At 38.5% G+C, this 57,671-nt stretch carries 48 protein-coding genes and 1 pseudogene (1 of these 49 running past the window's edge); 39 read left to right on the top strand and 10 right to left on the bottom strand.

The window, feature by feature from the left end; all coding sequences use genetic code 11:
- Window positions 1-1,304: pseudogene (fabD, locus tag SCALIN_RS23805) on the top strand (ACP S-malonyltransferase); it begins 1,035 nt to the left of the window's first position.
- 114 nt (window positions 1,305-1,418) lie between these two features.
- Window positions 1,419-1,550, top strand: coding sequence for a hypothetical protein (locus SCALIN_RS23340; protein WP_261340998.1), 132 nt, complete (start codon window positions 1,419-1,421; stop codon window positions 1,548-1,550).
- A 47-nt stretch (window positions 1,551-1,597) separates the two neighbouring features.
- Here the strand turns inward: SCALIN_RS23340 and SCALIN_RS06100 are convergent, their stop codons facing one another.
- From SCALIN_RS06100 to SCALIN_RS06090, 3 genes are all read right to left on the bottom strand, one after another.
- A complete protein-coding gene (locus SCALIN_RS06100) occupies window positions 1,598-2,539 on the bottom strand; it encodes a LuxR C-terminal-related transcriptional regulator (RefSeq protein WP_096893521.1) in 942 nt (313 codons plus the stop codon).
- Window positions 2,540-2,756: 217 nt separating this feature from the next.
- Window positions 2,757-3,158: a bacteriohemerythrin gene (locus SCALIN_RS06095; protein ID WP_162532176.1), complete on the bottom strand. Its 402-nt coding sequence runs from the start codon at window positions 3,156-3,158 to the stop codon at window positions 2,757-2,759.
- A gap of 51 nt (window positions 3,159-3,209) precedes the next feature.
- The gene (locus SCALIN_RS06090; RefSeq protein WP_096893519.1) at window positions 3,210-5,978 is read right to left on the bottom strand and encodes a sensor histidine kinase; all 2,769 of its coding nucleotides are present in this window, start codon (window positions 5,976-5,978) and stop codon (window positions 3,210-3,212) included.
- A gap of 576 nt (window positions 5,979-6,554) precedes the next feature.
- Between SCALIN_RS06090 and SCALIN_RS06085 the strand changes: the two genes are divergently transcribed.
- From SCALIN_RS06085 to SCALIN_RS06075, 3 genes are all read left to right on the top strand, one after another.
- Window positions 6,555-6,881, top strand: coding sequence for an NAD(P)/FAD-dependent oxidoreductase (locus tag SCALIN_RS06085; protein ID WP_096893518.1), 327 nt, complete (start codon window positions 6,555-6,557; stop codon window positions 6,879-6,881).
- A 690-nt stretch (window positions 6,882-7,571) separates the two neighbouring features.
- Window positions 7,572-9,122 carry an IS1634 family transposase gene (locus SCALIN_RS06080; RefSeq protein ID WP_096893517.1) on the top strand — a complete coding sequence of 517 codons (1,551 nt, stop codon included), beginning with the start codon at window positions 7,572-7,574 and terminating at the stop codon, window positions 9,120-9,122.
- A 746-nt stretch (window positions 9,123-9,868) separates the two neighbouring features.
- Window positions 9,869-10,462, top strand: a complete 594-nt coding sequence (locus tag SCALIN_RS06075) for a hypothetical protein (protein WP_096893516.1) — start codon at window positions 9,869-9,871, stop codon at window positions 10,460-10,462.
- A gap of 8 nt (window positions 10,463-10,470) precedes the next feature.
- Here SCALIN_RS06075 and SCALIN_RS06070 read toward each other — a convergent pair whose 3' ends face one another.
- Window positions 10,471-10,740: a hypothetical protein gene (locus SCALIN_RS06070; RefSeq protein ID WP_096893515.1), complete on the bottom strand. Its 270-nt coding sequence runs from the start codon at window positions 10,738-10,740 to the stop codon at window positions 10,471-10,473.
- A gap of 1,083 nt (window positions 10,741-11,823) precedes the next feature.
- Here SCALIN_RS06070 and SCALIN_RS06065 point away from each other — a divergent pair.
- The 4 genes from SCALIN_RS06065 to nadA all read left to right on the top strand — a co-directional run bounded on the left by SCALIN_RS06065 (window position 11,824) and on the right by nadA (window position 16,175).
- Entirely contained in the window at window positions 11,824-12,468 is a 645-nt protein-coding gene (locus SCALIN_RS06065; RefSeq protein WP_096893514.1) for an MlaC/ttg2D family ABC transporter substrate-binding protein, read from the top strand.
- Between the two features lie 353 nt (window positions 12,469-12,821).
- The gene (locus tag SCALIN_RS06060) at window positions 12,822-14,141 is read left to right on the top strand and encodes a response regulator (RefSeq protein ID WP_096893513.1); all 1,320 of its coding nucleotides are present in this window, start codon (window positions 12,822-12,824) and stop codon (window positions 14,139-14,141) included.
- Between the two features lie 222 nt (window positions 14,142-14,363).
- Window positions 14,364-14,903 carry an LON peptidase substrate-binding domain-containing protein gene (locus SCALIN_RS06055; protein WP_096893512.1) on the top strand — a complete coding sequence of 180 codons (540 nt, stop codon included), beginning with the start codon at window positions 14,364-14,366 and terminating at the stop codon, window positions 14,901-14,903.
- Between the two features lie 363 nt (window positions 14,904-15,266).
- The gene (gene nadA / locus SCALIN_RS06050) at window positions 15,267-16,175 is read left to right on the top strand and encodes a quinolinate synthase NadA (protein ID WP_230406566.1); all 909 of its coding nucleotides are present in this window, start codon (window positions 15,267-15,269) and stop codon (window positions 16,173-16,175) included.
- Between the two features lie 434 nt (window positions 16,176-16,609).
- Here nadA and uvrA read toward each other — a convergent pair whose 3' ends face one another.
- Window positions 16,610-19,522: an excinuclease ABC subunit UvrA gene (gene uvrA / locus SCALIN_RS06045; protein WP_096893510.1), complete on the bottom strand. Its 2,913-nt coding sequence runs from the start codon at window positions 19,520-19,522 to the stop codon at window positions 16,610-16,612.
- Window positions 19,523-19,813: 291 nt separating this feature from the next.
- On the opposite strand from uvrA, the gene SCALIN_RS21985 reads away from it, so the two are divergent.
- From SCALIN_RS21985 to SCALIN_RS06025, 5 genes are read left to right on the top strand one after another with little or no spacing between them, the layout of a single operon-like run.
- Window positions 19,814-19,969, top strand: coding sequence for a hypothetical protein (locus SCALIN_RS21985; RefSeq protein ID WP_162532175.1), 156 nt, complete (start codon window positions 19,814-19,816; stop codon window positions 19,967-19,969).
- Window positions 19,962-20,228 (top strand): HP0495 family protein, encoded by a 267-nt coding sequence (locus tag SCALIN_RS06040; protein WP_096893509.1) that lies wholly within the window; start codon window positions 19,962-19,964, stop codon window positions 20,226-20,228. Before SCALIN_RS21985 ends, SCALIN_RS06040 begins: the two co-directional genes overlap by 8 nt.
- Before the next feature lie 45 nt (window positions 20,229-20,273).
- Entirely contained in the window at window positions 20,274-21,692 is a 1,419-nt protein-coding gene (locus SCALIN_RS06035; protein ID WP_203415373.1) for a RecQ family ATP-dependent DNA helicase, read from the top strand.
- A 21-nt stretch (window positions 21,693-21,713) separates the two neighbouring features.
- Window positions 21,714-22,181: a YehS family protein gene (locus tag SCALIN_RS06030; RefSeq protein ID WP_096893507.1), complete on the top strand. Its 468-nt coding sequence runs from the start codon at window positions 21,714-21,716 to the stop codon at window positions 22,179-22,181.
- Between the two features lie 7 nt (window positions 22,182-22,188).
- Window positions 22,189-22,827, top strand: coding sequence for a transaldolase family protein (locus tag SCALIN_RS06025; RefSeq protein WP_096893506.1), 639 nt, complete (start codon window positions 22,189-22,191; stop codon window positions 22,825-22,827).
- A gap of 2 nt (window positions 22,828-22,829) precedes the next feature.
- Here the strand turns inward: SCALIN_RS06025 and rfbD are convergent, their stop codons facing one another.
- Window positions 22,830-23,687 carry a dTDP-4-dehydrorhamnose reductase gene (rfbD, locus tag SCALIN_RS06020; RefSeq protein WP_096893505.1) on the bottom strand — a complete coding sequence of 286 codons (858 nt, stop codon included), beginning with the start codon at window positions 23,685-23,687 and terminating at the stop codon, window positions 22,830-22,832.
- Window positions 23,688-23,689: 2 nt separating this feature from the next.
- Window positions 23,690-25,573: an ABC transporter ATP-binding protein gene (locus SCALIN_RS06015; protein WP_096893504.1), complete on the bottom strand. Its 1,884-nt coding sequence runs from the start codon at window positions 25,571-25,573 to the stop codon at window positions 23,690-23,692.
- 220 nt (window positions 25,574-25,793) lie between these two features.
- Here SCALIN_RS06015 and SCALIN_RS06010 point away from each other — a divergent pair, with 220 nt between their 5' ends.
- The 14 genes from SCALIN_RS06010 (at window position 25,794) to SCALIN_RS05950 (ending at window position 44,954) form a co-directional block, all read left to right on the top strand.
- Window positions 25,794-27,404: an LptF/LptG family permease gene (locus SCALIN_RS06010; RefSeq protein ID WP_096893503.1), complete on the top strand. Its 1,611-nt coding sequence runs from the start codon at window positions 25,794-25,796 to the stop codon at window positions 27,402-27,404.
- A 148-nt stretch (window positions 27,405-27,552) separates the two neighbouring features.
- A complete protein-coding gene (locus tag SCALIN_RS06005) occupies window positions 27,553-28,437 on the top strand; it encodes a rhomboid family protein (protein ID WP_096893502.1) in 885 nt (294 codons plus the stop codon).
- Between the two features lie 23 nt (window positions 28,438-28,460).
- Window positions 28,461-29,252 carry a 4-hydroxy-tetrahydrodipicolinate reductase gene (gene dapB / locus SCALIN_RS06000; RefSeq protein WP_096893501.1) on the top strand — a complete coding sequence of 264 codons (792 nt, stop codon included), beginning with the start codon at window positions 28,461-28,463 and terminating at the stop codon, window positions 29,250-29,252.
- Window positions 29,253-29,671: 419 nt separating this feature from the next.
- Entirely contained in the window at window positions 29,672-31,612 is a 1,941-nt protein-coding gene (gene dnaK, locus SCALIN_RS05995; protein ID WP_096893500.1) for a molecular chaperone DnaK, read from the top strand.
- A 108-nt stretch (window positions 31,613-31,720) separates the two neighbouring features.
- Window positions 31,721-34,306, top strand: coding sequence for an ATP-dependent chaperone ClpB (clpB, locus tag SCALIN_RS05990; protein ID WP_096893499.1), 2,586 nt, complete (start codon window positions 31,721-31,723; stop codon window positions 34,304-34,306).
- 88 nt (window positions 34,307-34,394) lie between these two features.
- Window positions 34,395-35,417, top strand: a complete 1,023-nt coding sequence (locus tag SCALIN_RS05985) for a lysylphosphatidylglycerol synthase transmembrane domain-containing protein (RefSeq protein WP_162532174.1) — start codon at window positions 34,395-34,397, stop codon at window positions 35,415-35,417.
- A gap of 279 nt (window positions 35,418-35,696) precedes the next feature.
- Window positions 35,697-37,655: a lipopolysaccharide kinase InaA family protein gene (locus SCALIN_RS05980; RefSeq protein ID WP_096893497.1), complete on the top strand. Its 1,959-nt coding sequence runs from the start codon at window positions 35,697-35,699 to the stop codon at window positions 37,653-37,655.
- Window positions 37,649-38,596 (top strand): glycosyltransferase family 2 protein, encoded by a 948-nt coding sequence (locus SCALIN_RS05975; protein ID WP_096893496.1) that lies wholly within the window; start codon window positions 37,649-37,651, stop codon window positions 38,594-38,596. Before SCALIN_RS05980 ends, SCALIN_RS05975 begins: the two co-directional genes overlap by 7 nt.
- Window positions 38,597-38,814: 218 nt before the next feature.
- Complete coding sequence (locus tag SCALIN_RS05970) at window positions 38,815-40,329, top strand: bifunctional metallophosphatase/5'-nucleotidase (RefSeq protein WP_203415372.1); 1,515 nt, start codon at window positions 38,815-38,817, stop codon at window positions 40,327-40,329.
- A gap of 231 nt (window positions 40,330-40,560) precedes the next feature.
- Window positions 40,561-42,678 carry a phospho-sugar mutase gene (locus SCALIN_RS05965; RefSeq protein WP_096893495.1) on the top strand — a complete coding sequence of 706 codons (2,118 nt, stop codon included), beginning with the start codon at window positions 40,561-40,563 and terminating at the stop codon, window positions 42,676-42,678.
- Between the two features lie 158 nt (window positions 42,679-42,836).
- A complete protein-coding gene (locus tag SCALIN_RS05960; protein ID WP_096893494.1) occupies window positions 42,837-43,457 on the top strand; it encodes a class I SAM-dependent methyltransferase in 621 nt (206 codons plus the stop codon).
- Between the two features lie 77 nt (window positions 43,458-43,534).
- Window positions 43,535-44,155, top strand: a complete 621-nt coding sequence (locus SCALIN_RS05955) for a bile acid:sodium symporter family protein (protein WP_230406565.1) — start codon at window positions 43,535-43,537, stop codon at window positions 44,153-44,155.
- 13 nt (window positions 44,156-44,168) lie between these two features.
- Complete coding sequence (locus SCALIN_RS23030; protein WP_230406564.1) at window positions 44,169-44,462, top strand: bile acid:sodium symporter family protein; 294 nt, start codon at window positions 44,169-44,171, stop codon at window positions 44,460-44,462.
- Between the two features lie 123 nt (window positions 44,463-44,585).
- Window positions 44,586-44,954 (top strand): VOC family protein, encoded by a 369-nt coding sequence (locus tag SCALIN_RS05950; RefSeq protein ID WP_096893493.1) that lies wholly within the window; start codon window positions 44,586-44,588, stop codon window positions 44,952-44,954.
- Window positions 44,955-44,987: 33 nt separating this feature from the next.
- On the opposite strand, the gene SCALIN_RS05945 is transcribed toward SCALIN_RS05950, so the two are convergent.
- The 3 genes from SCALIN_RS05945 to cysQ are packed head-to-tail and all read right to left on the bottom strand — an operon-like array spanning window position 44,988 to window position 47,894.
- Window positions 44,988-46,007 (bottom strand): potassium channel family protein, encoded by a 1,020-nt coding sequence (locus SCALIN_RS05945; RefSeq protein WP_096893492.1) that lies wholly within the window; start codon window positions 46,005-46,007, stop codon window positions 44,988-44,990.
- Between the two features lie 16 nt (window positions 46,008-46,023).
- Window positions 46,024-47,043 (bottom strand): M48 family metallopeptidase, encoded by a 1,020-nt coding sequence (locus SCALIN_RS05940; protein ID WP_096893491.1) that lies wholly within the window; start codon window positions 47,041-47,043, stop codon window positions 46,024-46,026.
- Window positions 47,040-47,894: a 3'(2'),5'-bisphosphate nucleotidase CysQ gene (gene cysQ, locus SCALIN_RS05935; protein WP_096893490.1), complete on the bottom strand. Its 855-nt coding sequence runs from the start codon at window positions 47,892-47,894 to the stop codon at window positions 47,040-47,042. The genes SCALIN_RS05940 and cysQ overlap by 4 nt, the downstream gene beginning before the upstream one ends.
- 167 nt (window positions 47,895-48,061) lie before the next feature.
- On the opposite strand from cysQ, the gene SCALIN_RS05930 reads away from it, so the two are divergent.
- From SCALIN_RS05930 to SCALIN_RS05880, 11 genes are all read left to right on the top strand, one after another.
- Window positions 48,062-50,854, top strand: a complete 2,793-nt coding sequence (locus tag SCALIN_RS05930; RefSeq protein WP_096893489.1) for a molybdopterin-containing oxidoreductase family protein — start codon at window positions 48,062-48,064, stop codon at window positions 50,852-50,854.
- Between the two features lie 45 nt (window positions 50,855-50,899).
- The gene (locus SCALIN_RS05925) at window positions 50,900-51,484 is read left to right on the top strand and encodes a pseudouridine synthase (RefSeq protein ID WP_203415371.1); all 585 of its coding nucleotides are present in this window, start codon (window positions 50,900-50,902) and stop codon (window positions 51,482-51,484) included.
- Between the two features lie 223 nt (window positions 51,485-51,707).
- On the top strand, window positions 51,708-52,463 hold the full coding sequence (locus SCALIN_RS05920; protein ID WP_096893487.1) for an SDR family oxidoreductase: 756 nt from the start codon (window positions 51,708-51,710) through the stop codon (window positions 52,461-52,463).
- Window positions 52,456-52,842, top strand: a complete 387-nt coding sequence (gene folB / locus SCALIN_RS05915; protein ID WP_096893486.1) for a dihydroneopterin aldolase — start codon at window positions 52,456-52,458, stop codon at window positions 52,840-52,842. Before SCALIN_RS05920 ends, folB begins: the two co-directional genes overlap by 8 nt.
- Entirely contained in the window at window positions 52,832-53,359 is a 528-nt protein-coding gene (gene folK, locus SCALIN_RS05910; protein ID WP_096893485.1) for a 2-amino-4-hydroxy-6-hydroxymethyldihydropteridine diphosphokinase, read from the top strand. The genes folB and folK overlap by 11 nt, the downstream gene beginning before the upstream one ends.
- Entirely contained in the window at window positions 53,356-53,823 is a 468-nt protein-coding gene (locus SCALIN_RS05905; protein ID WP_096893484.1) for a hypothetical protein, read from the top strand. The genes folK and SCALIN_RS05905 overlap by 4 nt, the downstream gene beginning before the upstream one ends.
- 90 nt (window positions 53,824-53,913) lie before the next feature.
- Window positions 53,914-54,108 carry a type II toxin-antitoxin system VapB family antitoxin gene (locus SCALIN_RS05900; protein WP_203415370.1) on the top strand — a complete coding sequence of 65 codons (195 nt, stop codon included), beginning with the start codon at window positions 53,914-53,916 and terminating at the stop codon, window positions 54,106-54,108.
- Window positions 54,108-54,491, top strand: coding sequence for a PIN domain-containing protein (locus SCALIN_RS05895; RefSeq protein WP_096893482.1), 384 nt, complete (start codon window positions 54,108-54,110; stop codon window positions 54,489-54,491). Before SCALIN_RS05900 ends, SCALIN_RS05895 begins: the two co-directional genes overlap by 1 nt.
- 175 nt (window positions 54,492-54,666) lie before the next feature.
- A complete protein-coding gene (locus SCALIN_RS23800) occupies window positions 54,667-54,846 on the top strand; it encodes an ATP citrate lyase citrate-binding domain-containing protein (RefSeq protein WP_203415369.1) in 180 nt (59 codons plus the stop codon).
- 40 nt (window positions 54,847-54,886) lie between these two features.
- Window positions 54,887-55,159 carry a citrate/2-methylcitrate synthase gene (locus tag SCALIN_RS05885; RefSeq protein ID WP_133111705.1) on the top strand — a complete coding sequence of 91 codons (273 nt, stop codon included), beginning with the start codon at window positions 54,887-54,889 and terminating at the stop codon, window positions 55,157-55,159.
- Window positions 55,160-55,326: 167 nt separating this feature from the next.
- Window positions 55,327-57,561, top strand: coding sequence for an NADP-dependent isocitrate dehydrogenase (locus SCALIN_RS05880; RefSeq protein ID WP_096893525.1), 2,235 nt, complete (start codon window positions 55,327-55,329; stop codon window positions 57,559-57,561).
- Window positions 57,562-57,671 lie beyond the last annotated feature (110 nt).

The following is a 57,671-nucleotide window of genomic DNA, read 5'->3' as shown; positions in this document are numbered from 1 at the left end:
CCGCAAAAGCTGGGATCCTGGGATTTTACGGCACCGGGGGATGCCAGTTAGACCAGATACAAACTGCTATCTTGGCGATAAAAGAAAACCTGCCGAATGGTGAACCTTTTGGCATGAACCTTTTATGTAATCTTGTAAGCCCCAGGCTTGAGGAGCAGACGGTTGATCTCTATCTTAAGCATGGCATTACTATAATTGAGGCGGCCGCTTACCTTCAAGTTACCGAACATCTTGTCTACTATCGTGTAAAAGGTACCAGACAAAATGAAGATGGGAGCATAACAGTACCTAATAAAATAATTGCCAAGCTGTCACGTCCGGAAGTTGCCGTACAGTTCTTAAGTCCTCCACCTGAAAAATTAGTAAAAATACTTGTACAATCCGGTAAGATAACCAAACAAGAAGCTGAATTATCTGCTAAAATCCCCATGGCCTCTGATATTACCGCAGAAGCCAATTCCGGCGGGCATACTGATAATGGTGTTGCTTATGCATTGATCCCTGCTATTATGACGATGAGAGATGGAGCGATGGAACAGCACGGATATCCCGAAGAAATACGTGTTGGGGCTGCTGGTGGGCTGGGAACACCACATGCAATTCTTGCTGCTTTTATGATGGGGGTTGATTATGTGGTTACCGGTTCTATAAACCAATGCACTGTTGAGGCAGGAATCAGCGATCAGGTGAAAGACTTGCTGGCTGATATGAATATTCAGGATACTGAATTTGCACCGGCTGGAGATATGTTTGAGTTAGGGGCAAAGGTGCAGGTACTGAAAAAAGGGGTATTTTTCCCCGCCAGGGCAAATAAATTATTTCAGTTGTATAAGTTTTGTAACAGCGTAGATGAGATAGACGCAAAAACAAAGAAACAGATTGAAAACAACTACTTCAAGAGAAGTTTCGATCAGGTATATGAAGAAACAAAAGAATATTTTAGTAAAATAGCGCCTTTAGAAATTGAAAAAGCAGAAAAAAACCCTAAACATAAAATGGCTTTAATCTTCCGTTGGTATTTCTATCATACAACTAAACTTGCTTTTGAAGGAGATCCTGAGAATAGAGTTGATTATCAAGTACATTGTAGCCCCGCATTAGGGTCATTTAATCAATGGGTAAAAGGGAGTAAATTAGAGAAATGGAGAAACAGGCATGTAGATGAAATAGCTGAAATCATAATGTATAGTGCCGCTTACCTCTTAAATGTCAAGTTTTTACTATTACAGAAGGTAAAGATTCCTAAAGAGTTACTTCGTCCAGTTATAAGCAGAGATGGGTCAAAGATTGTTGAAAATAATTAATGGATCAGGGTCAGTCATTGCAAATAAGCATTGGCAGTGTTTCTTGATATTGCTATATTTTTATTTATGCCAGGGAAGCCACGAATTGAATATGACGGATCAGTATATCATGTAATGTGTCGAGAAAAAAACAGGCGGGAGGAAATTTACCGTGATTTAAGGGAGTTTGATGCGGACCTGGATAAAGTGAGTCATGAGATTATGGATTTACCTAAAAGATGCATTCATAAAGACGGTTTTATGTAGGATGGGCAAAGCGAAGCGTGCCCATCTTTAGACTGTTGCCTGTTACGTTATAGCGTTTTCAGAAAAGACGAGAGGTTAACATTTTTACCAACAATACCTAATTTATTTCTAATATTGGCGCGATGCCTTTCTGCAGTTCCATAGGTTATATTTAAAAGGCCTGCAATTTCTTTGCTTGTAAGACCATTTCTTATCATATCGCAAATCTCTATTTCTCTAGACGTTAATTTTGATTCTATTTCAGTTAGTTTTATTCCAAAAGAAGAGGTTAACTCCCGTATGTTTTTTTGTAATAAATCAATATACTTGCTTAATTCTCCTTTTAGTTTAAGTTTTTGAATTATTGGTAATAGTAGATTTTCTGCATTGACTATTATATTGTCTTCCATCTGTTTCTTTTCAATCTCAATTTGTCCAAGAACTTCTCTCATGGCATTATTCTTTAGTTCTAAATCCTTTTTCTGTTCCTCCAGCGTCTTCTCCGCTTTTTTATACTTTGTTATGTCACGAACGTATTCAACAAGGCCGGTAATATTATTCTTGTCATCTTTTAAAGGAAAAGTATGCCTCTCAAGAAAATTAATTCCCTCTTTTGGTCCTGTATACGTTATCAATTCATACTCATATGTGTCATTGTTAAATGTTCTAATAACAGGGCAGTCTAAGCAAGGCTCGGATTTCCCGTAAAATACATTGTGACATTTTTGTTTGACGAGTGGCAAACTGTGAGAATACCATTTTTCCATTGTCCTGTTTGCTTTTATAATATTATATTCTAAGTCTATAATACATATACCATCTTGTATTCCGTTAAAAACCGCTCCCAAAGTCTTCTTGCTTATAAGTAGCTCTTGTTCCAAAAGTTTACGTTTGTCAAGTTCTTTTTGTAGTATTCTGTTTACGTTTAACAGATTGTCTGAACTCCTTAGCACACGTTGTTCCAGATATTTGTTAGTTGCCTTAATACTGTCGTCTGATTGATTTTGCATGTTGATCTCTCAAATGATGCCCGGCATCACACTCCTGCCATTAATCACAAAAACATTAACTCTGGTTTCGAAAGGAAAGTTGTTTCATCGTTTTTAGTTTATTTCAAACCGGATTAATGCGACTCGTCATTATTAATCCAATTTACTTTTTTCATAATTTTTTACAATTAAAATTCCAGATTATTGTTACGTTGTTATACAAAATACCTGTATTGATTTACTTAATACCGTTTTCCTTAAAACATCTTATGTATTTCTTGTCAGTTACTTGAATGTGTTTAACTAACCATTGCTTTAAATATTCAAGGATTTCATTGATAATTTCAGAATCACCGCCAACTACCCTGTTTTTATAATCTAAACTATTGTTGGTAAAATCGATGTGCTCATTTCTATGAGTCTTATACCCGGTAAAATTAAACTCTTTCATATAACGTTCTTCAAGTTCAAAATGTTCAAGAGCATATTCAGTCATTTCATCTAATATTTCCAATACATCTTTTGTCGTCCTACCGTGTTTTTTCGCTATAATCGCCTTATTGATAATCTCAAAAAGTTTTTTGTGCTGTTCATCGATTAGAGATATGTTCACACTATATTTGTCATTCCATTCAATCATATGGTTATCCATTAAAAATATAAGTGGCCTTCCATGCATTATTCTTTAATATTACAGAGGCAGGGTAAACGAGAATGTACTTCCCTTTCCCGGTTTACTTTCTACCCATATCCTGCCACCATGATGCTTTACAATTTCTTTACAGATTGGTAACCCAAGACCTGTTCCTTTCTGCTTTCCTTTAATAGCTGTGCCAGATTGTTTGAATTTATCAAATATCTTCTCATGGTCACCTTCAGGTATACCCTTACCTGTATCTATTACACTTACGGTTATTTCGTTATTTAGCTTCCTTGCCTTGCATGTAATGGACCCATTCTCTGTGAACTTAATTGCATTTGAAATCAGATTAAGAACAACCTGTTCCAGTCTGTTCTTGTCAACCACAACTTCAGGCAATTCGTCCTCGATATCAATTATTAACTCACAACTGTTTTCTTCAAAATAACTATGAGTGAGAGTTTTTGCTCGTTGCATAAGCTCAGTCACTGAAACGTGTGCCATTTTCCACTCCATTTCTCCGCTTTCTATTTTTTCTATATCAAGAAGATCGTTTATAAGATCTGTCAACCTTTTACCCTCTAATATTATGGTGTCAAGGCCTCTTTTCACTTTTCTTATTGACTGTATAACCTTGTTGTCCTCAGTTTTAACATTTGGGAAAACTGTATCTCGAAGTCTATTGTTTATAATCGCTGCATAGCCTAAAACCGCAGCAAGGGGTGTTCTTAATTCGTGTGATGCTACGGATAAAAATTCTGTCTTCCGTTGATCTTTTTCTTGAAGTTTCTTATTTGCTTCTCTTAACTCAATAGTTCTCACATCTACTTTTTCTTCCAGTAAAAGGCTGTACTCCTTTAATTTTTTTGCCTGTGCTATCAATTCATTTTTTATGTTCATTTCAAAGGTTCTATCCCTGATTATTCCCGTAAAAGAATATTGTTTGTTTTCAAGTTTCTGAGTAGACAAAGATAATTCTATCGGGATTTCCTTTCCCTCTTTTGTCTTTCCAAAAGCCTCAAATGGCTTGTTAATGAATTTGAATTGGCCAGTGTGCAGAAAACGTTTTATTCCATTCTCATGTCTTTTTCTATATCTTTCTGGAATAATGGTTGTTATCGGTTGACCTATTATCTCACTCCTTGAATATCCGAAAATCTTTTCTGCGGAGCGATTCCAGACTCTAACTATTCCTTCTTCGGAAATAGAGACAATGGCATCCTGGGCAGTCTCTATCATGTTTTCTGAAAATTCTTTTGCTCTTTTTAACTCTAGATCAATTTTTTTCTTTTCTGTTATATTTTTCTGTTGTCTAATGGCACCTTGAAATAAACCTTCCTCATCAAGAAGAGGGTATATCAGCAGGAGGTGAATTCCTCCAGTAATGGGATCATCAAATTCTTCATATACAGGTTTTAAATTCCTCATGCATTTTGTAATTGAACAATGATGTAATGCTTTGTCTGTGCAACGAAATATCTCAGAGCATTTTTTGTCATATAGATGTTTTTCATCTATGTTAAACTCTTCGTAAAATGCTTTATTTGCCCTGACAATTTTAGAATTCTTGTCATGGATTGTAATAATATCAGGAATTGCATCAAAGGTTATTGTCCATTCTTCACTACTCCTTTTTAACTTAAATAAAGGCATATCGTCATTCTTAATGGAACGGATGTTATAAGAACTTGCTTTCAAGTGTTTATTCAACTCTGAATTAATCAGCGTTCCCAGTTTCTTAATATTATCCATACTTTTATAGTCCATTATCGGACCCGCTAAATCATCTCTTGCAATTCTCCTGGTTACTTCTGTCGCTTTCGCTAAAGAGGCAGTAACTCCTTTAGAACTAAAGACGGCAACCAGTACAATAGCTATAATGCCGGTAGCTCCAATAATGATTGCAACGTTTCTTAAATATGAAGTCGGAGCAAAGGCTTCAGAGACACTTTTGCTTGCCACTAAAACCCAATCCATCTCTTCAAAGTATTTATAGACCCCGAGCACTGGTATATTTCTGTAGTCAGAGTATATACCGGTCATAACCATTCTATTATTGAGTGCCTCGCTAACACCTTCCGTATTAACAACCTGTTTATACATGGCATCTTTTATGAATCTTGATCCAGTAATCATTACTTTATCTTTATTTACTATATACATCTCTCCACTTTCACCTAATCCATCCAGTCGTTTGTTCTCTACAGACCCTTCTTTTTTCCTTAAACTGATAGCGCTATCGAGACACTGGCCGTTATATCTATTAACAATTATGCCAATTGGTTCCTCTCCTCCATTTCTTAAAATGATCCTGGCTACATCAAAGAACGCATTGTGTACGTCTTCTGAAGAGCAACGTATATCAGTTATGTTAGATCCGCTTCTGATTGTCTCTGAAAAATATGTTTCATTAGAGACATTACTACCTAATATGCTGGAATCTGTTGAACTGATCACCATACCGTCAAGGTCAATGATAAATATGTCGAGAATATCAGGGTCAAGGGGTTTCTTGCTTGTAACAAGATGATTATTTAAGGAATTGGTATAATATTCTATCTTGTTATCATTATTTCGGGCAATTTCTTCTGTAAAGTTTCTTATCAGTCCATCAGAACTAAAGGCAAACGTAAAGACTTGTTTTCCTGACAAAAAAATCTTTACATTATTGTACAGATCTTCGGCGGTTATCTCTAATTGATAATAGGTATTTTTTCTTACCACTTTATAGGAATAAATATAACAAAATACTATCAAAACAATTATGGTTAAAATAGAAGGAAATAAAAATCTGGATAATATTTTGTTTTTTATGTTCATTATTGTGACTCGCAGATATCCATAATGTGTAGAAAAGAATAATTACGAAACTATTGCTTTCTATCCTGTCTTTGCTGTAATTTTCTTTAGTAATTTTTCTTTTGTAACGAACTTATCAAGAAATGTAAGGTTTGATCCATCATCTACTATCATTATGGTATTAGCCATTTTTTTCATCTGAGAGTGTGTTACCTTTAGTTTGAATTAAAAGATATTAACATTAAAAATTTTTACACTTAGTAAGATAATTAATTTTGTTTGAAGATTTAGTTGACCATTAATACACAGTGTCACTGCATAAAAATTACGATTTTTGTTAAATGAAGTTTCTGGAAGGTAAAAGGGAGAAATTAAAGTAAGGTAATTGTTGCTTCTCATTACAATACTCCATGGAATTAAACTTTGAATATTATATCTCATTGCAGAAAAATAAATGTTTAAAAATACCTAATTTAAACAAAATTGTTTTATAGTCAACATGACTTTATCATACACTTACCATGTATTAAATGTACATGGTAAGTGTATGTGTCTAGGAAACAGGCGGGAGGAGATTAAATGTTATACACATAATCTATGATTAAAAAGTTTATAAAGAATAAATATGTTAATGATCACTATCGAGTTGGCATCATTAGTGGAGGGTATGGTGGGTTGACAGCAGCCTTAAACTTGAATGCATCAAGGTTTTGCGTTACCTTATTTGACCAGAAGAAAAAATTTAACTGGTTGCCAGATATTCATGAATTAGTTTCAGGTATGAAGCGGGAATGTGATCTGCAGTTCTCTCTGGAAGGACGGTTGCTCCAATTGGGGCATACTTTCTGCAACAAATCGGTTACGTCTATAGACCCCGATTGTAAGCAATTAGTTACAGAGCAGGCAAAAAATCTATCAGTTTGATTTTCTCATAGTATCGGTAGGCGGTGTAAAAAATACTTTTGGAGTGAAGGATGCTATCCTTATTATTCAGAAAAACTCATTAGTTTCTTAGGGTCTTCTGGAGTAGCTATCCGTTTTATGTAAAAACAACTAAAAGACCAGCATGAAAGTAACCTGGGCTAACAAGAAGATCATTGGAGCCATTGCCCAGGAAAGCTCCTGGGACTATGGCACCTGCATGGTATATTCGAAGCAAAACAAGGGTGAGTAATGGCTTGCTATCAGAACACATATTCTATAGATGCGGACTTTGAGGATCTGGTACGTACAGAGCTCTACATCTTCGAGTTGATGGGTAACGGATCAAACTCCCGTCTTCGATTCAGAGTGCGGCGCTCCGAATCCTCGATGTGTCAACGGCAGGACAAATTCTCGTTGATGGAGAGCGAAACGTTCCAGAATCCGCATACCTCGGTCTGATGGTTCTCAAATTCGTCTGGTAATGAGGTAAATAGTGTTGTCCCTCGCAAATATTCATTTCATAATATCTAATTTTAATAATAATTTGTCAGAAGAGGATCGTTTTGATTATGTTTTCTTGGACTTTAGCCTGAATTGGAGAAATAGTTAATAACCATGAATTAATATTTGCATTAATACTGTATATACCGTACTATACGGCTATTTACTAGTTATTAAATAGTTAATACTATGGCTTATACTGTAGAGCAGAAAATAAAAGGTAGGATATACCTCTACAAGGTAGAAAGTTACTGGGATAAAGCAAAAAAGCAATCACGTCAACGAAGAACCTATATCGGTCCAAAACGGAACGTAAATAAGGATAAAACCAAGCAAATCCGTTCCAGTTTGGTCTCAAAAGGACAAGGCAACGTCTTTTTGCTAAGATTTTTATCAGACAAGCTTGGATTGACGGAGATTTTAAAATCTCTCTTTCCTGATAACTATCAAGAGATATTAGCATTAGCATTTTATGAAATTATAGAAGCCTCGGCCTTGTACCTGTTTCCTTATTGGCTTGATGAGCATAATTTGCCGAGAGTTAAAAAGATGTATTCTCCTGACATATCAAAACTGTGTGATATTTTGGGAAGATCGCAATCACAAAGGGTAGAGTTTGTTCAAAAATGGATAGAACATTTAAAGCCAATCAGCGGGATATTTTACGATATAACTTCTATTTCCAGCTACTCTACAAACGTTGATTTTATAGAATGGGGTTACAATCGTGATAAAGAGAATCTACCTCAATTAAATATGGGAGTAACATTTTGCCACAATCACTCTTTACCCATTTATTACAATTTATACCCTGGAAGTATTGTAGATGTTACTACCTTAAAGAACTGCGTTGAGTATTTGAAAGTATTCAAGCTAAAAGACATTTTGTTTGTGCTGGATAGAGGTTTCTTTAGTAAAGCAAATGTATTGGAAATGAATAACAGCAAAAGCAAAGTGTCCTTTGTTCAGCCACTGCCTTTTAGCTTAAAAAAAGTAAAGACTTTAATAAAAAAAAATAAACGATTATTGTCAGATCTTTCCAGTGCCTTTAAATTCAATGAAGAGATACTGCATTACCAGCAAAGACCTTTTGAATTTGATGGAAACGAATTTGACGCACATATTTTTTTCAATGAAAAATCTGAAGTAGAACAAAAACATAATTTTTTCTCAGTATTATTCGAATACGAGGAGAAGTTTAAGGATAAAAGTTTTAAAGTGCTTAAGGAATACCTGAAATATAGAAAGTTAAATATTCCAGAAAAATACAGAGATTATTTTAAATGGAATAAAACGACATTGCGGATAGAAAAAAATGCAAAAAAGATAAAATCGTTTATTTATAAAATGGGAAGCTTTGTGTTAATAACAAACAAACAACAAATGGACAAAGCGGAAGTATTAAATCTTTATCGCCAAAAAGATCAGGTTGAAAAAATGTTTGATATATACAAAAATGAAATGAATGGAGATAGGTTGCGAGCACATAGTCAATATAATGTCGATGGCCGTTTATTTATAAAATTTGTTGCGTTGATTATCTATGCAGAAGCATCAAGAGTTATGAAGGAAAAGAAGTTATTTAACAAATACACAGTAAAAGAATTATTTGCTGAACTCAAAAAATTAAAAATCACTCACATAGAGAAAAACGATCCGATTCTCAGCGAATTATCCAAAAGACAAAAAATTATTTTTGATGCTTTCGGCATCCAGGAAGACACATTGCATAGTTATTAACTTTTTTCTCCCATTTAGGCTTTAGGAGATGAAGTTTATTTGTATATAACAAGAGATAGGGAGGATGAATGGGATAAGACTTGCTGTCAAGTAATTGTCAAGTAGGAAAAACAGAGAGTAAATTTGCCTCCCCATTCTGGCCTTAAACCTAAACAAACCAAACCAGTTACAACTAAACAAATTACAACTAAACAAAAAAACTCTAACTCTTATTTCGCTTGTTCGACAAGCAAGGGGTCACTGGTTCGAGTTCAGTATCGCCCATATTGATATATAAGGGCTTAGGACAAGCGGTAGGTGGTAAAATCCTGCATGGTGTGATCTATAATAGATTCAAGTAATACCAAAAAACAAAAAAAAGATTTTGCTTACGCAAATACTTAACCGGATGACTCTGAATATGACCGATGTTCTTTGAGTATTTTATATTGTTTGCTTCCACCTTGTAATCAATTATTGAAAATATTTTTTGTTAAACTACTAATTCTTCCGTAATTGTTAATCACAAATTGTGTAATTTCGATATTAATCTGGATTTTCTCAAACCACACTAACCTTAACTAAACTGTCCATTACAATCAACAACATCTTTATGCAATCCAGAGAGGTTTGGTGAAGATAAGGTTTGTTTTCCGGTTGCTACAAGCCGGGTTATTTATAAATATGCTTTGTCCTTGATTTTCTCACTGACAGATATATTATTAAATAAGTATATACTTTTTAAAACAGATTAGTTAGGAGAAGAAGTGAATAAATTAAAAGTACTATTCCTGGCCTTGATATTATCTACTTGTTTTACTATTTCCGGATTTGCAGATGAAGTAACAAGTTTAATCAAGGAAGCATTAAAGCAATATAAAAATGGTGATTATGTTGAGTCTACAAATAATCTTGAATATGCTTCTCAGCTGATACGTCAGAAAAAGCAAGATAAGTTACTGTTCTCCCTGCCACAACCTCTCGATGGTTGGAGGTCGGAAGATGAAGCCAATCAGGCAGATGGGACTGCAATGTTGATTGGCGGCACTACGGTACAACGGAGTTATTACAAAGGTTCAAGTGTAATTACTATTGGGATTATCGCAGATTCTCCTTTTTTACAAAGTATAATGTCGTTGTTTAATATACCTCTTATTGCAACAGCAAGCGGAGGAAAACTGGAAATAATAAAAGGACAAAAAGCTATTGTTACTTATAAACCAAAAGACAAACAGGGAGAAATAAAAATAATAGTGGCTGGGAGAATACTAATTACATTAAATGGAACAAATGTTTCCAAAGGAGATATAATAGCATACGCTAATACTGTAGATTATAAGAAAATTGCAACTTATTACTAACCCTTCTTTTAAGAGATCTCCTCTAATATTTCTTCGTCACCATCAATGGAATATTTCGAATCGGTCACATATTCGAAGTCAGTGTTAGCGCCGGTCCAGGGACCGTATGCTGTTTCTTGTGATTCTATCTTATGCATTTGCGTTCTCTTGTATTTTAACCTTGCCATCCTTAGAGCGTTGTCCGACTCTTTTGCCCGAACGATTAATGAACCCTTGAAATTGCTTCCGTCCCAAACATCAGAACCCGGATTTCTTGGTTTCAGCTTATATATATTCATTTATTTTGCCTTCCCTTCCTGTGTATTGTGTATATTGATTTAGCTTAGATCCCTTTACGCCTGCAATTCTGCTGTAACTAAAATTCGGCAGCTCCATTCTGATTCAACATGATAGTGACAGTACAGGCACAAATCTAACCTTTAAGAATCTATACATATATAAGTATATCCAGCGTTTGATGGCATAAAGGTGTTTTATGTAAACGCATAGGAAATTTAATGTTATAACACTTCGGCTTTGCTCAGCGCGACGGCATCCTGAGTTGGATTGTACTGAGAGTCGAAGGATAACCTTTCGCTGCGAAGCGACTTAAATTGTATTTTATTTAAAGTTTTTATAAAATCCGCTTTGCAGTAAGTATAGATTATATATTATTGTTGCTGGCAGGCAAGAGTTTTATTGAGGTAGCTTGCGTTAGAGCAGGAGATATCCGCTTTTAACCTGAATACTGTAAAAGAGCTGATAAGACACAAAGTACAATGAGGGACGATCTCACCATTTTGTTTATACTTTACTTTACTTTGTTTAATAATTCATATATGCTGATTTCAGCCATAATATTGGACAATTTGTCTCAAATTGTCCAATATATCTACATTGTTGTCTAGTCTTTTGGCAAATATGGTCTATGTAGTAAAAGTGAGTGGTTTGTAATTAAAAATACTTTTAAATGATTGAAGCAATAGGTTGTTTAAGAAGTAGACAAGATAGATGACTTAATGTCTTTTTTGTATACAATATATGATATATTTAAAAATGTAAATATATCATATATTGGAATGTTAACGGCTCCTTAATTGGTATTAAATTCTTTTTAATAGATTTTACTAAGGTACAATTAATACATATTAAATTTAAAGCAAAATTTATTATTTTAATACGAGATATGGCATATTGCGTGCTATCTTTATACCACCCACTACCCACTGATTATCTTACTAAAAGTTATGTCGTTGCCGCCCCTTGTGGGTCTAAGTTGCTAAAGGCGCGATGAAGAAGACATATATCCATAATGACTCATGAAGGGCAAAATTAATATTAATAGTGGTATGCCTTTATAATTTATTTGGGGGGCAAAGCATATGAAATATAGAAAAATTATGTTTGTCGTATTAATTAGTACTTTAGCAATTACGGTTAAACAATCTTTTCTGTGGTCGGGAGAGCCGAGTGTACTTGTCGAAGAGGTTGTACTTAATGAATCTTCCTTTGATGAAATAGAAGATATTCGTGAACGAAAAATAAAACAGTGGGAGTTGATTTCACCTTCTCTCAATTTTGAAGTTATATCTGAAAGAGTTATGGGTGAGTACTGGGCGGAGTGCCTCCATGATGAAAAACGTGAATTTGTGGAGTTGTTTACTGATCATCTTAAACACGCTTATGTTAATAAGGTGAACCCTCTCCTTGGTAAGAAAATTATTTCGCTCAAAGAAAAACAGATCAATAATTTTGCTAAAGTGCAAACCATTCTTCTGGTACAGTCTGGTAAAGAGATTTCAACGGATTTTTATTTACTCCGCAAAAATGGAGAATGGAAAATCTGTGATATGGTTGTAGAAGGCGTAAGCATGGTCAATAATTACCGTAGTCAGATTATTAATACCATGGTCAACGCTTCATATGATGAATTGCTGCGCAAGATAAAGAACAAGCAAGATCGGAAATTCTATTCTAATGAACGCGGCCTCCTTGTCTCTGAACAGTCAACTGAGTATGTTGAATAGGTTTCTCAAGATAAGTGTCGGGCAAGACGATATGTGATTGTGATTATAATTTCTATAAAAAAAGGGCATTAGCAGTTAAACTGCTATGCCCTTTTTTTATAGATTTTGCGGTTACCGCTTTTGTCATACTCGAATTTTTCACCGTTTTCACGAGGACAAGCTTATCAGGTATCCGGATGGCACATTCAATCTGGATTCCCGCACAAAGCATCCGGGAATAATAGTTTTGGAACATAAATGTGTATTAAGCAAAAACCTGACCGTACGCTACAGATATTTTGTAAAGTTAAATGAGATTATGACGATAATAGAATAATAGAATTTATATAATCTTCAAAAGAAAGAGTGTGTTCATGATCAGAAGGATTCTGTTTGTAGACAATAATTCGAATACATCCCGTGAATTTAAGGAAACACTTAGTTCAGTCTGTCGAGAGTGGATGGTGGAGAGTGTTGTGAATGGAAATGCAGCGATGAACATCATGTCTGATACACAATTTGATGCTGTCATCTCAGACATACTGATACCAGGAATGGATGGTGTAAAATTGCTTGATTTTGTTAATGATCGTTATCCTGATACTGTGCGGATAATACATTCAACGTTTACCGAGCCGGAGATAGTTTTAAAGTCAAAAAATACAGTACACCAGTTTTTGATGAAACCTTGTAGTGTGGAGACGATGAAGAATACTATAGAACGCACATGCATACTTCGGGATTTACTGGGAAATGAAATTTTAAAAAAGACAATTGCAAGGATCCGGACTTTGCCCAGTCTTCCTGTTTTATATAATTTGATCGTTGAAGAAATGCACGCTCCGGAACCATCGCTTAAGAAGGTTGGTGACTTAATTTCACAGGATATTTCTATGTCAGCAAAAATCTTACAGCTTGTCAATTCCGCACTTTTTGGTCTTCCACAGAAAATTACCAGTCCACAACAAGCAGTGGTGTATGTGGGGATAGAGACTTTGAAATCACTTGTACTCTCTTTTCATGTTTTTTCTTCTTTAGAAGACGATGCGGACTCGTGTGGTTTCTCTCTGTTGAAAATGTGGAAGCATAGCTTGAAGACCAGCAGGCTTGCTAAGGATATTGCGCGTGCTGAAAAATCCGATAGAAAAGCAGCAGAAGAAGCTATGATAGCCGGAATGTTACATGACATAGGGAAGCTGGTATTACTGAAACTGCCCGTGAGATACAATGAGGTAATGAGTCTTGTTGAGACGACTGGTTGCAGTCATTCAGAGGCGGAGTACACGGTAATGAAAACCTCTCATGCAGAATTAGGAGCTTATCTGCTGGGGCTTTGGGGGCTTTCCGGTAGTATTGTTGAAACGGTTACATTCCACCATAATCCATCAAAGTTAATAAATAATATGTTTGAAACACAAAAAGATGTCTCTAAGGAGGAATCCTCTGAAACAAAAACTGAAGATATTAATTCAAACTCAGGATCAATAGAACAATATACATCCGGGTTCGCGACATTAACCGCAGTGCATGTGGCAAATGCTTTGGCAATGCAGGAGAATTGCACTTCTGAAACAACTTCCTTCCCTGAAATAGATATGCCATATTTAAAAAAACTCGGGTTGGCAGAAAAGTTACCGGAATGGGTAGGACTTTATAAAAAGACAATGCAGCTATCCGAGGCGAAATTCGGTTAATACATTATTCCGGATCATAACTGTTTATCCTCATTTCTATAATAGTACTTTATGTATATCTTTCTCAGAATGGCAACTTTTAGCTGAGCGCTTATCTCTCCATATTGTTCAACAATAACATAATTCCAGTGTATTAATTCATATTTCCGAAGTATAATACAGCATTAAAAGTAATATCTGATTATGTGTCGCCATAAGTTGATTATAATTGTAAACTGAATAATGCTATTAGATATATTTCCACTCAATACTGTCGTTTTTCCACATCAGAGATTGTCACTACGAATATTTGAACCAAGATATATCAATTTGATAGAAATGTGCCATCGGGATGAGCGACCATTTGGTATCTGTCTGATTAAAGAGGGTAAAGATGTCGGAGCACCTGCGATACCTTTTATCATTGGGACCTCTGTGGTAATTAGAGAATTTACCGAGGTAGCTGAAAATTTATTCTACATAGTAGTACAGGGAGAAAGAAGGTTCAGAATAGATTATATAGTGCATGAGCAACCCCATATAGTAGCAGAAATAGAGTGGTTGGATGGTGTAGTTCCTGGTTTTCCCGGTGATTACACCAGATTACGTAACATAATAACTGATGTTGTTAAAGATAGATGTGAAATTCCGGAAGATAACAACGAATTATTAGGGTTATTGTGCGAAATGATAGCAGTACATTCTGCTGAAAACCAAAAAATATTAGAATTGTCCAATGAGAAAATTGTACCCGCCTTAATAACGCTTTTGGAGTCTATTTAACCATTGTTTTGCCCGCTTACTCTGTAGTCTGATATTTGCTTTATTCACAACAACCCCCGCTCATACCATTTCCTGTTGTTCGATTATTACCTACCGGTGATATATCGGACACGGTTTTCCGGATGAATTCATGATGGATGATGTTCTCTGTTAAGATGTAGTACTCTCACCTAAGAATAAAAAGTTGTTGTAAAATAATTTTTTAAATGATAATATGGTTTAAATTTTTATTTTTAGATACCTGCCTTCCGTAAATAAAGGGTGATAGTCGCATGGTAAGGTAATGGTTTTTTGTTGTTTAATATTTTTCACTTATTATTTGACATATTTTCATGGATACCCATGAGATTGGAGTATAAGGCAGTGTCTGATCTGATTATTGAAAAGATTTCTGAGCTGAAGAAAAAAAATAATGCAGTTATTCTGGCGCACAATTACCAACGTGGCGAAATTCAGGATGTTGCAGATTTTGTAGGTGATTCCCTGGGTTTGTCTCAGCAGGCAGCCAAGACTGATGCGGACTTGATCGTATTCTGTGGCGTGCATTTTATGGCAGAGACTGCAGCCTTATTATCTCCGGATAAGACCGTTATCATGCCGGATGAACATGCAGGATGTCCAATGGCGTCAATGATCACAGCCAGGGAATTAAAAGAGAAGAAGAAACTCTACCCCAATGCGAAAGTGGTGTGTTACGTGAATACAACGGCGGCGGTTAAAGCGGAAAGCGATATATGTTGTACATCGTCAAATGCAGTGAAGATCGTCTCGTCTTTACCTGAAGATGCGGAGATAATCTTTGTTCCTGATAAGAGTCTCGGTGCGTATGTATCATCGTGCCTGGGCAGGGAGATGATCTATTGGGAGGGTTATTGTCCCACTCACCACAGGATTCTTGCGGAGCAGATAGTAAAAATGAAGTCTGATCATCCTGAGGCTGAGGTTGTTGTTCATCCTGAGTGTACTCCCGATGTGATTGCACTTGCAGATCATGTCGCAAGTACAACAGGTATCCTGAATTATGTGCAGAGCAGTAATTCCAGGGAGTTTGTCATAGGGACTGAAATAGGGATCCTGCACAGGATGAAGAAAGAAAATCCTGATAAAACATTTATGCCTGTGACGCCTTTATCGGATTGTCCAAATATGAAATTAAATACATTGGAAAAACTGTTGTGGTCCCTGGAAGATTTTCAGTTTGTGGTAACCGTACCGGAAGATATAGCGGTTGAGGCAAGAAAAGCCATTCAGAGAATGCTGGATCTGTCATAGTATTGTATGGCTATCGCCAGTGTGAAATATAAATTGTGACTTAAACTCCATGCGTAAATCTCAAGTTCGAAGAGTACCTGCAAACTTTTCCCGCTTTTGAAATCGTTGTTGTCAAAACAATAGTTAAGTGCATTGTGTATACACATAAAGGAGGTGCAAAATGGGTACAGATATAGTAATTGATGATTCGCTGATGAATACTGCCGTAAGAATGTGTGGGGGGGGGTAAAGACCAGCAAGGCTACTATAGAAAAAGGATTAAAGCTTTTTATTCAAATTAATTGGCAACACTAAAAAAACTTAAAGGCAAAGTTCATTGGGATGGTAATCCTGGCTATATGAGAAAAGATTGAGATGATAGTAATTGATACTTCAGGTTGGATTGAATTATATTTGTAATGGGTATATCAAAGATAGAAGCAGGATACTGGTCTTCATATATACTCTTTCAGAAATTTTCCGGTATATGAGCTTTTTAATTTAACAATTTTTTCCGGTGTTCCATATCCTAACACATATCCTCCTCCTTTTCCGCCTTCCGGCCCAAGGTCGATGATATGGTCAGCACATTTTAGAATTTCAAGGTTATGCTCTATGACAATCACGGAATGTCCGTTATTGATCAGCTTCTGGAAACAGTCAAGTAGTTTTCTAATATCATCAAAATGCAGGCCCGTTGTAGGTTCGTCAAAGATGAAGAGTATTTTTTCATGTTTTCCTTTTGCCATATAAGTTGCCAGTTTCAATCGTTGGGCTTCTCCACCAGATAGTGTGGTTGCAGGTTGCCCCAATCTCAGGTATCCCAGGCCTGTGTCTTCCAGGTACTTTAATCCCTTTTTGATATGTGAGGTCGCTTTGGTTAAACTGCTGTTCATTTCCGGTGATAGTCTATACTTACTATGGTTAGAAAAGAATGTCATTGCCTCGCTGACCGTCATTTCCAGGACTTCATGTATATTTTTATTCCTGTAACAGACTTCCAGAACATCCTTTCTGAAACGCTTACCATGGCACTGATCACAGGTTACATAGACATCAGCAAGAAACTGCATATCTACCTTTATGTAACCACAGCCTTCACAATAATCACATCTACCTCCTTTGACATTAAAAGAGAAAGATCCTTGAGTATAGCCATGCAGCCTCGCTTCCCTGGTTGAAGCAAATATCTTCCTGATATAATCGAATACTTTTACATAAGTAAGCGGATTTGATCTGGGAGTCCTCCCGATTGGTGATTGATCTACCATGATTACCTCATCTATGTACCCGTTGATATTTAAATCCTTATGACTGCCTATATGGCCGGGATAAATCCCCATTCTTCTTTTCAGAGCTCCGTATAGTGTGTCCTGTATCAGAGTGCTTTTGCCGGAGCCCGATACACCGGTTACACAGGTAAATACATTGAGAGGAAAACGTACATCAATCTTTTTCAAGTTGTTTTCAGCTGCACCTATTATTTCAATATAATTTTGAGTGGTCTTTCTCCTTGCCGAAGGTAGTTCTATCTGTTTTTTGCCCTTCAGGTACTGTCCGGTTAACGAACCGTTTCCGGAGGCTATTTTTTTAACATCTCCGGCATAAACCACGTTGCCGCCATTTTCACCGGCCCCTGGACCGATGTCTATAAGATAATCCGCAGACTTAATCATATCTTTGTCATGTTCAACTACTACTACAGTGTTTCCTATATCCCTCAATCGTACGAGTATGTCTATCAGACGTTTGGTGTCCCTTGGGTGGAGGCCAATACTTGGTTCATCCAGAATATATAATGTGTTAACAAGAGATGAACCGAGTGAAGTGGTCAGGTTGACTCTCTGTGCCTCGCCACCTGACAGGGTTCTTGTCATCCTGTCCAGTGTCAAATATTCCAATCCGACTTTGACCATGTACCCCAGTCTTTTCTTTATCTCCAGCAACAAAAGCCTGCCGACCTCTTCTTCGTATTTTGAGAGTTTTATTTTCTCGAATAAACTGTATGCTTCATCAATAGACATACTGCACACGTCTATTATATTATGTTGGTTGATTTTAACATTATGTGCTGAGGGGTTCAGTCTGGTGCCATTACAATCAGAACATATGGAATAGCAGCGATATTTACTAAGTAACACCCTGACGTGCATTTTATATTTCTTTTCCTCCAGCAGGTTAAAAAATTCGCTGATACCACAGAAATCTTCTGCCCCTTTATTGATTAATTTTATCTGGTTCTTTGTTAATTTATTGAAAGGTGTATCAAGTGGAATATTATGAGCCGGCGCCGCTTGCTGCAACTCTACAAGTAAATCTCTATATGCCGGTGAATTCCAGACACCTATCGCACCTTCATTTAGTGTTTTTGTTTTGTCCGGTACTACGAGATCCATATCTATTTCTATGGTGTGGCCGAACCCCTGACATTTCGTGCATGCACCCAGGGGGTTATTAAATGAGAACATATGGTGAGTTGGGGTCATGTATTCAATAGTACAACTGTTACAACGGAAGTGACTGCTGAATGACATCTCAATCCATTCTGAATTATTTATTGATATAGTTTTAAGTTTCTTGTTTGTAATAGTCTTTTTAGAGGACTTTCTTTTTTTACCGGCCTCTATTCTGCTTTCCTCAGGATTGCTGCCTGAATAGAGAATACCTATATATCCTGATCCCAATCTAAACGCAGTTTCCAGGCTATCTGTCAGGCGGTCCTTTATCATTTTTCCCACAACTAATCTATCTACTATTCCTGCGACAGATTTATGTTGACGTATATCAAAGTCATCAGATATCGAAGAGATATCAATAATAGTACTATCTGCAAGGATTCTGATTATGCCCCTTTCCCTTAACGCTGAAACCTGCATTTCACTTGATATTTTTTTGCTGATTCTAAGAGGAAACGTGACCAGAAATTTAGTTTTTTCCGGAAGCGATAGTACACACTCTGTGATATGGAATATTGTATCGTTTTGGACGATCTCTCCGCATTTTGTACAGTATGTCTTGCCGATGCGCGCGAAAAGAAGTCTCAGATAATCATTTATTTCCGTTGCAGTCCCGACAGTAGATCTGCGGTTTTTTACCGGATTCTTCTGCTCAATTGCAATTGCGGGAGGTATGCCTTCTATATGGTCCAGGTCAGGCTTGTCTACTCTCTCAAGGAACTGACGGGCATATGCAGAGAAAGACTCAACATATCTCCTTTGTCCCTCGGCGTACAAGGTATCAAATGCCAGGCTCGATTTACCTGATCCGCTGACACCGGTTATTACTGCCAGTTTGCGTAAAGGTATTTCGATATCAATATTCTTAAGGTTGTGTACCCTGATGCCGCGGGCAATAATGGATTTTTTCAATATGTTATTCAGACGGAATGACTAAATAAAAATTTAAATAATCTGCTTTGCAACTATAACACTCTAACAGAATTTACCATTGTCTTACAATTACTATTTTTGTATATTGCTGGTATGCGCATTTAAGACACGAATTTACACAAATTAACTTTGCTATAAAGAAAGATGTTTTAATGCTTGTCTTCACAAAAATGGGTTTTGTGAAGGCAGGGAACAGATCGAACAAATTTATAGTAAACAATCCTGTTTCAGATACACACTGTCTACTGCTCATAAAATAAAAAGAAAACCATGAAGTTTAATGAAGATACAAGGGTAAAAATCCCCTCGATATTGCACCTGACTCGCCTGGGTTATCAATATCTCTCATTACAAGATGCTGTCTGGGATGAATCCTTCAATATTTTTACTGATATACTCAAAGATAAAAGGACGTTAGATGATTGAGAAAAGAGACAATGAAGAAACAGGTGTTGATTATCCCTGTGAATGGGTTTACAAGGTTATTGGTCACGATAAGAAGTCGGTTCATAATGCAGTTGCAGGCATAATACAAGATAGCGACTACGATATCAAAGATTCCAATACCAGTAAAACGGGGAAATATGTAAGCTTTAACATAACTGTTTTAGTAGGTGACGAAACATATCGTAATAAAATCTATCTTGCGTTCAAGGAGCATAGTGACATAAAGTTTGTTTTTTAATAGAATAGACATGTTGAATATTAATTTGATAATGGAGAAATTATTTTGCTTTTAGCTGAACAGGATCCTGTAAAAGTATTAGAAGATTATTTTGGTTATTCATCGTTTCTGTGGAAACAGGAAGAGATTATCATGCATGTGTTAGCTGGTAAACACGCTCTGGTAGTAGCGCCTACCGGTATTGGCAAATCTCTGTGCTATCAAATACCTGCTCTTATGAATGAGGGCCTCACCGTAGTAATCTCTCCTCTTATCGCGCTGATGAAGGACCAGGTAGATGCATTGAAGAGGCGGGGTATTGACGCGGCATACATCAACTCATCATTGGGACGGGAGAAGAGGGAAGCAAGATACGCGGCGCTTAAGAACGGTAACTACCGGATTATTTACGTTACTCCCGAGCGTTTTCGTAAACCTGATTTTATTGAGGCTCTTTCCGGGAACTCTATTGACCTCCTTGCAGTTGACGAGGCGCACTGCATAAGTGAATGGGGGCATGATTTCCGTCCGGACTATACCAGGATTCAGGAGTTCCGCGAGGTATTAGGTAATCCTGTTACAATCGCACTGACTGCCACAGCCACACCAGATGTACAAAAAGATATTATCAAAACTCTCTGCCTGGATACTGGAGAGGTTAAGATGTTTCATGGCGGAATAGATCGTCCTAATTTACATTTAGAGGTTGAAAAGGTATTCAGTAGTGACGAAAAGCTGGAACATATTATTTCTATTACGAATAAATATGATGGTAATGGTATCGTCTATTTTACCCTTATCAAACAACTTGATAATTTCAGTGACCTGTTAAACAAAGAAGGGATTGCACATCTCTGCTACCATGGCAGTCTTGAGCGAGTGCAGCGCTCTAAAGTGCAGGAGCAGTTTATGAGAGGGAAGGATACGCTGGTTTTGGCAACAAACGCGTTTGGAATGGGCATTGACAAAGAAGATATTCGCTTTGTTGTTCATGCGGATATACCTGGCTCTATTGAATCATATTACCAGGAAATCGGCCGTGCCGGCCGCGACGGCAGGGACTCTTTATGTACTCTGCTATACGACGAACACGATTTGTTAACCCATATGAATTTTATCAGGTGGAACAATCCTGCTGCCGAATATTATCAGAGGGTATATCACATTCTGGAAGAGAATATGGAAAAAGTATCGGCATTTGGTCTGGACTGGCTTAAGGAAAATATTCATTACAGAAGCGGACATGATTTCAGACTGGAAACAGCCCTGAATATGTTTGACCGATATGGAGTAATCGAACTAAACGTTGAGCCGTTAAAGATTGAAATTCTTTCTGGCATTCATCCTCAATTAATTGATCAGAATTATCTGGACACTAAACTCAAGCGGGACCAGCAAAAACTTTACACGCTAGTACAATATACAAAGTATGAAGGTGATCGAAAGGCGTTCATCCATGAGTATTTTGGATTGCCGTACGGGTAATTTAGACCTTAGGGGTTAATAATGACTAATAATGATATTTTAAGACGTTTACGATACGCTCTGGACATTAAAGATTCGAAAATGATAGAGATTTTTAAACTATCTGAATATGAAATTGCCAGACCTGATTTAATCAATCTACTCAAGAAGGAAGAGGAAGAGGGGTATGTAGAGTGTGGTGATAATATTCTTGAATGTTTTCTGGATGGTTTAATTATTCATAAAAGAGGCAAGAGAGAGAATATGCCGGGGAATGTGACAACACCGGACCTGCCTTTGACAAATAATAGCATATTGAAAAAACTGAGAATTGCGCTGAAGTTCAGAGAGGATGAGATGCTCAGCACGTTAAAACTGGCGGGAATGGTCCTTTCAAAATCGGAGTTATCAGCGCTGTTTAGAAAAGAGGGACAGAGGCACTATAAGGAGTGTGGTGACCAGATACTCAGAAATTTTTTAAAAGGATTAACTACACGTTTAAAAGATTGAAAAAACTATGTCAATATTCTTAGATACTGCAGATGTTGAACAGGCAAAAGAGGCAAAAGGATCAGGCTGGGTCCAGGGAATTACCACTAACCCAATCCTTTTGGCAAACTCAAATCCTTCTGTTGCTGATACACTGCGGCTGCTTACAGAAATAAATATGGGTTTGTTATTTTACCAGCTCATAGCAACGAGCAAAGAAGAGATGCTGGAAGAAGCACAGTTTGCAAAGGAGATTGCAGGAGAGCAGCTTGTACTTAAGATTCCCCCTACAAAATTGGGATTTCAAATAATACGGTATCTTCCTCAGGAGATTCCATGTTGCATTACCGCTGTTTACAGCGTTGCGCAGGCTCTGGTTGCAAGAGAGTCAGGTGTTCGGTATATAGCTGTTTATGTCAGCAGGGTAACAAAATTGTCAGGTGACGGACTATCACTCATTACAGAAATCAGCAGTGTACTCCAGGGAAGCCGGACCCAGCTACTTGCTGCAAGTCTCAAGTCTCCGGTGGAGGCAAGTTCGGCTATTCTTTCAGGCGCTGATCATATAACCCTGCCTTTTGATGTCTTAAGTGGGTTAACATATCACGAACATTCCGAAGATGCTGTTAAGGACTTTAACGCAAATGGATCAGGCCTTCAGATGTAAGATTATTGTTTCTTCAGATACGACTCCACCGCTTCCTGCCAGTGCCTCATTTTCATACCGGTAATTGTAGTGAACTTTTGACAGTTCAAGGTTGAGTTCAGGGGGACACTTGCGAGACGTTTATATTCAGAGGATTTTATAGGTTTGATTTGAATTTTGCAGCCCATTACTTTAAAGATATACTCTGCCCATTCATATCGTGAGCAGCTTCCGTAGTTAGAGACATTTATAATACCTTCACATTTATGATTTATTAATGTCAAAAGTGCTTTTGCCAGGTCAGGAGTAAACGTCGGGGAACCGATTTCATCAGTAACAATGGACAGCTCTTTATACTTCGATGACAATTCTAACATTGTTGCAGCAAAGTTGATCCCTTTATGTCCGAACAACCAGGATGTCCTTACTATAAGATACGAATTGCAGTGGCTCTGTATATTTTTTTCACCTTCAAGTTTTGTTCTGCCATATTCTGACAACGGATTGGTCTGGTCTTCTTCGGTATATGGTCTGTCACCATTTCCGTCAAATACAAAATCAGTGCTGATGTGAATGAGCCTGGCGCCGCACTCTTTTGCAGCGGCCACGATATATTTTGGCCCCACGGCATTAACATTGAATGCTGTTCCTCTTTCTGTTTCGCATTTATCAACATTTGTAAAGGCCGCGCAATTTACAATGATATCCGGCTTCTGTGTAGATATAAAGCCTGATACTTTATCTTCAAGTGTGATGTCGAGCACTTCATACGGGGCTTCTATCACTTGCGGATTGGGATCAAGCGAAGCCTTTCTGTTCTTAAACAGGTCGACAAGGTCTGTTCCAAGCATCCCGTTTGAACCGGTAATTAATATTTTCATTATTATGTATCAAACTGTATCCTATATTGTTTTTTATACTCACTCTCTATCTCTATGAGTTCGCCATGTGTGCCTGTCTCAACGATACAACCTTTTTTCAAGACTACAATTCGGTCAGCGTGACGTATAGTGGAGAGACGATGTGCGATAACGAAAGTTGTTTTGTCCTTCATTAAATTGTCCAATGCTCCCTGTACAAGCTTTTCAGATTCAGAATCCAGGGAAGATGTTGCTTCATCTAAAATTAAAATAGGCGCATTTTTCAGTATTGCCCTGGCGATGGTCACCCTCTGCTTTTGTCCACCTGAGAGCTTTACTCCTTGCTCTCCTACTATAGTATCATAACCCTTTGGGAGATTAATGATAAAATCATGTATATTAGCCGCTTGAGCCGCATTCTCTATTTCCTCTGTACTTGCGCTTCTTCTCCCGCACAGAATATTGTCTTTAAAACTTCTGTTAAACAGAAATGTCTGCTGGCAGACAATTGCGATTTGATCAAGAAGTGAGTCGCGTTTTATCAGGCGAATATCTATTCCATCAATCTTGATACTTCCCTTTGTTGGATCGTAAAAACGCGGAACCAGATCGAGTAACGTAGATTTGCCGGCACCGCTTTCTCCCACAATAGCAATAATCTGTCCTTTTTGTACTGTTAAGTTGATGTCCTTGAGGACTGGAATGGTCTCGTATGCAAAGTTTACATTATTAAATACTATTTCATTCTCAATTTTTTTCAGTTCTATCGCATCAGGGCTATCTATGATTGTAGGATGTTGGTCTATTAACTCGAAGACACGACTTGCACCTGCTAAGGATTCCTGCAGTTTTCCATAGCTTTTAGCCAGTCTTTTTATTGATGTGAGTATCAAAAACGCCGTTACGGTGACAAAACCTCCAAGTGAACCCGGAGAGATGGTCTTGGATGAGATAACATAACCTCCAATGATGATTATAGCGGCTAATCCCATAGAATAGATAAACTCCGTAGTGCTTGAATTCAATGCCTTTGCTTTAACTGTCTGCATCACTCTTTTAAAGAGTCTTGAATTTATTGCTTTAAACTCTACGATCTCTTCATCTTCCATCTTGAAGGCTTTCACCGTCCTTATTCCCGAAAACATTTCTCTCATTGCATCCGTAAGTTCTCCCAAATGCATAAGGCTTCGCCTTCCATACTTTTTTATTTTACGCCCAAATACAATCACCGGTATAATAACAACGGGAAATAATACAAATGTAAACATTGAAAGTTTCCAACTGAAATAGAATGCCAGTCCTAATCCGCATATAAGGCGCATAGGTTGAAGGAGAATACTATCAAACAGGATCGAAAGACCAAATTGTGTAGCATTAATGTCATTCGTGAGTCTGGAGATCAGTTCTCCGCTTTTTCTATTATCGAAATAACTCAGAGGTTGTGGCAGGATATGTTCGCATAGGTGATTACGTATATCCATGAGTACGCTCCACATAACATGGTTTTTCAGGTATGTTTGAAGATAATTAAAGGCAAAAATGAATGGGGCCAGAATTGCCACAAGAATTCCTATAAAAGTAAAAGAATGAGTATATTTCTTAAACAATTTATCAAATTTTGATACAAAGGCTGTTCCTGTTACTCTGGAGGTAGCTTTTCGTTTTAAGCTGCTAAATGTATCTACAGAATTATTTTCCTTATGAACACTGTGTGTCACAGACGAAGTTTTTGCCGTTTCTCCTCTTATCAATCGATCTATTACGGGCTTAATTAATGCTAACTGAGCGCCAATGAACAGTGTGAAAAGTGCCATACAGAGCAGGGTGAGAAAAAACATCTTCCAATGTGGTTTAGCGTATGAAAACAGCCTGGCACATTCTGTTATCATATTGTTATTTTTTGACATATGTCGATATTTTTTAACAGGTTTTATTGTTAAATTGCTTGATAATTTGCAAAATGATGGTATCACACATAAGGCTTTTGTCAATGAAAAGATTGTATTTTGAACAGTACATTCACTGTCAAATATTTGTTATTGACCAATTCAAAGCAGGATAGATATAATCAACCTTAAGATCTTGAAATCCGAGATCTTACACAAAAAGAATTAATTCGCGAATTTGATGAATATACAGATATTACATAAATATTTAGTAAAAGAGTTGTTCAGGACATTCTTGCCATCGCTTCTATGTTTTGAATTTGTGTTATTACTGGGTTTTTCCATACAATTGCTTCATAAAGGGCTTGATGTTCCAAGTCTTTTTTCGGTTTTGCCATATATGGCTATATACACCATGCCACATGCATTACCGTCTTCGTTACTAACGGCGACTGTTATGTCTTATGGAAGACTTAGTGCTGACAATGAAATAACGGCAACTAAAGCCGCAGGGATACACCTTTACCACTTAGTTGTACCAATAGTTATTGTTGGTATCTTTTTTAGTGTATTGACCTTGTATCTTAATGCCGAAGTTTTGCCAAAATCTTATTTTAAGGTGAGACAACTTCAAGAGAAGGCCGTTAAACGAGTTCTTGCAACACACTTTATTACGGCTAAAAAGAAGATTGATTTTCATCCTTACCAGATTTTTATTGGTAGCGTGGAAAGTAACAACTTCAAAGACATTGCCGTTTTTGAATACGCTGACGACTATATAGTCAACATACTATTAGCAGAGGAGGGTGAAATAGAGATAGACGAAGACGGTACTCAGGTATTCTTAACGTTAAGGCGAGGTGAATTTCTTAAGCCGGACATTGATTATAGTGTTGATTCTCCCACAATGGGGAGTTTCGAGGAAGCGGTATTTGCAATCCCATTAAGGCAAAAAGTACGTCATTCAGCCCTTAAATATACTACTCTGACACGTCTTATTGAACAAAGAGGAGAAATTAATAATGAGTTAAGCAGTTTAGACAAGCCATTTAAAAATTCTGAAAAAACTATTAAGCGTGCAACAAGAGGGATTTCATCGATTAACGAGAAAAAGAGTGAAGTCAGCATGAAACTGCAGAGAGCGGAAAAGAAGAGAAAAGATTCAGCCGCAAATATTTCCAGGCAGGAGGGTGCAATAAAACGTGCCAGATTTAATCTTAATATCTATGAAAATTACATTAATGTGGCTAAAGGAAATATTAGAAAGCTGGCTATAGAAAAGGACAATGAAGAAGATACGGATAACCTGGAACATAAAGGTGATAGGGATGAGGAGTATGCTAAAAATATTGCCTTAATAAATAAAATAATAAAGAAGGAAAAGCGGAGGATTAAAACAACAAAGCGAAAGATATTAATATCTCAAAGATTAATAGAGGAAGAGAACAAAAAAGTTGAGGAAGTCACACTGGAAATTCAGGAACTTAACCGCAGTGAAGAAGAACTTGAGAAAGAGCGCCTGATACTTGTTGGGCAAATTTCAATGGCAGAAAAGCAGAATATGAGAAGGGAATTAACAGTAAACATACACAAGAGATTGTCGCCTTCGCTTGCAAGCCTTTCGTTTATTTTAATAGGGATTCCACTAGGTATAATGACAAGGAGCAGTAATATACTTGTCAGTCTGGGTATAAGTTTTATTTTAATACTTTTTATTTACTATCCATTGGTTGCAACGGGGTTAGTTGTAGCAGAGAGCATGAACTTTCCGATTATTCCTTCAGTCTGGGGGGCAAATATTGTTAATCTTATTCTCAGTGTGTTCTTGTTTAAAAAAATAATGGCACAGTAATCATTTTTTATAATTTTCAGTTCGTAAAACAGTTATAACAATCTTGACATTTCCATTGAATTAGTTATATTGAACAGTTAACGTAGTCTGCGGTTATAGTTGCTATAAATAAGTTATAAGTTTTCATAAATAGTGGTTTCGATCGAAAATGGCATACAACGATAGTCATTACAAACCGGGGCCTGGATTTGGCCTCTCAATAGGAAGTAAATGGACAAGGGCTATAATGATACTGATAATTATAAATGTCAGTGTCTTTGTCATCCAGCTTCTGTTTTCTACTATTAGTTCACAATGGGGAGGCGCCTCTTCCGGCACTGATATAGATGCTATAGGTCATCAGTTAATGCCTGGTCCAGACCAGTTTACTACGGTTTTCTGGCTCTATCAACCTCTTGCTATAGGAAAGTTGTGGTTATGGCAATTTGTAACGTATATGTTTCTTCATAGTGTATCAAGCCCATGGCATATAATATTCAATATGCTGGTTTTATGGATGTTCGGTAGTGAAGTGGAAAGGGCAATGGGTACAAGGAAGTTTCTGACTATGTACTTTACAGCAGGCATCTTTGCAGGTATCTTTTGCTGTCTGTTTACTCCTTATAGTCCAATCATTGGCGCTTCAGGTGCGATTTTTGCCGTAGAAATTGCATTTGCCATGTTTTATCCGAATTCCACTATAATCTTCATCGTGTTTCCGATTAAGGCAAAATATCTTGTTATGATTTTTGCAGGTATCACCGTTATCAGTTGTATTATGCCGGCAAGTGGTAATACTGCGCATTTTGCGCATCTAGGAGGACTTATTTATGGCTTCCTGTTCATCCGTTACGAACCCAGGTTTAGCAGCTTTCTTTTGTCATGGCAGAAGCAACAACAGGAAAAAGAGTACCAGAAAGAGGAGGACCTTAAGGGACAGGTTGATAGTTTGTTAGATAAAGTGAACCAGGGTGGTATGAAGAGTTTAACAAGGAGAGAGAGGAACTTTCTCAGAAACGCAAGTAAGAGATATAGAAAAACACGTGATAAATAGAAAAAAAGAGAGTTGGTAAGATAATGATTAATGTAGCAATAAACGGTGTATGCGGGCGCATGGGATTAAGGATTGCGACGCTGGTAGCAGAAGACAAAGATTTGCAATTGGTTGCTGCTCTTGAAAGGAAGGGTCACCAATGCATCGGAAAAAATTTGAGCACTATAATCAGCCGGGGGCATAACGATATAACAATATCGGAAGAGCTTAGTGGTTCACCTGAGGTATTAATAGATTTTACCTCTCCTGATTCTACAATGAATAGGCTGAAAGCTTGTGTAGATAGGGGAGTTGCCATTGTGACAGGTACTACCGGTCTTGATAAGAAACAAATGGGGCAGCTTAAAGATGCATCTCAAACTATACCATGCCTTTTTTCACCAAATATGAGCGTTGGTGTAAATTTGCTTTTTAACCTTGCAGAGTATGTGTCAAAAATCCTGGGTAATGAAACTGATATAGAGATAATTGAATCACACCATCGTTATAAAAAAGATGCGCCGAGTGGCACAGCTTTAAGGCTGGCAGAAAATATATGCTCAGCAACAGATCGAAAAATGGATGAAGTGGTAATTTATGGGCGTAAAGGGATTACTGACGAAAGGCCACAAGATCAAATCTGTATACACTCAATTCGATCAGGAGATATTGTAGGAGAACATACGGTAACGTTCTGTAATGCAGGAGAGCGTCTTGAATTGGTTCATAAAGCACAAACGCGTGATTCTTTTGCCCTGGGTTCTCTCCGTGCTGCAAAATTCCTGGCTGGAAAACCACCCGGTTATTATAATATGAAAGATGCCTTAGGTTCTTGACAATAGTATCATTGTTGTATCAGATGTTTGTTTGCCTGATTGTTCCATTGTCGCTACATCTACCAACTACGCAATTCACACAAAAACTTTCCGCAAAATTCCATTTGTCATGTCAAAATTCGATTTCAGCAAAAATATGCCATTATGGCATAATATGGATTCAGATAAAGAAGGTACTAGTATTGTAAAATTTGTATATATATTGTAAGTTTCTATATCATAATTGTTTATGAGATTTGTATAATATATGGTATATATTTTGCGTATTTCCAGATACAAGTAAGAAGATTGTTTGATTCATATTCAACCTTATATGTTTGACAAATAGGATCAGGCAAAATCTTCTTAAAGAAAAAATAAAACAATTATAAAACTGTTTAAGCAAAAGTATATAATTTAATATTATAAAGGAGAATTTGATGGAAAAAATTATTGGAATAGACTTGGGAACTACTAATTCAGTAGTGGCTATAATGGAAGGTGATCAGCCCAAAGTAATAACAAATTCCGAAGGGAACAGGATTACTCCTTCTGTTGTGGCTTTTACTGATAAAGATGAGCGTCTGGTTGGGCAGCTTGCCAAGCGCCAGGCTGTTATAAATCCAAAAAATACGGTGTTTTCTATTAAACGTTTTATGGGTAGGAGGCATAATGAAGTCGCTGAGGAAGAAAAACTGGTACCGTATGAAATAGTAGGTGGTCCTGAAGAATTAGTAAAGGTAGAGGCAAGGGGGAATAGTTTTACACCTCCGGAAATCTCTGCAATGGTGCTTCAAAATCTTAAGAAAACCGCTGAAGATTACCTGGGCACGGAAGTCAAGAAAGCAGTTATTACAGTCCCTGCTTATTTTAATGATAGCCAGAGACAGGCAACAAAAGATGCCGGCTCAATTGCTGGGTTGGATGTAGTTCGTATTATTAATGAACCGACAGCGGCATCCCTGGCATATGGCATTGATAAGAAGAAAAACGAAAAAATAGCTGTTTTTGACCTTGGTGGCGGTACATTTGATGTATCTATATTAGAAGTCGGTGAAGGAGTTTTTGAGGTACTCTCTACAAATGGCAATACTCATCTTGGTGGAGACGATATTGACCAGGTTTTATTGAATCATATTGCTGATGAGTTTAAGAAAGAGCAGGGCATAGAACTTCGGCAGGACCATATGGCTTTGCAGCGCCTCAGAGAGGCTGCGGAAAAGGCGAAATGTGAACTTTCAACTTCAACAACCACTGAGATTAATCTCCCTTTTATAACAGCAGACCAGTCCGGACCTAAACATTTGACCATGAGCTTGACAAGAGCAAAGTTCGAACAACTGATTGTCAGCCTTGTAGAAAAGTGTCGTAAACCATGTGAACTGGCCATGAAAGACGCAAAAATCAGCTCTAGTGACATAAACGAGGTAATACTTGTTGGAGGAACAACAAGGTCTCCCATTGTTCAAAAGCTGGTAAAAGAGGTCTTTAATAAAGAACCGAATAAAAGTGTAAATCCTGATGAAGTTGTTGCACTGGGCGCTGCTATACAGGGGGCGGTTCTTGCGGGTGAAGTCCATGATGTCTTGCTGTTGGATGTTACTCCACTTTCATTAGGTATTGAAACATTAGGCAGTGTCAGCACTGTTTTAATTCCTCGTAATACAACGATACCTACTAACAAAAAGGAAATTTTCTCGACTGCTGCGGATAACCAGACGGCAGTAGATATACATGTAATACAGGGTGAACGTTCAATGGCGACTGATAATCGTACACTTGGGAGATTTCAGTTAACCGGAATTCCTTCTGCGCCCAGAGGTATTCCACAGGTTGAGGTATCTTTTGATATTGATGCAAATGGTATTCTTCATGTGTCAGCTAAAGATCTTGGGACCGGTAAAGAGCAATCTATACAGATAAAATCTTCTTCCGGCTTATCTGAGGCAGAAATCGATAAGATGACAAAGGAAGCAGAACTGCATGCAGAAGAAGATAAAAAGAACAGGGAGGTCATAGATGTACTAAACCAGGCTGACCAGGTAATTTATTCGACAGAGAACACCCTGAAAGAGCATGGTGATAAGGTTGATGAGACTGAAAAAAACAACATTAATCAGGCATTGGAAAAACTGAAAACAGCTAAAGAAGGAAAAAATGTTGAAGAGATCAAGAAGGCTATAGATGAGCTACAGGAGAAATCTCACAAATTGTCGCAGGCTATGTATGAAGCAGCAGCCAAAGAGCAACAGGCAGCCGCCGGTCAGGAAGCATCAACGGAAGGGGCTTCTGCCGGAGAGAAACCTTCAGAAGAAAAAGATTCTAAAAAAGGCAAAGAAGGTGATGATGTTATTGATGCTGATTATGAGGTTAAGGAGTAAAATATCATTATTTATTCCACTTTTCACTGGAGAAAGTGAGCATTTTTAATAAAGAAAAGCCGGGTTTCCCCCGGCTTTTTTTGTTTCATACGTTATGAGGATTAAAAAATGAGATTAGATAAATTTACAATAAAGGCTCAGGAAGCAATACAGGACGCCCAGCAGTTTGCAGCTACAAAAGGACACCAACAGGTAGATCCATTACATCTTCTTGTCAGCCTTCTTCAGCAGCAACAGGGAGTAGTGGTTCCTATTATGAAGAAACTGGGAGTGGATAGTAGTACGGTTCTTGCCAAAGCCAATAAATCCGTAGAATCTTTACCGCAGGTGAGTGGAGTGCAGGGGCAATATATCAGTAATGAATTGAAGGATATATTCAACAATGCTACTGCTGAAGCCGGTAGATTAAAGGATGACTACGTAAGCACCGAGCATCTTTTAATATCCATAACAGATAACAAACAAAGCACTGCAGGCAAAATACTGCTTGAATCAGGTGTTAACAGATCTGAAATTTTTTCGGCATTAAAGGATATAAGGGGAAGTCAGAGAGTTACTGACCAGAACCCGGAGGAAAAATATCAGGCTCTTGAGCGCTACTGCAAAGATCTTGTAGAACTGGCGTCTAAGGGTAAATTAGATCCTGTCATTGGGCGTGATGATGAAATCAGGCGTACAATCCAGGTACTATCTCGAAGGACAAAAAATAATCCTGTATTAATTGGAGAACCAGGTGTTGGTAAGACGGCTATTGCTGAGGGCCTGGCCCTCAGGATTATTAACGGTGATGTCCCGGAAGGACTTAAAAACAAAAGGGTGATGTCTCTCGATATGGGAGCTCTGATTGCCGGTGCAAAATTTAGAGGAGAGTTTGAGGATCGTTTAAAGGCTGTTTTAAAAGACATTGATGCCTCTGAAGGGCAATCAATCATTTTTATTGATGAGTTGCATACGGTTGTTGGTGCGGGGGCTGCGGAGGGGGCGGTGGATGCATCCAACCTCCTGAAACCTGCTCTGGCTCGTGGGGAACTTCATTGTATTGGTGCAACAACTTTAGATGAATATAGGAAGTATATTGAAAAAGATGCGGCGTTGGAAAGAAGATTTCAGCCGGTATATATCGATGAACCATCTGTTGAAGATGCTATTGCGATCCTGCGTGGTTTAAAGGAACGTTATGATTTACATCATGGTGTCCGGATTAAGGATGCTGCACTGGTTGCAGCGGCAACACTTTCACATAGATATATTTCCGATAGATTTCTACCTGATAAAGCTATAGATCTGATAGATGAAGCTGCTTCAAAGTTGAGGATGGAAATAGACAGTATGCCAACTGAGCTGGATGAAGTAGAGCGGAAGATAACGCAACTGGAAATTGAAAGAAAAGCGTTAAAAAAAGAGAGTGATGAGGAGTCAGGGAAAAGGGTTGAAAAGCTGGAGCGTCAACTATCTGGGCTCAAAGAAGATGGCCGCGCATTAAGACTGCACTGGGAAAATGAGAAACAGGTAATAAAAGAGATTCAGGACTTAAATGCAAAAATTGATCAGGCAAGGGTAAACGAGCAGACTGCCCAGAGAAATGGTGATCTGGAAAAAGTAGCGGAAATAAGATATAGTTTGCTCAGTGAATATGACAGTAAACTTAAAGAAAAGCATGAAAGATTACAGGATATTCAAAAAGAGCGATGTCTGCTTAAGGAAGAAGTTGACACTGATGATATAGCAGAGGTTGTATCTAAATGGACCGGTATTCCAGTCTCAAGGATGATGGAGGGTGAAAAAGAGAAGCTTGTCAGAATGGAAGAACGTTTAAGAGAACGGGTCATCGGACAAGACGAAGCAATAGAAGCAGTCTCAAATTCTGTCAGACGTGCACGAGCCGGCTTGCAGGACCCCAATCGCCCGATAGGGACTTTTCTCTTTCTGGGCCCTACGGGTGTTGGCAAGACAGAATTATGTAAGGCGTTGGCTTCTTTTCTCTTTGATGATGAAAATGCGATGGTAAGGATTGACATGTCTGAGTTCATGGAGCAACACTCTGTTGCCAGGCTCATAGGCGCTCCTCCCGGATATGTTGGTTATGAAGAGGGAGGGAGATTGACAGAGGCAATAAGACGTCGGCCGTATTCAGTAATTCTTTTTGATGAGATTGAAAAGGCACATAGAGATATTTTTAATGTTTTACTCCAGGTATTTGATGATGGAAGGTTGACTGATGGTCATGGAAGAACGGTTGATTTTAGAAATACAATAATCGCGATGACCTCGAATATCGGAAGTCAGTATATCCAGGATTTTATTAGTCATGGAAACAGGGACGAACTGGATGCAAATATCAAAAAAACCTTGAAAGACACATTTCGTCCGGAATTCCTGAACCGTATTGATGAAACAATAATTTTCAGCAGCCTGACAAAAGAACAAATTGGAGATATTGTTGAGATACAGCTTGAGGGACTTAAAAAGAGACTGAGCCAGCATAACCTGAAACTGTCAGTGACTGAATCTGCTAAAAAGTGTCTGGTAGAGAAGGGGTATGATGTTTTCTATGGTGCGAGGCCATTAAAACGTACAATTCAGCAACTGATTGAAAACCCTCTCTCATTAGAAATACTTCAGGGTAAATTTCAGGGAGTAAATGAGATAATCGTGGACTCTGAGGGCTTGTCTTTAACTTTTCATACAAAATAATAGTAAAAAATTTCTGACTGTCCGGTAGTTTTACTGCCGGACAGCCAAAACTATAGCTGTTCAACTACTACCGCATGGAGTGAAACTATTGAAACCACATAAAAAAAGAATACTGTTTATTGCGGGGATTTTGATTAGTTTTATTTGTTCATGGCTTTTTGTGAGAAAGATTGAATGGACAAGCTTGGGAATGGCTTTTAGAGAGGCCAGATATATTTATATTTTCCCTACTATAATTATCTTATTTGTAAATTACTATTTAAGGGCGATCAGGTGGGAGGTGTTGCTGTCACCGGTAAAGAAAATATCGATAGTAAATCTGTTTTCTGTGGTTGTGATTGGCTTTATGGCAAATAATTTGTTGCCTGCCAGACTTGGTGAAGTTATAAGGCCGGCTATGATAGCCAGGAAGGAAAAAATAAAAATTTCAACCTTATTTGCCACAATAGTGATGGAGAGGATATTTGATGTCCTCGGTATTATAGTAATCGCCTCTCTGCTTTTCTATTTTCTGCCTTCAGAAACAGATTCCCAAAGCATAATTCACCAATTAAAAAAATGGTCTGTTATCATGGCTTTTTTTGGAATATGTGCGATAACGTCTATGTTTTTGTTGTCGTTGTATCCTGAAAAAGCGGGAGCCGTTTTTGAGAAGATGCTCTTTGTTTTTCCGCATAATCTAAGAGATACACTGGTCAATTTGCTTCATTCATTTGTTTCAGGTCTTCAGATCTTTGACCATAAAACAAAGTTGATATGGGTAGGGATATTATCTCTTATTATATGGTTTTTCAATGCGGCATCTGTATATGTATTGTGCTACTCATTCAGCATAGGTTTATCTTTTGCCGGTGCTTGTTTCGTTATCGTATGTTTAGCACTTGCCGTAGCACTGCCGCAAGCGCCTGGTTTTATAGGGGTTTTTCATATTGCAACACAGAAATCTTTAAATGTATTTGATGTCAGTATATCATCCGCTCAAAGTTTTGCGATATTACTCTGGGCAATAAGTGTCATACCTGTTACTATTGCCGGGTTGCTGTTTCTATGGAGAGAGGGCATGAGCCTCAGAGAAATATCACATTATGATGAGGAAAATATACCGGAGTAATATTGTCTGTTTTGTTGACTGCGCATTAAAACCAATAAAAAACAACCAATCAACAGTTACGAAAGAACTCACTCACTACTCTTTAAGGAGTAACAAAAGCCCGTGTTTCATTATTGATAACCTTCTGTTTTTTCTTGATTTCGGCATTTCTTAGAGTTATCCTTATTTTGCATTTAAATCTCATAACCAGGTAATGTTGCTTAAAGTTTATAAGAAACTTTCACTTTTTTCGCTTACATCCAACGTTAGACGCTTTTAACTTATTATGGTAAAAATACTATGTCAATAAAAACCATCAAAAATGGAAACGATTGGATGGTAAGGGAAGGGTATGAAAAGATTCCTAACAGGTTTGATCCTGATAATTTTCTTTCAGACTTAAATGGTAAGGACTATACATTAATAAAAGAAAACAGGGTGCGATCGGTAATTTCAATGTCGGGATCGGACATAAGTGAAAAAGGAATATACATTAAGTATTTCAAAAAAGGTGACTATAAAGATTATATAAAGCATCTTTTTGTACCAACTAAAGCCAGAACAGAGTGGATGGTGGCAAATGCATTGTTAGGTAAAGGTGTCAATACTGCACTGCCTCTTGCAATATCAGAGGGAAATAGATCTCTCCTTATGGTTACAGAGACGGTTACAAATAGTGAAGATTTCCTGGAATTTTGCCAGGACAATTTAGCAGGCAATTTGTCAGTGGAAAAGGAGTCTGAAAAGATAGCGCTTCTGAACAAACTGGCACTGTTTATTAGAGATATTCATGAGAAGGGATTTTGTCACTATGATCTTCATGCAGGCAATATTTTGATAAAATTCAAGAAGGAACATACTGTATCTGATTCTGATTTGTACTTAATGGACCTGCATCGTGTAAAAATATTTAAGAACATGTCTACAAGAAAGAGAATATTCAATCTCGCACAGATTTTCAACTCACTATCATCAATAATGACAATGGCTGATAAAGAAAATTTTATACGCTCATATGGTACTGATGCTTTTATAAGCAATAAGAATGAATATATTCAATCTCAAAAAGACAACCATCCCATAGCCCCTCCTTCTCAAGGAGGGGAAAGAGGAGTGGTTGTAAAATATTATAGAATATTGCCTGGCGCTGAACAATCACTCATTAGACAAATAGATGATCAATCATCCAGAATAAGAAGCATCCATTACCGAAGCAGACTGAAAAGATGCCAGAAAGAGACGAGTGTGTTCTCAAGGAAAAGGTTTGCTGGTGTGAAAATATATTACAGAAAAGGTTATAATACGGGCAATCTTCTGAATTTGATTGAAAAGCATAATAATGCTTTGGTTAATAATGACAGTAAAGCAATCATAAAACGTGATTCCAGGACGGTATTAACTAAGAACATTCTTAATGACAAAACGGTTCGAAATGTTGTAGTAAAACAGTATAGGGTAGGATGCCTGGGATGCATTCTTAAAAATATATTCCGTGGCACAGCTGGCAGGAAGGCATGGGTGGCTGGTAACGGTTTAAGGGTATACGGCTTCAAAACGCCGTTACCACTGGCTTTAGTTGAGAAAAGTATATCAGGAATACCTACTGGTAGTTATGTTATCATGGAAGAGGTCAAAGATAGTCTGGAGATGGATAGGTACATATTAAAGCATTTCAATAATCAAATGGAATCTACTCTGAATAAAGTAAGCAACCACATAACCCCACCTTATCAAGGATTAGATTCAAAAAAATATATTTCAACTACCGTCTCATCCACTCCTTCTAAAGGAGGGGAAAAAGGGGAGGTAAAGAATGATGGCATATACCTTACAGAAACTAATCAAAAGTATCGTCCATCACGTGAAATGGTGAAAAAGAAAAGGTTGTTTATAAATGATTTTGCAAAAACTCTGGGGATGATGCACAATTACAAAATCTTCCATCATGATCTGAAGACGTGTAATATCATGGTGAAGGAGAAGGACGGCTCTTTTGGTTTCATATTTCTGGATTTCGATAAGGTCTCTTTCAGGGATGAGATTACTGTCAGAAAAAGGGTGAAGAATCTGTCACAGATAAACCTGTCAACACCGAGACTGTTTACTTTGACGGACCGATTAAGATTCTTAAATGCATACCTTGATCAGTGCGGTATAATGCATGAAAAGAAAAACATACTGAGGAAAATTGTAAACCTCAGCGGGGGAGAAAAAATACTCTACGTTTCATCCCGGGGAGATGTGACAGAAGATTGGTAGATATATCATTCATAATTGTAAACTGGAATACCCGCAAAATCCTTATGGATTGTCTGCACTCAATTTATAAGACCGTTACAGATATAAATTTTGAGATTCATGTTGTTGATAACAATTCAAAAGACGGGAGTCAGATGGCAGTAAAAAAGGAATTTCCCGATGTAAAGCTCATAGAGAATGAAGTTAATACCGGATTTGCTCATGCAAATAACCAGGCATTCAACATAATGCGGGGAAGGTTTGCTGTACTCCTCAACTCAGATGCCGTCCTGAAGGAGCACTCGATAGAGAAACTACTAGCCTTTATGACAGGGACTCCCCGCGCTGGAATAGCCGGAGTTCAACTTTTGAACGATGACGGATCAAGGCAGAATTCAATAGACAACTTTCCTTCCATAGAGACAGAAATATTTAATAAAAATATTTTGCGTCTCTTCTTTCCGAACAAATACCCGAGTAAGAACAGGAGTTATCAGGAGCCGATAGAGGTAGATTCAGTTATAGGCGCATGCATGATTGTCAGGAAAGAGGCCATGGAAGAGGTTGGAATGTTTGATGAGGATTATTTTATTTTCCTTGAAGAGACTGACTGGTGTTTCAGAATGTATAAGAAAGGGTGGAAAGTGTATCATGTGCCCGATGCTGAGGTTTTTCACCTTTCAGGTCATAGTAAGAAGAAGAATCCCTGGAGATCACAGATTGAATATTACAAATCTCTATACAAATTTTTCAGAAAGAACAGAACTACGATAGTGTACCTTATAGTTCGTATTTTGAAACCGTGTAAGATATTCGTAAACCTAATATTGAATATTTCAGGAAACGTGATAACACTTTTTCAAACAGAGGGACTCAGGAACAGGTTGCTGAAATACTATAAACTATTTGTATGGCACCTGCTCATGTGCCCGGATAGTATGGGAATTCAGAGAACATCGTAATAGAAACCACCAGTGTAAAGGCAGACTCGCTTCGCTTAATTCACCCTGCATTTAACGGGAATCCTTTCCTAAGAGAGGTCTGTCTTTGCTGCTATCCGGTGGTTCTACTACTAACGTTTTGAGAGGCAGCTAAGGATGTATTCTAAAAGTAAAACCCTGATATCCTGGCGCTCAGCAGTGGAACTGTTGAACAGAAATACAACATAAGGAGAACCTATATGAAGAAAATGAGAGTTTTTAATATATCACTTGCAGCAACATTTGTCTGCTTTTTGTTATCACTCTTTGCTGCAATGCCAGGACTCTCAGCCGGAGATGTTGTTAAAATAACACTGCTTCATTTCAACGATGTCTATGAGATTGACCCAGTCAGCGGAGGGACACAAGGCGGTCTTGCACGTGTCGCTACCTTGAAGAAGCGGTTTCTGAAAGAGAACCCGAATACCTATGCAATACTTGCCGGAGATCTGTTCAGCCCATCTGCTTTGGGAACAGCTCCATATAAGGGTGGACGTCTGGATGGTCGCCAGATGGTGGCAACATTGAATACACTTGGACTCGATTTTGTCACTTTTGGAAACCACGAATTTGATCTTAATAAAGATTCATTCTATAAAAGATTAAGTGAATCCAATGCTACCTGGATATCAAGCAATGTGTTTGATGAAAAAGGGAATTCATTCCCCGGAGTCTCTGAGAATAAGATTATTGTTGTTACTGATGATTCAGGCAAGAAGGTACGCATCGGTCTGTTTGGTGTAACATTAGCAGGTAACCAGAAACCTTATGTTTCCTACAAAAACCCCATTGATACTGCCAGGAAAATGGTAGAGAGGTTGCGAAGCAAGGTGGATATCCTGATAGCGGTCACTCATCTTGCTATTGAAGAGGACATGCGGATTGCAAAAGAACTTCCTGATATTGACTTGATTTTAGGTGGGCATGAGCACGAAAATATTCAGGTATGGCGTGGTCTGAATTTCACACCGATATCCAAAGCTGATGCCAATGCCCGTACGGTTTATGTTCATGAATTGTTCTTTAATACAGACAAAATGGATCTGGAAATTGTATCCCGAATCCGGTTTATTACCAGTGAGATACCCGACGATCCGAAAACGGCAAAGGTCATTAAGAGATGGCGTGATGCCGGGTATAAAGGATTCAGGAGAGCAGGCTTTGAACCTGAGAATATGGTAGTTATGACTACAGAATCACTGGACGGACTTGAGTCGAGCGTTAGAAACAACTCTACCAGGCTTACAGAATTGATTGGTGAAGGAATGCAGGAAGTGTCTCCTGGAGCAGAATTGGCCATTTTCAATGGAGGTTCGGTCAGGATAGATGATGTTATTCCTCCTGGAAAAGTAACGGAGTATGATATTCTCAGGATCATGCCGTTTGGAGGTGACGTGTTATCAGTTAAGATGAAGGGTAGCTTGCTGAAACGCGTCCTTGATCAGGGTCGAAAGAATCGAGGTACCGGCGGATACCTTCAGACCATAAATGTAATTCTCAGTAATGATGGTTCCACATGGCAGATAACCGGGATAAAATTAAAACCGGAGAAGATATACAATGTTGCAATTAATGATTTTCTGCTTACGGGTAAAGAAATCGGCTTAGATTATTTGACTGAAGAGAATAAGGATATTTCTGATGTGGGTAACCATGGTGATATGCGTAAAGCCTTGATAGCTATATTGAAGAAAATGTATGGTGGTAACAGGTAACTAAAAGTGTTAGTTCTTTAAATAGAAAAATAGTATAATGCCTCGTAAGATAAGGTACTTTGTAAAAGAATTGAAAAATGCAGGTTTTGTAAATAAGTGAGGTAAGGGAAGTCACAGAAATTTTGTTCACCCTGAAGTAACCAAACCTGTTGCAATCTCAGGTAAGCCTTCTGATGATGTGCAGTGTTTTGCACTTAAAAGTGATGTTAGTATAAAAATGGAGAAATTAAAATGATAGACAGTAGTCAATTGCTTGAAAAGGCCAGAGATGGTTTCAATACATTAGATATTGGAAGACAGTATGTAGATTCCGCTTTAGAGAACCTTGAGGAATGGTTGACTGATGAGATGTTCAGCAGTTATGCGACTCAAATAGCATATTTGATTAATTCCGGGAAATGGGATTTTCTGTTAGACTCTTTTTATCAGGTTATTCCATTTGGGACAGGAGGCAGAAGGGGGCCGGTGGGGATTGGGCCAAATAGAATAAATCTCTGGACAATAAAGGCATCAGCACAGGGACATTCGCAATATCTTTACAAACAGTATGGAGAAGAAGCAAAGAGAAGAGGGATTGTTATTTCCTATGACGTCAGAGAGTATATACAAAAGGGAGTTTATAATGACACTATTGATAACCCCGTAATGAATCTCAATTGTAAGCAGTTGGCCATAGCATGTGCAGAAGTGTACACGGCAAACGGGATAAAAGTGTTAATGTTCGACGGAGTAAGAAGCACTCCGGAACTTTCTTTTGCAATCCGTCACCTTAAAGCGATTTCAGGTATTATGATCAGCGCCAGTCACAACCAGCCGACAGATAATGGGAAAAAGGTGTATGATGAATTTGGAGGTCAGTTAATACCTCCCGATGATCAGAATCTGGTCAATGAAGTGACAAAGAACGTTCAAGAGATCAAGACTATGGATCTTGGTGTATCTGAAGAAAATGGGCTGATTGAGTATATTGGTAAAGAGGTTGATGAAGCATTCTGGAACACTGTCTCATCACTGTCACTTTCTCAGGAAAGAGAGTTGAAGATACTCTATTCTCCACTACATGGGACAGGACTGACATCTGTTCATCCGATATTAGAGCAGATGAACTTTGATGTTGTGCTTGATCCAAAGACGTCAAATTTGAGCGGCGCGTTTGAAAATGTTACATTCAATATTCCTAATCCTGAAGTAAGAGAATCATTTGACACTTCTTTATCGGCTGCTGAAGAGGTGAATGCTGATGTCATCATCAGTACGGACCCTGATGCAGACAGAATCGGTATCATGGTAAAACATAATGGTTCATGGATGTTTCTCAATGGAAACGAGATTGGAATTATATTGACCCAATACGGCATTTCAAAATATCGAGATAAAAATATATTGAGCGAAGATTGCATCGTTATAAAAACAGGCGTGACCAACTCACTGATTGAGAAAATAACAAAGGAAAACAGTATTCAATGTATCCCGGATCTTCTGGTCGGTTTCAAATATATAGGCGCTGAGATGAACAGAATGGAAAAATCCGGTAAGATGCAGAAGTTTATTTTGGGGACTGAAGAGAGTCACGGATTTATTGTGGGAAATTATTCGAGGGATAAAGATGCCGCGTGTGCCGCAGTATGGTTGTCTGAACTTGCGGCCGAACTTAAAAGAGATAGCAAAACGTTAATGGACTATCTTGATGAGATATACTCGCAGTACGGATATTGTCATAATTATCTGACTGAAATTCGGTTAACGGGTGCAAAAGGAATGGAGCAGATTGCCCTCATCATGGACCATTTGAGAAAGAACGATGTTGGGTCATTGAGTGATTTTGTTGTGAATGAAAAGGTTGACAGATGGGACGGTGAGCCGTTTTTGTCTCCTACAGATAAAGCATCAAGAAATGTAATACTATTCAATCTTGATAGTACGCCTGATACGCAAAGCATACGAATAATTGTCCGTCCTTCAGGAACAGAGCCAAAGGTAAAAGTATATATTGAGGTTGTTGGTAAACCGTGTAATTTGGATACCTTACAGAGTGAAAGAGAAAAGATCTCTGCAATCAGAGAGAGCATAGAAAAAACCTTTATGCGGTATTGCTATAAGATATTAGATGTGGACTTTCCTGAAAGAGGATTTCTGCTATTCTGGCAGCTCCCCCTTGATGTAAAGATAAAATATTTTGAAATAGAAGACGATATTGTCGCGCTGAAAAGTATCTCTGATAAGGGAGAAAGAGAAGAGAGGCTCGAAAAACTTTTCGAATTTCTCGGCAGTGATCCGATTGAAAAGGTTGATAAGGCATTCAGTAATAAATTTGGTGCAGGAATACGGGAGTACTTAGGTGTAAGCTAAGTTGTTGAATTATAAGGAAATTGTCTTCTTTTGGTTGTATACAAAGGTGTGCAGATGTTTGATATATAATCTGCACTCCTTTTTTTTTTGTGAAATTTGCCGGATGCTGCTGGAGCAAAATAGATGTTTAATTATGTTATAAAATGCAAGGATAAAGAATGGGTCTTTATGAACAGTATATTTTGCCTCACATTATAGATAAGGGCTGCGGATCTAAGGCTATTGAGATACAACGGGGGAAGATAGTTCCTCTCGCAGTGGGACGTGTATTGGAGATTGGAATTGGCTCAGGACTGAACATTCCATTTTATGATGCTGAAAGAGTAGATTTTGTCTGGGGGCTGGAACCTTCAGATGGTATGCGTAGAAAGGCAAAAAGAAATTTAAATCGGTCTGGTGTTGAAGTAAAGTGGCTGGATCTTCCCGGCGAGGAGTTGTCATTAGAGAATGACAGCGTAGATACCGTGGTGTTGACTTATACTCTCTGTACCATTTCTGATTGGCATACTGCATTACAGCAGATACACCGTGTAATAAAGCCATCCGGCAAACTGCTGTTTTGTGAGCATGGTGCTGCACCTGATAAGTCTATTCTAACATGGCAGAATAGAATCAACCCGGTTTGGAAAATAATCGGTGGTGGTTGTAACTTGAACAGGCCAATACCGGAATATCTTCAAGAGGGCGGTTTCAGTATCAAAACGATGAACACCCTTTACTTGCCAAAAACTCCCAGAATTGCCGGTTTCAATTATATTGGTGTTGCGAATAAGATATAAAAAAAGATAATACTGCTTAGGAAGGCAGGAATTACAGGAAGGAATAATAAGAATATAATATTACAGGAAAATAAAATATGATTCATCTATCAACAAGGCTTTTCCCTGTCTGGGCAATTCTTTTATCTGTAACTGCATTTTTCTTTCCAAACATGTTCTCAGAGTTAAGGCCGGCAATTATACCTCTGTTATCAGTAGTTATGTTCTGCATGGGGATGACATTGAAATGGCCTGATTTCAAGGAGATAGTCAAGTCTCCAAAAATTATTTTAATTGGTGTCTTGCTTCAATATTTTGTGATGCCTTTATCCGCATTTCTAATATCCAGATCATTGGGCCTGTCGCCTGAGTTTGTTGCGGGTATGGTGTTGGTAGGAAGTAGTGCAGGTGGAACCGCATCTAATGTAATCTGTTATTTAGCAAAGGGTAATGTCGCGTTATCAATCACTTTAACAATGGCGTCTACACTCATTGCAGTATTCGCGATGCCGGTCTTTTCTCTGCTCTACCTGCACCAGATTGTACATGTTCCCTTCTTAAATATGCTGCTCAGCATATTACAGATGGTCCTTATACCGGTACTTGCCGGTACAACCCTGAATACTTTATTAGGGGCCGGGATAAAAAAATCGGTCCGGTTTTACCTTTTTTTCTACTATTGCTATTGTCGTTATAATTGCTATAATCGTCGGTCTTAATCAATCAAAGCTTATGGAGGTTGGGCTTAGTATTGTTTCTGCTGTTATGCTGCATAATATGAGCGGGCTCTTGATTGGATACTGGCTCCCAAGGTTACTGGGATATGATAATTGTACATGCCGTACTCTCAGCATAGAGGTCGGCATGCAGAACTCAGGGTTGAGTGTTGCATTGGCTGTCAAGCATTTCTCTGTAATGGCGGCAATCCCAGGAGCGATTTTCAGTATATGGCACAATCTATCCGGTTCATTCCTGGCAGGGTATTGGAGTTTTAGAAAGTCAGGTAAAAACGGAGAGAAAAATTAATGTAATTATCGACTGGAACATACTCTGATTTTATCATAGAATGGACAACTGATTGAATAGCAGAAATATAAACAGTACCTGATTTTCCTGCTTTCATATAACTTAGACTGAAGATTTTAGAAAATGACAAATACTTTTCCTTCAAAAAATGCTAACACTATCCTCTATTGTAAAAAATGGCAGGAAACTGTTGACTTTTATAAGCATCATTTAAAGCTGCCGATTACCCATGACTCTAATTGGTTTATAGAGTTTAAATTGACGGATACTGCCTGCATAAGTATTGCAGATGAGCGGAAGGCGTCTATCAAGAGCAGTGGCGGTGCTGGCATCACATTGGCGTTGCGGGTTGAAAATATTACTGAAGCCTGGCAATTTCTTCGTGATACCGGTTTGGAATTAGATCCGGTAAGAGAACACGCCTGGGGTGCTCATGTTTTCTATTTCTTCGACCCAGAGGGACATCGGATTGAGATCTGGTCACCAAAATAGGGACTGATTGAGGATAAAATCATAATGACATTGTTATTGATTTTCTACCAATTCTCTTACTCTTTTCGTCTCCAGGCTCTCTCCCAGTACTACAATTACCGTTTCATCTTTGATAATAGATGTGCTCTCTGGATTGTATATAAAATCTTCTTCTTTTCCTTTCATTGCGACTATCAGTACCCTGGTATTTCGTAATAAATTTGCTTCAGACAAGGTTTTGCCAATAAGTTTTGAGTTTGCCGGTATAGTAAACTCTTCAATTCTGTAAGTCTTACCATCTTGTGTCCGTAACATCTTATCGAGAAAGCTGACAGCGGCAGGTCTGACCAGCTCTGATACCATCCTCAGGCCACCAATAAAGTTTGGTAATACTACAGAATCAGCGCCTGCCATCTTCAGTTTTTTAATTGTGATTTTATCCAACCCCTTTGATACTATTCTTAAATCAGGATTCAGCTGTTTTGCTGTCAATGTGACAAACAGATTATCTTTGTCATCCGGAAGGATTGTGATGAGGCCATGGGCCTTATGAATCCCCGCATTAATCAGGACATCGTCATTGGTCGCATCATCGTTGATAAATAGTATTTTCTCCGTTTCATTCAGTTTTTCAAGTTTTTCAGAATCTGTATCAACTACAACAAAATCCCTCTTAGTCCGTTTCAATTCCTTCACGACCGTGCTGCCAATATCGCCAATGCCGCATACGATAAAGTGGTTCTTTAGGACTGATATCTCTTTAAGCATTCTCCGTCTCCCAAAAACGTTAGTCAATTCACCCTCTACTATAAATCCAGTGACAGTACTCACCACAAAAAGGATACTTCCCATTCCAAAAAAGATGATGAAAATGGTGAGTATTCTGGCATATGGATTACCTGACAGGTCTTGTATTTCCCCAAATCCGACTGTCGTAATCGTTATAATGGTCATATAAATAGAATCGAGAAGAGACCATTCTGTACCACCAAGGAACTTATATCCTGCTGTACCCGCAGTAATCGCAATAAGAGTAGCGATCAGGCCTTTAATGAGTCGGTTTTTGAAATGCATGGTACCATTTTGTCAACTAGTTGAGTATAAAATCCTCCAGAGGATTATTGCCTGCTTTTATTAGCTCTACAACTCTCTTTACCCGCAGGATCCTTTCAGGGCTTGCCGGATGACCGCGAAGAAAGCTCTTTGATCTGCTTTTTGGGATTTCCAGTGCAAAGCGTTTCCAGAGATCCACTCCTTTTTCTATATCATAGCCTGCATTGTGTGCATAGATAAGGCCGAGATAATCTGCTTCGCGTTCATTTTCTCTGCTGTATGGCGCGTACAATGCCTTTGTGGTAAGAGGAGCAAATGGTCCGGTTAGACAACCAAGCGTTCCGTACAATGCGGCCATCCTGATATTCCTTGGCAGGTGTCTGGCGGTAAGATGTGCCAACTCATGTCCCATTATTACAGCAAGTTCGTTATCATCTTCTACAAAATGTACCATTCCGGAAGTAAATTCTATTCCGGAAAATTTAGCGTATGCGTTGATCCTGCCTGTCTCATTAAGGCAGATTCGTACGTATGGTTTCTCTTCTGGCTTTACGTCTAAGGAAAGCCTTGTATTATCTCTTTCTACTACCACTGTTGAGGACTCTCCATTTTCAAAAGCAATATCACGACTCTTCCTGATCTCTTTACCATCTATCTCTTTTATGATATCACCATCTCTGATGCCTGCATGGTCTGCGATATAATTGTCAACTACACTAACCACAACACATCCCTCTTCTGTAGACAGCCTATAATACCTGGCAATATCTTCTGTGTTGTCTACAATTAACATACCTGTTACCGCACGTTTTTTAACTACACCTTCCGGTAAAATATTCAGGACTTTAAGTCCCACTTTCCATACTCTGACCAGATCATTGAGATAAATTTCTGTCGCCAGCAGTTCAATATTTTCCTCCAGTTTTTTTAATTCATTTTGTGAAAGAGGTGGGCCGGTGTTAGTGTTTACACATCCATTTATCAAAATAGAAACTGATAAAACCATGGATAGCATTGTTTGTACCTGAATGGTTTTAAGCTTATATTTATACATCATAAATTAAAACTTAGACCTTGTCTGCTCACTATGAAGAAAGGGTTGAGAAGACTTTCTTTATTATAACTTAGCGGTTCATTGGTTTGTGTGTTGATTACCGTGCATTCAGCCTGTTCGGCGATTGCCTGTCCTGCTGCTGTGTCCCATTCCATTGTAGGTCCAAACCTTGGATAGGCGTCAGCTTTACCTTCGGCTACGAGACAGAGTTTCAGTGAACTACCAGAAGAGATAAACTCAATGTTTTCATACTTTTTACTTAATTGTTTTACAAATTCAGAGAGTTCTTCTGAGGTGTGTGATCGGCTACCAACAATTGTAAGAGACGTTTTGTTGTTCTTGTTGAGGGGTAGTCTTTGTGATTTGTCTGTCAACTCTTTTATTGATATATTACTTGTTAAGATTCTGCTGCCTTCTAATTTATATGCACCAAAATTGGTGGCTGCAAAGTAGAAGGTGTCCTTAACGGGTATATAGATAATACCGAGGACAGGTTTATGTTTGTGGATTAGCGCAATATTTACTGTGAATTCTCCATTTCTTTTAACAAACTCTTTTGTTCCGTCAAGAGGGTCAACTAACCAGAAATATTCCCGCTTTTTTCTTTCGTCATAAGGAGTTTCTTTTCCCTCTTCACTTAAAACAGGTACTGTGGAGTTATTGACGGTTATGGTTTGTTCCAGTACATCCGCAATAATTTCGTGTGATCTTTTATCTGCAAGAGTCAGTGGTGATTTGTCATCTTTCTGCTCAACTGCGAAGTCTGAGTCGTATACATCAAGTATCGCCTCTCCAGCACGCTTTGCGGCAAGAATAGTAGTAAGAATAAGTTTATCGTATTTAATGTTCTCCATCACACAATTATCTTGGAAAATATTTTAATTTCAACAAAATAATAATATTAATAATCATGAAAAGCAAACATGTTCTGTTTACTTGTGGACAGTTAATTGTTATTATTAAAATTGTAGGTTCGTATTCTGTTAAAAATGGTAAGTTGTCATATTGATTTAAAGTAAAGATGATTAAGGAATTGAGAAGTGTATGCCCACATGATTGTCCTGATACCTGTGGAATAATTTCGTACGTAAAAGACGGTAAATTGGTCAAGGTCAAAGGTGATCCGGCCCATTTTGTAACCAGAGGTTTTCTCTGCAGGAAAGTAATGCACTATCCGGCAAGGGTCTATAGTCCTGACAGAGTTCTCTATCCTCTTAAAAGAGTTGGTGAGAAGGGTGCAGGCAAATTTGAGAGAATATCGTGGGATGAGGCGGTTGGTACAGTCACATCACGGTTTAAGGATATCATAAGCAGACACGGTGCTGAATCGATCCTGCCATTCAGTGGTTCGGGTACATTGGGGCTGGTTAATGGTGATGTTGCCGGCAAACGTCTCTTTAATCGCATGGGTGCTTCAGGTCTGGATAGGACTATATGCTCCAAGGGAGGAAGGATTGGATATAAATATACTTTGGGTGCTTCCTTTGGCGCTGATCCATTAGCCATACCACAATCAAAACTGATAATATCCTGGGGTACAAACCCGTATTATACGAATATTCATCAGATACCATTGATAAAGGAAGCAAAAAAGAGAGGCGCTTTACATATAGTCATCAATCCTGATAAAATCAAGTCTGTTGAAATAGCAGACTTGTTTATTCAACCAACACCCGGGAGTGATGCCGCACTTGCGTTAGGGATAATGAACGTAATTATTAATGAATCTCTGTATGATTGTGATTTTGTTGAAAAATATACGGAGGGCTTTAATGCATTGTCAGAACAGGTACAGGAGTATTCACCGGAAAATGTAGAAGCGATTAGCGGCGTAGATAAAGAAACTATTAAAGAGTTTGCTGCCATCTATGCGGACCGTAAACCATCGTTCATTTATGCGGGATCAGGTATGCAGCATCATACAAACGGTGGCATGATGATACGTACAATCTCCTGCCTTCCCGGTCTGGTCGGGGCGTGGAAATATCCCGGTGGCGGAATGTTTTATCCTACCAGTGAAGCGTTTCCGATCCAGTGGAACTTGCTTGAAGAAAATGATCTCTGTCCCGGCTCTTCCAGATCAATCAATATGAATCAATTGGGACAGGTACTCTTAAGTGTGGATCCCGCAATTAATGGCTTATATGTATACAACTCTAACCCTGCTGCCGTACTCTTTAATCAAGGAAAGGTTATTTCCGGCTTGAAGAGAGAAGATCTGTTTACTGTGGTGCATGAGCAGTTACTTACCGACACCGCGCGTTACGCGGATATTGTGTTGCCTGCCACTACTGAATTTGAGCATATGGACCTACACTACTCATACTTCCATCTATCACTCCAGTTGAATGAACCGGTAATAGAACCATTGGGGGAAAGCAGGTCTAATCTCGATACGTTTAATACATTGGCAAAATCAATGGGTTATCAGGATAGATGCTTTGATGATACTTCGATTGATATAATTAACAGCGCACTGAAAATTGACAGCAGCTATTTACAGGGAATAACGTTAGAGCGTTTACGAAGTGAGGGTGCAATCCGTCTTAATATGCCCGGTGAGTTTCATATGCCATATAAAGATCTTAAATTCTACACACCTACCGGAAAGATAGAGTTTTATTCCGATAAAATGAAACAGGATGGTCATAGCCCTCTGCCTGTTCATATGCCAATTGCAGAAGGGCCTCTAACCTCACCAGACCTGTACAGGAAATATCCGATATATCTCCTCACGCCTTCGGCAAAATCATTTCTGAATTCTAACTTTGCAAATCTCGGTAATACGGGGAGAGAAAAAGATAAGCCAATACTGGAATTAAACATACTGGATGCCGAGAAACGCGGGATAAAAACCGGAGATATGGTCAGGGTTTTTAATAATCGGGGTGAGTGTGTTCTCATGGCTTCTGTAGGAGATTATCTGAGAGAGGGTATTGCAATAAATAAAGGAATCTGGTGGAATAGTTTAAGCCCGGGAGGATGCAACAGTAACCAGACAACACCGGATAGACTGGCAGACATGGGTGGAGGGTCTACATACAATACTAATTTAGTTCAGATAGAAAGAGTGAAGATTTCGTGTTCAATAAAGGAGGTAAGTATAATGAAAGAAGATTCAGTGCTTGTAAAAGACGTTGTTTCAACTGTTTTTCAAATGAGGGAAGATTTCAAACAGAGTCGGCTTATTAAGTATATGGAGGATGAGAGTATTCCTGCTTCTAAAAGGTTGAACTGGCTTCCATACTTTACATATTTTGCCAACTCATTTTCTGACATCAACAACTATATACTTCCTTATGAAAAACCTGCTGATGAATTAGAAGAGCAGATTAACAGCCATGCAGCTACGGATGCTGAGCATAATTCTCTAATTAACAGGGATATACGTAATCTACAGGAGAAGCTTAAGGATTTTACATTTGCCGATTGCCTTGAATTTTTGTGGAATGATAATATAAAAAAAAGCAGGCTGGTTTCCTATGGTATAGCAAATCTTACGCAGATGGCATCAAATCCATTGGTACGGTACTGTCTTATTCGTGTTATAGAAGAGCTGGGTAATACATTCTTTCTTGTTTCACATAAATGTGCGGTCGGGGCAATCGAGAGCAATTACTTCGGTAAAGTACACCTGGAATATGAACCGGGTCACTTGCATGGATGTGATCCTGAGAAGTTTGAGAGCCAGACATTGACGACTGAAGAAGCGGAGACAGCACAATACGTTATGCAGAAATGCTACGACCTTTTCTTTGACATGATAGAAGAGATATATGAAAGAACTCAGGAAAACAGATTTGATTTTGATTAAATTACAATGAATATCCGTTCCACATCAAAGCCCCGCAGACTCATAATGTTTCACAAACCGAAAGGAGCGATTGTTACGCTATCCGATGAAAACAGTCGAAAAACAGTGTATGATATTCTGCCCAGATTTATACTTGAAGACAGGTGGATACCTGTAGGCCGTCTGGATAGAGATTCGAGAGGTTTGTTACTTTTTACTCGTGAAGGTGGATTGAGTGATCTTCTGACAAAACCAGGAAAATTTTCAAAGTTTTATGAGGTGTGGATTCGTGGACGAATCACAAATGAACAACTTCAACAGACACTGGATGGTGTTAAAACTCCAATAGGTATGTTGAGATTCAAGGGAATAAAGACTTCAGGATATGCAGGTCCCAGGACCCGGTTGATAGTAGAGTTGTCAGAAGGGAAGAACCGGCATATTCGACGTGTTTTCGGAGCTCTTCAAGACCAGCAATTCCATAATTCTCTGAAGGTGCTTGATTTGAAGCGGACACAGATAGGTACTGTCAAGCTTGATATACCATCATCTCAGTGGCGGTTCCTTACACATGAAGAGGAGAATGCTCTAATAAATGGTACAACCCTGTCAAGACGAAAAGGACGAAAAGGTCGAAAAACAAATCGCTGATACAATAAACTATTATCTCAAGAAGCAATAGTGCCTTGTTCTAACTTGCTTCTTTTTGGTTTCAAATGTTATAATAATACGCAATGTATTATTGCAGTTCTGATAGGTAATACCCGTTTCTACGCCTGAAGGAAAAATCGAGCAGGCCGGACGGGTTTTTTTACTGATACCGTTCAAATTGGTGAGAGTTGTTTTTTTCAAACCTTACACTTAAGGATACAAACTGAATATAAATAATAATGAGTTAAAGGGAAAAACAGCTCTTGTTACCGGTGCTGCAAAACGTATTGGCAAAGAAATTGCCCGCGTATTGGCCCAAAACCATGTAAATGTTATTGTGCATTATTGTTTTTCCAGTGACGATGATGTAGAGGAAGCCCTGACAGATATCAAAGTACCCGGTGTCGAGATCTGGAAATTTAAGTCTGATTTTTCCAATATTGATAATGTTGATATTTTTTTTGAAGAGATACGGAATATGATAGGCACTGTTGACATTCTGATTAATAATGCGTCAATATTCTCTTCTTCAAAGCTTTCAACACTTTCGATAAAAGAGTTGAGCAATACATTGACGGTAAACTCAATAGCACCGTTCAGGCTTTCACAGCATATGGCAAAACAGAAACATGACGGATGCATCATTAATATATTAGACAGCCGTGTAAAACGATATGATCTGGGCCATGCTGCCTATCAAATAAGCAAGAATATGTTGTACCATATGACTGAAATGATGGCGGTGGAGTTTGCACCTCAACTTCGGGTTAACGGTATTGCTCCCGGTATAATTTTACCTCCGGACGGAAAGGACGAATCATATATCCGGAAACTAAGCCATAGAAACCTGTTTAATCGTTCCGGTAAACAGTCTGAGATAACTGATGCCGTACTTTTTCTTTTAACAAATACGTTTGTTACAGGGGAAGTCCTGTTTATAGACGGTGGCCAGAATCTCAAAGGAGAGTTATATGAATGAGGTCTCAGAGTACAATGATAAGATTCATATCCGTGACCTTGCATTGCGCTGTATAATTGGTATTAATCCTGAAGAACGGACAGAGAAGCAGGACGTTATTATCAACGTTGTTTTGTTCACTGATACCAGGATAGCAGGACAGACAGATAGCCTTGGAGATTCGGTTGATTATAAAACGGTAAAAAAAACCATCCTGGCTCTGGTAGAATGCTCGGAGTTTTTATTGATTGAAAGACTTGCTGAAGAGATTGCAAAAGTTTGCCTTGATAATTTGAGAGTACAAAAAGTAAATGTTACTGTTGATAAGCCCGGTGCTTTAAGATATACCCGTTCTGTAGCAGTTGAAATTATGCGTACCAGAAAATGCTATGGGCAATAATGTGGATGAAGTATTTATAGGTGTTGGCAGCAATATAGATCCGGAACGGAATATACCCGATGCACTTGCATGCTTAAGTAAACATGTATGTGTAAGAGGGATTTCCGTTTTTTATAGGACCACGCCGCTGTTAAGGCCGGATCAGGATGATTTTTTAAATGGTGTGTGGAGGATAAGTACTTCAATTCCTCCAGAGGAACTGAAATTCCGCGTGCTGAGGACGATAGAAAAGGAGTTGCATCGTAACAGAGAATCTGATAGATACGCGCCAAGAACAATAGATCTGGACCTGCTGCTTTTTGGAGACCTTGTAATACATGATGAAAATGTTGTCATACCGGACCCTGATATTTACAAGCGTGAATTTATTGCCATTCCACTCTCTGAATTAAACCCGGATTTGATTTTACCGGATACAAAAATTCCGCTTACTGAAATATTGAGCAAACTATCAAAAGAAAATATGATACCGGAGATGACATTTACTGAAAACCTGAGAAGGGTGGTTAACGTATGAATAATAAACATTGTGTTTACATCGTAATAATAGCTGGGTTATTAAGCGTCACCGCGTGTATCAGGGATGTTGTGCAAGAAGCTGCCTCGCCTGAGGAGTATGCCATCGAGTTGGCATTAACGTGTATTGTGGTTGATGAAGAAGTCAGTGGTGTAAAAATGAATGCGCGAGATGCAATTGCATTATGGGAGAAAGAGCCGGTATTTACTCCTGTAGGTTGGGAAGCAATAGACGTGGACGAATCAGAATACTTTGTTGTCTTCAACTACAGAGTAAATAATATTGATCAGTTATGGGCATTTCACGTAGTATCTGGAGATGGTACTGTTGAACGAATCGGGATTGGCAAAGACGGGCTTGATGGTGATCGTTATATGTCCAGGATCATCAGTACTTCTTCATATCCCAGGAAAGAACTTGAGAAGAAACTCAAAAAAGTTATTGAGAAACTGATGTTTCAGTAAAGGTTATACTAAGGTCGATATGGTTTTCTGTTTCTTAAAAAACGATAGACAAAATATGCATAAAATAGTAATATTGTGCATAAGGAGACAATGATGAGAACCACGCTTGATTTACCGGAAGAATTAGTTCAGGAAGCAATGGAAGTTGCTCATGTTAAGACAAAGACAAATGTAATTATCCTTGCACTCACAGAATTGATCAGGAAGTCAAAAATTTCTGATCTGAAGAAATTCAAAGGAAAAGTTGATCTGAATATTGATCTGGATCTGCTCAGGGGGCGTTAATGCAGGTGCTTGTAGATACATCTATCTGGGTAGATTATTTTAGAAGTGGTATTAAATCCAGTGAGCTGAGTATTTTGATAGATGAAAATCTTATTGTAACTAATGACATTATCATTGCCGAACTGATTCCATACTTAAAAGTAAAGAGACAGAACAAGATTATCCAATTATTAAGCGAAATTATGAAATTTCCTCTCAAGATTGATTGGGAGGAGATTATACAACTTCAGGTAAAATGTTTGAAGTCCGGTATCAGTGGGGTTGGAATACCTGATTTAATTATTGCGCAGAATTCAAGACAAAACAGTTGTAGTATTTACTCTTTAGATAGACACTTTCTTATGTTGCAAAAGATTGTGGGAATCGGAAACTATGGACACTGATTCAACTGTTTATAATTGCTTCAACCAGGAAGACGGACAGATGCAAATGAAAGTAAAACTGATTGTTGAAAGTTGATATCTGGCCCCACACAGAGAGGAATTGGTATGGCACAAAAAGGTATACGGCAGTTCGATGCTAAGAAATTGTTAGCACAACATATTGGCCAACTGTCAAATGGAAGGTTCAGCTACGGTGGTTGACCTTGGATGCGGAGATGAGCTCGCGAACTACGGAGAGTACAACGGTAACCCAAGTACCGATGAAACGTGTGAGTACACAAAAACATTTCTCGACCTCATGTCAAGGGAGAAAGTAGAGGGGGTAAGGTGTTTATTATTGGCAGTGAAATTGTAAACTTTACTGACGTTGCTAAGACCTTTGATGGAATAAATAAGTGCACTGGAAGAGTACGCTGAAAAAATCTACGATTGTAGCTGCCAGAGCGGGGAAGGACTTTCCAACATCAGTAGCGTCAGGCATGTTGACAATCGGCCCAAGATTTGGTGGTGCTATTGACGATGCTGCAAAATATTTCAAAAGCTCTTTAGACAGGGGATTGACTCCAAGGGCGTTCGTGGATGAGATGAAGGTTAAAGAAAAGAACATACCGGGAATAGGCCACAGGATAAAAAGTGTTCAAAACCGGATGTTCGCGTCAAGCTTCTGAACGAGTGGGTATTTAAAACACTTCCACGGAACGATGTATTAAATTATAACCACCCCTTTTCCCCTTCTTGCCAATGAGGAGATTAAAGCCCTCGGCGTTTTTTGTCAGGGGAAAGGGAGATCTTTCGTTATTTATTTAAAAACATAATAAATATTAGGAATAAAACCATGTCAGAACAAGAACAACCGGATATTATCTATACCATTACTGATGAAGCGCCCGCACTGGCTACTTCATCCTTTCTTCCTATAGTAAAATATTTTTTAACAGCTGCGGGAGTTACAGTAAGTACCAGGGATATTTCACTGGCAGGCCGCATTATTGCAAAATTTCCGGACAGCCTGACCCCAGAGCAGAAACAACCTGATGCTCTGTTTGAGTTGGGTGAGCTGGTTAAAAGACCTACTGCAAATATAATCAAACTTCCAAATATCAGCGCATCTATACCGCAGCTAAAAGCTGCTATTTCTGAATTACAGGAGAAGGGATATGATATACCGGATTATCCGGAAGCCCCCTCGAACGAAGCACAGAGAGATATTCAGGCAAGATATAAAAAAATTTTGGGAAGTGCTGTAAACCCCGTTTTGAGAGATGGCAATTCAGACCGCAGGCCCCCCGCGGCTGTGAAAGAGTTTGCCAGGAAACATCCGCATAAAATGGGTGAATGGCGTTCAGATTCAAAAACTCATGTTACCCATATGGACGACGGAGACTTCTTTTCCAACGAAAGATCTGTTACTATCTCAGGTTTGTCTGTTGGTAATGCCAGAATTGAGTTTTTTAGTGAAGACAATCAACTCACGGTCCTGAAAGACAGTATAACGCTGCAGGAAGGAGAGATTGTTGATGCTACATTCATGAGCCGGAAGGACTTGCGCAAGTTTCTTGCTGAACAAATAGAGGACGCGAAAGAGAAGGGTGTTTTATTCTCTCTACATCTGAAAGCAACAATGATGAAGGTGTCTGATCCGATTATATTTGGACAGGCAGTTGAAGTGTTTTTTGCAGATGTGTTTGATAAACACATGGCTGTTTTTGAAGAATTGGGTGTTAATCCCAATAATGGTCTGGGTGATGTGTATGCCAGGATACAGAATTTACCGGAAGCACAAAGAGAGGAAATTGAAGATGATATACAGGCCTGTATTGATACACAAGCTGATCTATATATGGTAAATTCAGATAAGGGTATAACGAATCTACATGTTCCAAGCAACGTAATTATTGACGCATCTATGCCGCCGATCATTCGTGATGGTGGAAAAGCCTGGGGGCCAGACGGAAAAGCACATGATGTTAAGGCTGTAATCCCTGATTCCAGCTATGCCGTTATTTATGATGAAACAATAAAATTCTGTAAAGAAAATGGTGCGTTTGACCCGGAGACTATGGGTAGTGTGGCCAATGTCGGTCTTATGGCTGGAAAAGCCGAAGAATATGGTTCCCATGATCAAACATTTAAAGTGTCTGCGGATGGAGTAATTCGCGTTGCTGATGCGGAGGGTGTAACACTACACGAACATAGTATTGAAAAAGGCGATGTCTGGCGTATGTGCCGGGTGAAGGACGAGCCGGTCAGGAACTGGGTGGAGTTGGGGGTTAAAAGAGTTAGAATAACCGGTTCACCGGCTGTTTTCTGGTTAGACAAAGAGAGAGCCCACGATGCGCAACTTATTGACAAGGTAAATCATTTTCTGGATAATCTTGATCCAAATGGTGATCTGGATATTAAAATTATGTCACCGGTTGATGCGATACGCTACACACTTCAGCGTGTGAAAGATGGTAGAGATACGATTTCAGTTACGGGAAATGTTTTACGTGATTATTTGACAGACCTGTTTCCCATTCTTGAACTCAATACCAGTGCCAAAATGCTCTCAATCGTTGGTCTGTTAAATGGCGGCGGCCTGTTTGAAACAGGCGCGGGAGGCTCAGCGCCCAAGCATGTACAACAGTTTCTGGAAGAGGGGCATCTACGGTGGGATTCCGTTGGCGAGTTTGCGGCTATTGCCGCCTCACTCCAGCATCTCAGTGCTGCACGCAAAAACGTGAAGGCCGGTATTGTAGCAAAGGCATTGGACCAGGCAACAGCAAGGCTTCTGATCAACAACCAGTCACCATCCAACAAGGTGGGTGAACTGGATAACAGGGGAAGCCAGTTTTACCTCACGCTCTACTGGGCACAGGCACTGGCAGAACAAGAGGAAGATCCCGAACTTCAGGAATATTTCTGTCCACTTGCAAAAGCGCTGGCATCAGGAGAAGAACAGATTATAAGGGAGTTGAATGATATGCAGGGTAAGAAAGTCGACCTGGGAGGCTACTACCATCCTGACCCTGAGAAAGTAGCAAGAGCAACGCGTCCAAGTGCTACCTTAAATGCTGCATTCAAATAACGGTTTTCTAAAATTTGATTCTTCATTCCACTTTGTTTCATTCAGAATAATAGATCAGCATGTCATTCTGAGGGAGAAACGACCGAAGAGTCTATACCTTGAATTTCCAG

It is taken from the genome of Candidatus Scalindua japonica (genome assembly GCF_002443295.1).
In the GTDB taxonomy this organism is placed as follows: Bacteria; Planctomycetota; Brocadiia; order Brocadiales; family Scalinduaceae; genus Scalindua; species Scalindua japonica.
This window is presented reverse-complemented; position numbering and strand designations above follow the sequence as displayed.

Excerpts from the sequence above, each read along its gene's own strand:
- SCALIN_RS06010 (WP_096893503.1), top strand. The coding sequence starts at position 25,794 with ATGAATATACAGATATTACATAAATATTTAGTAAAAGAGTTGTTCAGG.
- SCALIN_RS06070 (WP_096893515.1), bottom strand. The coding sequence starts at position 10,740 with ATGAATATATATAAGCTGAAACCAAGAAATCCGGGTTCTGATGTTTGG.
- SCALIN_RS23030 (WP_230406564.1), top strand. The coding sequence starts at position 44,169 with ATGGAGGTTGGGCTTAGTATTGTTTCTGCTGTTATGCTGCATAATATG.
- SCALIN_RS06095 (WP_162532176.1), bottom strand. The coding sequence starts at position 3,158 with ATGATTGAATGGAATGACAAATATAGTGTGAACATATCTCTAATCGAT.
- SCALIN_RS23340 (WP_261340998.1), top strand. The coding sequence starts at position 1,419 with ATGTGTCGAGAAAAAAACAGGCGGGAGGAAATTTACCGTGATTTAAGG.
- SCALIN_RS05900 (WP_203415370.1), top strand. The coding sequence starts at position 53,914 with ATGATGAGAACCACGCTTGATTTACCGGAAGAATTAGTTCAGGAAGCA.
- SCALIN_RS05880 (WP_096893525.1), top strand. The coding sequence starts at position 55,327 with ATGTCAGAACAAGAACAACCGGATATTATCTATACCATTACTGATGAA.
- SCALIN_RS05895 (WP_096893482.1), top strand. The coding sequence starts at position 54,108 with ATGCAGGTGCTTGTAGATACATCTATCTGGGTAGATTATTTTAGAAGT.
- SCALIN_RS05955 (WP_230406565.1), top strand. The coding sequence starts at position 43,535 with ATGATTCATCTATCAACAAGGCTTTTCCCTGTCTGGGCAATTCTTTTA.
- SCALIN_RS06025 (WP_096893506.1), top strand. The coding sequence starts at position 22,189 with ATGTCAATATTCTTAGATACTGCAGATGTTGAACAGGCAAAAGAGGCA.
- SCALIN_RS05925 (WP_203415371.1), top strand. The coding sequence starts at position 50,900 with ATGTTTCACAAACCGAAAGGAGCGATTGTTACGCTATCCGATGAAAAC.
- SCALIN_RS05940 (WP_096893491.1), bottom strand. The coding sequence starts at position 47,043 with ATGATGTATAAATATAAGCTTAAAACCATTCAGGTACAAACAATGCTA.
- dapB (WP_096893501.1), top strand. The coding sequence starts at position 28,461 with ATGATTAATGTAGCAATAAACGGTGTATGCGGGCGCATGGGATTAAGG.
- SCALIN_RS06080 (WP_096893517.1), top strand. The coding sequence starts at position 7,572 with ATGGCTTATACTGTAGAGCAGAAAATAAAAGGTAGGATATACCTCTAC.
- SCALIN_RS05930 (WP_096893489.1), top strand. The coding sequence starts at position 48,062 with ATGATTAAGGAATTGAGAAGTGTATGCCCACATGATTGTCCTGATACC.
- SCALIN_RS06040 (WP_096893509.1), top strand. The coding sequence starts at position 19,962 with ATGATTGAGAAAAGAGACAATGAAGAAACAGGTGTTGATTATCCCTGT.
- SCALIN_RS05980 (WP_096893497.1), top strand. The coding sequence starts at position 35,697 with ATGTCAATAAAAACCATCAAAAATGGAAACGATTGGATGGTAAGGGAA.
- SCALIN_RS05965 (WP_096893495.1), top strand. The coding sequence starts at position 40,561 with ATGATAGACAGTAGTCAATTGCTTGAAAAGGCCAGAGATGGTTTCAAT.
- clpB (WP_096893499.1), top strand. The coding sequence starts at position 31,721 with ATGAGATTAGATAAATTTACAATAAAGGCTCAGGAAGCAATACAGGAC.
- SCALIN_RS06065 (WP_096893514.1), top strand. The coding sequence starts at position 11,824 with ATGAAATATAGAAAAATTATGTTTGTCGTATTAATTAGTACTTTAGCA.
- SCALIN_RS06015 (WP_096893504.1), bottom strand. The coding sequence starts at position 25,573 with ATGTCAAAAAATAACAATATGATAACAGAATGTGCCAGGCTGTTTTCA.
- SCALIN_RS21985 (WP_162532175.1), top strand. The coding sequence starts at position 19,814 with ATGAAGTTTAATGAAGATACAAGGGTAAAAATCCCCTCGATATTGCAC.
- cysQ (WP_096893490.1), bottom strand. The coding sequence starts at position 47,894 with ATGGAGAACATTAAATACGATAAACTTATTCTTACTACTATTCTTGCC.
- SCALIN_RS05960 (WP_096893494.1), top strand. The coding sequence starts at position 42,837 with ATGGGTCTTTATGAACAGTATATTTTGCCTCACATTATAGATAAGGGC.
- SCALIN_RS06060 (WP_096893513.1), top strand. The coding sequence starts at position 12,822 with ATGATCAGAAGGATTCTGTTTGTAGACAATAATTCGAATACATCCCGT.
- SCALIN_RS23800 (WP_203415369.1), top strand. The coding sequence starts at position 54,667 with ATGGAAGGTTCAGCTACGGTGGTTGACCTTGGATGCGGAGATGAGCTC.
- SCALIN_RS05945 (WP_096893492.1), bottom strand. The coding sequence starts at position 46,007 with ATGCATTTCAAAAACCGACTCATTAAAGGCCTGATCGCTACTCTTATT.
- SCALIN_RS05970 (WP_203415372.1), top strand. The coding sequence starts at position 38,815 with ATGAAGAAAATGAGAGTTTTTAATATATCACTTGCAGCAACATTTGTC.
- folB (WP_096893486.1), top strand. The coding sequence starts at position 52,456 with ATGAATGAGGTCTCAGAGTACAATGATAAGATTCATATCCGTGACCTT.
- dnaK (WP_096893500.1), top strand. The coding sequence starts at position 29,672 with ATGGAAAAAATTATTGGAATAGACTTGGGAACTACTAATTCAGTAGTG.
- SCALIN_RS05950 (WP_096893493.1), top strand. The coding sequence starts at position 44,586 with ATGACAAATACTTTTCCTTCAAAAAATGCTAACACTATCCTCTATTGT.
- SCALIN_RS06090 (WP_096893519.1), bottom strand. The coding sequence starts at position 5,978 with ATGAACATAAAAAACAAAATATTATCCAGATTTTTATTTCCTTCTATT.
- SCALIN_RS06005 (WP_096893502.1), top strand. The coding sequence starts at position 27,553 with ATGGCATACAACGATAGTCATTACAAACCGGGGCCTGGATTTGGCCTC.
- SCALIN_RS06055 (WP_096893512.1), top strand. The coding sequence starts at position 14,364 with ATGCTATTAGATATATTTCCACTCAATACTGTCGTTTTTCCACATCAG.
- SCALIN_RS06030 (WP_096893507.1), top strand. The coding sequence starts at position 21,714 with ATGACTAATAATGATATTTTAAGACGTTTACGATACGCTCTGGACATT.
- SCALIN_RS06100 (WP_096893521.1), bottom strand. The coding sequence starts at position 2,539 with ATGCAAAATCAATCAGACGACAGTATTAAGGCAACTAACAAATATCTG.
- folK (WP_096893485.1), top strand. The coding sequence starts at position 52,832 with ATGGGCAATAATGTGGATGAAGTATTTATAGGTGTTGGCAGCAATATA.
- SCALIN_RS06085 (WP_096893518.1), top strand. The coding sequence starts at position 6,555 with ATGATTAAAAAGTTTATAAAGAATAAATATGTTAATGATCACTATCGA.
- rfbD (WP_096893505.1), bottom strand. The coding sequence starts at position 23,687 with ATGAAAATATTAATTACCGGTTCAAACGGGATGCTTGGAACAGACCTT.
- SCALIN_RS05905 (WP_096893484.1), top strand. The coding sequence starts at position 53,356 with ATGAATAATAAACATTGTGTTTACATCGTAATAATAGCTGGGTTATTA.